Here is a 57,015-nt window from a genome sequence, read left to right on the forward strand (position 1 = left end):
GGGGGGGGGGTGGGCGGGTCGCCGCCCCCCCCCCCCCCCCCCCCGCGCGGGCCCCCCCCCCCCCCCCCCCCCCCCCCCCCCCCCCCCCCCCCCCCCCCCCCGCCTTCGACAGGTCCACGCGGCTGTTGGTAACGACGCACGGCTATTGGTGGGTGCCGACCGTTGGTCGGCACATCTGTCGCAGCTTTTGGTGGGTGTCGACCTTGGTCGACACGCTGTGGCCCCATCAGACGTGAGATGAAATCGACGGGATGTGTCTGGTGAGGAGCCCCCTTGTTGTTCAAGGGGGCGCGCCGACGGCGCGGGGATAAGGAAAAATGCGTGGACACGGCGCGCTTCTGCGCGCCGTGTCTTGGGTGCGTCATTGCGCGCGCTTATGATGTCGCGATGACTTCCGTACGCCTGACCTGCTCGCTGGCGTTGCTGCTGCCCCTGGCGGCCTGCACGACCACGCCTTCTTCGTCCGCGCCGGTTGCGCGCGCCGACGCGCCGCCGCCGAAACTGCTGCTGATCTCCATCGATGGCCTGCGAGCCGATGCGCTGGACCGGGGGCTCACTCCGAACCTGCAGCGCATCATCGATGGCGGCGTGCGTGCGCGCTGGATGACGCCTTCCTATCCGTCGCTGACCTTCCCCAACCACTACACCATCGTTACCGGCCTGCACCCGGACCACCACGGCATCGTCAACAACAGCATGGACGATGAACAGCTCGGCCGCTTCAGCCTGGGAGACCGCGATGCAGTGACCAACAGCGCCTGGTGGGGCGGCGAACCGATCTGGGTCGGTGCCGAGAAAGTGGGCGTGCGTACCGCGACCACGTCGTGGCCGGGCAGCGAGGCCGAAATCGATGGCACCCGCCCCAGCAGGTGGCAGGTCTACAACAGCAAAGAGCCGCTGCAGCAGCGGGCGCACACCGTGCTGGAATGGCTCGCGCAGACCGATGCCGATGCACCGCGGTTGACCACGCTGTACATGGAAAACGTGGACAAGGCCGGCCACACCTACGGCCCCGATTCGACCCAGTACCGCGACGCCATCGTGCAGGCCGACCAGATCGTCGGCCAGGTGCTGGACGGCCTGGACGCTGCCGCCCTCGCCGCCACCACCAACGTCATCGTGGTCTCCGACCACGGCATGGCCAGCGTAGCCGAAGGCCATGTGCTGTCCACCGAATCGATGGTCGATCCCTCCATCGCGCGCAACGTCAGCCAGGGCCAGTCAATCGGTTTCGCGCCGGTCGCCGGCCGCGAGGCACAGGCCGAGCGCGCCCTGCTTGGTCGCCACGCCCACTACGAATGCTGGAAGAAGGAATCGCTGCCGGCACGCTGGCATTACGGTTCGCACCCGCGCGTGCCACCCATCGTCTGCCAGATGGATGAAGGTTGGGACGCACTGCACGCCGAGCGGATCGCCAAGCGCGACCACCAGGAACGCGGCTCGCACGGCTATGACAATGCCCTGCCCTCGATGCGCGCAGTGTTCGTGGCGCGCGGTCCCTCGTTCCAGCAGGGGCGGGTCATCGATGGCTTCGACAACGTCGATGTCTACCCGCTGCTGGCCCATCTGCTGCAGGTGCCGGCCGCGCCGAACGATGGCAACACCCAGACGCTGCAGAAGGCGCTGCGCTGAACCAAACGGCCGCCGGGCGTGGCCCCGCGCTACCGGCAGGCCCGAAGGTAGCGCCGGGCCATGCCCGGCGAGCGCAGCGGCAGGTGGAATGCCGGGCACAAAAAAAACGCGGCGCCAGGCGCCGCGTTTTTTTTTGGACCTCTACCCGGCCGGATCAGGCCTTGGCAGCAGCCTTCTTCGCCACGGCCTTCTTGGCCGGAGCCTTGGCCACGGTCTTCTTGGCAACCGGGGCACCGGCGCCTACAGCGACCTTGCTCGCGGTGTGCGAACGGGCATTGCCGTAGCTGGCGTTGTAGCGCTTGCCCTTGGCGGTCTTGCGGTCACCCTTACCCATGTCTTCAACTCCTAAAGTGTGAAATCTGGTTACCCCGTGCTGACACGGGTTCGGCGGGGCCGTCTTGCTGGACGCCCCCGCGCACGATCAGAAAGCCTAACACGACGCGCCTAGTGCGCGCAGCTGGCGTCGTGGACGTGGACGTGGTTCAGCCGCAGGTTGACCAGATGGGCCACGCCCACCAGCAGACCGCCGAGGGTCATCACTACCGCGTGCGGCACCGCGTTGTGGTGCAGCGCGTCGACCAGCACGCCTGCCCACAGGGCGACCAGGCCCGGCAGCAGGAAACCCAGCGCGCGCAGGGCGCCATGGCGGCGGTAGCCCATGACCAGACTGAACAGGCCGAGCAGGGTCACAAAGACCACCAGGGTCATTTCCACGCCGTCGCTCATCCAGAACGAGAGGCCCAGCGAGGGGGCGATCGCCAGCAGCACCGGGATCACCGCGCAGTGCACGGCACACAGCATCGAACCGGTGGCGCCGAAGCGGTCGAGCAGGCGGCGGAAGGAGGAGGACAGGGACATGACTTCCAGCAGGGTCGGCGAATCGTTATGGAATAATATAACATCAGTCCCCGACCCGCACGGTTTCCCTCCCCCTGTCCCACGACGGGATGCGTGCGCCACCCGATTGATACAATGTAACAAAGGAAGCACCGGATGCCCTCTAACCACCCACGTTTCAAGCCGCATTCCCTGGCCCTGGCCCTCGCCGCCCTGCTGCCGTCGGCCGCGTTTGCCGCCGCCGACCAGGACACCCATCGTGACCGCCACCTGACCGAGCTGTCGTTGGTGCAGGTCACTGCCTCGCCACTGCAGGGCGATGCCGAGTCGCTGGCCCGCCCGGTGGACGTGCTGGCCGGCGAGCGCCTGGACGAGCAGAAGGCCGGCACCCTGGGTGACACCGTGGCCAAGCTGCCCGGCGTGCAGAGCACCTTCTTCGGCCCCGGCGTCGGCCGCCCGATCATCCGTGGCCAGGAAGGCCCGCGCGTGGCCGTGCTGTCCAACGGCATGGGCAACATGGATGCCTCCACCGTCAGCGCCGACCACGCCACCAGCATCGAGCCGTTCCTGGCGGACCAGATCGAAGTGCTGAAGGGCCCGGCTACCCTGCTGTTCGGCAGCGGCGCCATCGGCGGCGCAGTGAACGTGGTCGATGGCCGCATCGCCCGCGAACTGCCGGACCGTCCGCTCAGCGGCCGCGCTGAACTGCGTGGCAACTCGGTCAACGACGAGCGCAGCGGCATGTTCCGGCTGGACGGTGTCAGCGGCAATGTCGTGCTGCACGTCGACGGCCTGGTGCGCAACGGCGATGACTACCGCATCCCCGGGTACGCGGTGATCGACAGCCTGGAAGACCACCACGAAGACCACGACCACGCGGGCGAGGAAGGCGAAGAGCCGCGCCGCGGCCGCCTGGACAACAGCTCCATCCGTACCCGCGCCGGTGGCGTCGGTGCCACCTGGCTCGGTGAAGGCGGTTACTTCGGCGTGTCGGCCAGCACCTACCGCACCAACTACGGCATCCCCAACGGCGCCCACGTGCATGCCGAGGGCGATGACCACGACCATGACCACGACCATGGCGACGAGGAGGAGGAAGGCGACGAGCATGACGTCCGCATCGACATGGTGCAGAACCGCTTCGAGACCAAGGCCGGCATCTACAACCCGGTCTCGTTCCTGAAGAACGTCAACGCACGCGTGGCCTACACCGACTATGAGCACGTGGAGCTGGAAGCCGGCACGCCGTCCACCCGCTTCACCAACCGCGGCATCGAAACCCGCCTGGAAGCCGTGCAGCAGCAGATCGGCGGCTGGGACGGCGCATTCGGCGTGCAGTTCGGCAACAGCGATTTCGGCGCCATCGGCGAAGAAGCATTCGTGCCGAACACCAACACGAAGAACGCCGGCCTGTTCGTGCTGCAGGAAAAGCAGTTCGGCCCGTTCAAGCTGGAACTGGGCGGCCGCCACGACCAGGTGAAGCTGGACCCGACCGGTGACTACCGCCGCCGCAAGTTCGACGCCACCAACCTGTCCGCCGCCGGCATCTGGAAGCTCAACGATGCAGTCGACCTGCGCATCGGCGTGGACAGCTCCGAGCGTGCACCGACCAATGAAGAGCTGTACGCGGCCGGCGCGCACATCGCCACCCGTTCGCTGGAAATCGGCGATGCCGACCTGAAGACCGAGCGCGGGCAGCGTGTCGAGCTGGGCATCCATACCCACAGCGACCGCCTGGACTTCTCCGCCGCGATCTACCAGACCAAGTTCAAGGACTTCATCTACCTGGCCGACACCGGCATCACCGAAGGCCTGCCGGTGCGTACCTGGACGCAGCAGGATGCGGTGTTCAAGGGTGCCGAGGCCGAGGCGCTGGTGCACCTGTTCGAAGGCAATGCTGGCGACTGGGACCTGCGCGTGTTCGGTGACTACGTGCAGGCCAAGCTGGATGGCAGCGGCAGCCGCACGCTGGACATCGCCGTGCCGCACGGTGACCACAACCACAACTACAGCGTGGACCTGGCCAACACCGGTTACCTGCCGCGCATCGCCCCGGCCCGTGTGGGCGCCGACCTGCGCTGGGCGAAGGACGGCTGGCGCGCCTCGGTGGGCGCGGTGCGCTACAGCCGGCAGAAGGACGTGGCCCAGAACGAGGAGCCGAGCGACGGCTACACCCTGGTCGATGCGCACTTCGCCTACCGCTGGGACCGCAGCGACAGCAACAGCTACGAGGTGTTCCTGGATGGCAGCAACCTGACCAACCGCGAAGTGCGTCCGCACACCTCGCTGCTGCGTGACTACTCGCCGCTGCCGGGCCGTGGTGTCGCCTTCGGCATCCGCGCGTACTTCTGATCGCGCCATGAGGGGTCGGATCCCTTTCCGCAGGAAAGGGCTCTGACCCCAGCCAACCATTTCCTGGCGACGTTCATCGCCGTTCTCTCCCGGGGGCCTCATGGCCCCCGTTTTTTATGGGCGCGCTCCCGTGGACGGTTATTTCACGCAATATTTACAAAGACATGCGTAGAGCAACAAACGGACATTCCCGTCACTCATCGTCTCGCCAACCGGACATATTTGTCCGATAATGAAGCCATGACCACCCAACGTGCCGATGCTGCTGCCCGCCGTGCCCTCATCCTTGATGCCGCCGACCATGTGTTCGGCCAACACGGCGTCACCGCGCCACTGGACCTGGTGGTTGAACGTGCCCAGGTTGGCCGCGCCACCCTGTACCGCAACTTCCCCGACCGCACCGCGCTGATCCAGGCGCTGCTGCAGCGGACCGTCGACCGCATCCGCCGCCAGGTGGAACAGCTGGGCGACCGCGACGACGCCCTGTTCGAGGTCTTCGAAGGCATGGCCCAGCGCATCATCGATTCGCCGGCGCTGGCCGACTACTGGCGCGCGGTGGATTCGGACGTGGCCTCCATGCGCCTCGCGCGCGAGACCGTGCGCGACCTGCTGGAAGCGCCGATCGCCCGCGCCAAGGCCGCCGGCCTCTGCCGGCCCGACCTGGAGAAGACGGACATTTCACTGATCTCGGGCATGCTGGGCGCAGCCCTGCGCGGCAAGACCCGCGAAGAGCGTGCCCAGCTGGCCGGGCGCGCCCTGCAGCTGCTGCGCGGCGGCCTCCAGGGAGCAGCCGACCAGGGGCGCTGATGGTCCAGCCGTATCTCAAGCCGGTTCCGGACTGGGAGGAGCACGAAAAGCCGACCATGCCCGGTTCGGCCTCGATGCCCTGGCACCCCCCGTACCGACGCGCGGCCTACGCGCTGGTCTCGCTGCTGGTGGCCATCACCGGCGGCCTGGGCAATGCACTGGTCACCGCCAACCTTCCCTTCCTGCAGGGCCAGCTCGCGCTGACGCCTACCCAGGGCAGTTGGCTGGTGGCGGCCTATGCCATGGTCAACGTCACTGCCAACCTGCTGGCCTTCAAGTTCCGCCAGCAATACGGCATCCGCCTGTTCGCCGAGATCGGCCTGGGCCTGTATGCGGCGCTGGCGGTGCTGCACCTGTTCGTCGGCAGCTACGAGACCACGCTGCTGACCCGCGCGGCCAGCGGCTTTGCCGGCGCGGCGTGCTCGACGCTGGGCACGCTGTACATGCTGCAGGCGCTGCCGCGGCGCTTCACCGGCAACCTGCTGGTGATCGGTGTCGGCCTGTCGCAGCTGGCGGTGCCCCTCGCCTGGATCGTCTCACCGGCACTGGTCGATACCGGCCAGTGGCACCAGCTGTACTCGTTCGAGGCCGGCCTGGCGCTGTGCGCGTTCGCCGCGGTGGTGGTGCTGAAGCTGCCGCCGGGCGTGCAGATCAAGGCGTTCGAACCGCTGGACTTTCTCACCTTCGCCCTGCTCGCACCGGCCGTGGCGCTGCTGGTGGTGGTGCTGGCGCAGGGCTACACGCGCTGGTGGTTGAACACGCCGTGGCTGGGCTGGGCGCTGGTCGCTTCGATCGCGCTGGCCACCACGGCACTGGTCATCGAGCACTACCGGCGCAACCCGCTGCTGCAGATCCGCTGGCTTTCCACGTTGCCGGTGCTGCACTTCATCGTCGGCGCGTTCCTGCTGCGCTTCCTCACCACCGAACAGTCCTACGGCGTGGTCAACCTGATGCGCACGCTGGGCATGGGCCCGGACCAGATGCGCCCGCTGTTCGTGGTGATCCTGGCCGGGGTGATCGTCGGCATCGCCGGTGCCTCGCTCACCTTCGGGCCGAAGCGGCTGATCGCCCAGCTGCTGATGGCCATCCTGCTGCTGGGCACTGCCGCGTTCTTCGACCAGAGCCGCACCAGCCTGGACCGGCCGCACGACTTCTACATCAGCCAGTTCCTGGCCTCGGTCGGCGCCGGCATGTTCATGGGCCCGCTGATCATGCTCGGCATTTCCGCGGCGCTCAAACAGGGCGTGGACCACATGATCACCTTCCTGGTCACCCTGTCGATCACCCAGACCCTGGGTGGCCTGGCCGGTTCGGCGGTGCTGGGCACCTTCCAGCTGCATCGCGAGCAGCTGTATTCCAGCGCCATCACCAGCCAGCTGGACCCGGCCGACCCGGTGGTCGCGCAGCGCCTGCGCATCCAGCAGCAGATCTACGCCGCGCAGATCACCGACCCGGTGCAGCGCAGCGCGCAGGGCACTGCGCAGCTGGCGACCACGGCCCGTCGCGAAGCCAATGTGCGCGCCTTCAATGATGTGTTCACCCTGAGCGGCTGGCTGGCCATCGGCTTCCTGTGCTGGTTGCTGCTGCTGTCGCTGCGCACCGCCGTGCTCAAGCAATGGCACAAGCGCCACCCGTCTCCCCCCCTTGCGGCCACCGCCGCCCCGCCCCACTGAGCCCGCCGCCATGTCCCCGCTACCGCCCCGCCCCGACAGCGACGCCCCCGAGAACGTCAGCCCAGCGCCGCCGACCGACGCCGCGCCGGCGCCCACGCCTGCCGCGCCGGCGGCACCGAAATACCTCAAGCCCAGCTCACGTAGCGTGGTGGTGATGGTGGTGGTTGCGCTGCTGGGCATCGCCCTGATCCTGCGCGCGTGGAACCTGTGGCCGTTCACCAGCAGCGTGATGGTCACCGACAACGCCTACGTGCGCGGGCAGATCACGGTGATGGCGCCGCAGGTGGCCGGCTATGTCACCGAGGTGCTGGTGAAGGACTTCCAGCACGTCAAGAAAGGCGAGCCGCTACTGCGCATCGATGACCGCATCTACGCGCAGAAGGTGGCGCAGGCCGAAGCGGCGCTGGACAGCGCGCGCGCGGCATTGGCCAACTCGGACCAGTCGCAGGCACAGAACCGCGCACAGATCGCGTCGACACGCGCCACGCTGTCGGCCGGCCAGGCCGAACTGCAACGCTCGCGCAACGAAGCCAAGCGTTATGAGGAACTGGCCGCGCAGCAGCTGGTCTCGATCAACGACCGCGACAAGTTCCGCACCACGCAGGCCTCGGCACAGGCCAGCGTGCAGCAGTCGCAGGCGCAGATCCGCATCGCCGAGGAGACCCTGGTGTCGACCCAGGTCGCGCGCAAGGGCCTGGAGGCGCAGGTGGAAAGCGCGCAGGCGCAGCTCGAACTGGCGCGCATCGATCTGGCCAACACGGTCATCCGCGCACCGCGTGACGGCCAGATCAGCGAGGCCAGCGTGCGCGTGGGCCAATACGTGGCGGCCGGTTCGCAGCTGCTGTTCCTGGTGCCGGAGGCGCTGTGGGTGGTGGCCAACTACAAGGAAGGCCAGACCTGGCAGATGCGCATCGGCCAGCCGGTGACGTTCTCGGTGGATGCGTTCAAGGGCCAGCGCCTGCACGGCCACGTGGAGCAGATCGCGCCGGCCACCGGTTCGGAGTTCAGCGTGCTGCGCCCGGACAATGCGAGCGGCAACTTCACCAAGGTGGTGCAGCGGTTGCCGATCCGGATTTCGATTGATCCGGGGCAGGCACTGGCGGCGCGGCTGCGGCCAGGGATGTCGGTGATCGCGCGGGTGGATACCGCGGCGGAGCCTGCGCCTGCGCGGTAGAGTCGACCGTTGGTCGACTGCTCTCGCTGCCCAACCGCGCGGCTTCGCCGTGGGCTGCGAACGGCGGAGCCCCCTTGTGGCTGACGCGCACGCAGAATGTCCGTGCGCGTCAGCCATGTGAATCAAAGGAATAAGATCAAAAGCGGCGCCTGCGGCTCCGCTGTGTTTTTGTAGAGTCGAGCCATGCTCGACTGCTTCTGGTCAGGAACGATCACTACCCCGCCGGCAGCAGGCGCTGGAACAGGAAGAAATGGTTGCTGCGCGCAAGGTGGCGTTGAAGCGGCTGCGGCAGCGTCTGTGAGATGGGGTCGGAGCCCTTTGCCTTGGCACAAAGGGATCCGACGCCGGTCGTCGTGCGTTTCGCAGGATAGTCGACCAACGGTCGACTCTACCCCCGTGGCTGTCAGCCGGCGCAGCGCGCGCAGAGGCCGTGCACTTCCAGGGTCTGCGCCTGCGGCTGGAAACCCAGTTCCTTGGCGCGCTTTTCCAGCTGGGTGACGATCTCGCGGTCTTCCAGCTCCACCGCGCTGTGGCAGCTGTTGCAGATCAGGAACGGCACCGAATGTGCCGCGCTGCTGGGGTGGTGGCAGGCCACGAAGGCATTCACCGATTCCAGCTTGTGCACGAAGCCATTGGCCATCAGGAAGTCGAGCGCGCGGTAGACGGTGGGCGGGGCATCGGCGCCCACGCCCTTGCCGTTGCGCACCCACTCCAGCAGCTCATAGGCCTTGACCGGCTTGCCGGCCTCGGCGATCAGCTTGAGCACGTTGGCGCGGATCGGGGTCAGGCGCAGCCCGCGCTCACGCGAGACGCGCTCGACCACCGCCACGAAATCCGATGCGTCGTGGACGTGGTGGTGCGGGGCGGTACAGGCAGAAGCTGGTTTGGCGGGCATGCGCGTTCTCCGGTTCAGGTCTGGGCGGCAGGGCTCAGGCCGTTGCTACCTTGGTGATGGCCACATCGATGCGTTTCAAGGCCTGCTCGCGGCCGGCCAGATACACGGTATGGGAAATGTCAGGACTGACCTGAGTGCCGGTGATGGCCACGCGCAGCGGCTGGGCAACCTTGCCCATGCCCATTTCCAGTGCGGCGGCAGCGTCGTGCAGGGCCACTCCCACGGCTTCGGCGGTCCATTCCGGCAGGGCCGCCAGCAGTTCGCGGGCCTTGCCCAGCGGCAGCTCGGCGCCGGCCTTGAAGTGCTTGGCCACGGCCGCGTCGTCGTACTCGGTCAGCGGCTGGTACCAGACCACGGCCTTCTCGGCCATTTCCTTCAGGGTCTGCACGCGCTCGCGCAGGGCGATCACCACGTCCACCGGCGCCGGGCCGGCGGCCACGTCCAGGCCCAGCTTTTCCAGCTGGTAGACCAGGTGCGGCACGATGCTGGCCGGCTCCTCGGTCTTCAGGAAGTGCTGGTTGACCCAGCCCAGCTTGGCCATGTCCAGGCGCGAGGCCTTGGAATTACAGTGGGTCACGTCGAACAGGTCGATCAGTTCCTGGCGGCTGAACAGCTCCTGGTCACCGTGCGACCAGCCCAGGCGGGCCAGGTAGCTCAGCAGCGCGTCGGGCAGGTAGCCGGCATCCTTGTACTGCATCACGTCGGCCGCGCCGGTGCGCTTGGACAGCTTGGCACCCTGCTCGTCCAGGATCATCGGCATGTGGCCGAACCTCGGCACCGGGGCGCCGATGCCTTCGTACAGGTTGATCTGGCGCGGGGTGTTGTTGATGTGGTCGTCGCCGCGGATGACCTCGCTGATGCCCATGTCCCAGTCGTCCACCACCACCGCGAAGTTGTAGGTGGGGTAGCCGTCAGGGCGGAAGATGACCATGTCATCCAGTTCGCTGTTGGCGATCTCGATGCGGCCCTTGATCAGGTCGTCAAACACCACGGTGCCGTCGAGCGGGTTCTTGAAGCGGATGACGCGGTTCGGGCCGTCCCTGCGCGGCAGGCCCAGCTCGCGCGCGGCGCCGTTGTAGCGCGGCTTTTCCTGCTTGGCCATGGCGGCCTCGCGCATCGCGTCCAGCTCTTCGCGGGTTTCGTAGGCGTAGTACGCCTTGCCGTCGGCCACCAGCTGTTCGGCCACTTCCAGGTAACGAGCGACGCGGTCGGTCTGGTAGATCGGGCCGACGTCGTAGTCCAGGCCCAGCCAGTCCATCGCCTCCAGGATCGCGTCGATCGCGCCCTGGGTGCTGCGTTCACGGTCGGTGTCCTCGATGCGCAGCACGAATTCGCCGCCGCGGTGGCGGGCCTCCAGCCAGCAGTACAGCGCGGTGCGGGCACCGCCGATGTGCAGGTAACCGGTGGGGCTGGGGGCGAAGCGGGTGCGGCAGATCATGGAGGGCTCGGGGAACGGGAATGCCCCAGATTTTACCGGATTACATACCGCGAAAATTGCAACCCGTCCTATGGCCTGCCGTCCTACCCGAATGTAACCTGAACGTCCTTCAACGAAGCAGGGACGTTTCTACATGACCCATCCATCCTTTTCATCAAATGCCGCATACCCGCAAAAGTGCGCGATCACCACAGCAAATGAGGGCGGCCTCCTGCGGCAAAGTGTTCTGGGATCTTGGCCGATGAAGGTGGCCTACGGGATTGCGGGACTGGTCATTGTCGGCTTTTTCGGCCTTTCTGAGTCCAACGCCTCCACAACCGTCAAAATCAACAGCCACTACTACACCTGCCAGAACTCGTGCGTGGTGTCCACACGACCGGGGGGAGGCTTCTCGGTCTGGGACAGCAAAGGCGGCTGGGTAACCAAAACCTCCGCCCCGGGGGAAGCACTCGTAGAAACCGGGCCAGTGACCTGAGCACTTCAAATGAATGCAAGAAAGACTGCTCTGTGGCTACTCATGACTGGAGTGACGGTCGGCGCACTGGCATGGCATTTTTCGACAAATGGCCCTCCGCACAGTCCTTCCGCGCAGAACTCCAGCCGTGCCTCAAGAACCGCGCCAGACGCCGCCGAGCGGGAACTCGCCGGCACAGTCTCTCATTCGGGTCAAAAGCCTCTCCTACCGAATCTTCATCGGGGTGACGCGCCCAATGAGGCGAATCTGATTTACGACACTGCCTTGGATGAGAGCCGAATTGACGAGCTACTAGCAGACGCCGACGCCTTCTCTGCCATGATCAACGCCATGCACGCTGCAGCTTCGACAGACAGGGAACTGTCCGAGTCGACCGCTCTGTTTTCCAGCCACCTCCAGAGCGGCCTGTCGGAGGAAGGCCGCGAACGCACAGTGCTGGACTTCAGCTGCGGCCGGCAACTGTGCCTGGCAGAGCTGTCAGATCCGGTCAGAGACCCGTTGGATATCCGACCGCTCATGCAGCACGACGGAACGACCTACTTCCAGGCTGCAAGTATGTCCAATCAGGTAAAGACACTCGACGGTAAACCATCGATCCGGGCAGTGTTCGCCATTGATCCGGCCATCAACCAGATCGTCTCGATCCCAGATTGATGCAATCTGCGGCGACGGAGGGGAGAAACGATTTATCCCCCCCGTGCCCTTTTTTCACGGTTCAGCCTTGCGCGGGAAGGACTGCTCGCGCATCGCGGCGTTGTAGGCGAACGAAGCCACGATGGCGGCGGCCTGCTTCAGGTCATCCGGTTCGGCGTGGTCCCAAGTGTCCAGGTGGCTGTGGTGGACGTTGGTGAAGTAGTCCAGACGGTCCTGGATGAACTGGAAGCCCGGCAGGCCGATCCGGTCGAAGCTGATGTGGTCGGTGCTGCCGGTGTTGCGGGTGGCCACGGTGGTGGCGCCCACGTCATGGAACGGGGCCAGCCAGGCTTCGAAGATCGGCATGGCCGCCAGGTTTTCCTGGGCGTAGATGCCCCGGAACCGGCCGGAGCCGTTGTCCATGTTGAAGTAGACCTGGAACTTGCCGTAATCGCGGGTCTTCTGCAGCGCACCGGTCGGGTCACGCAGCGAGGCCGGCAGCGCCTTCTCGGCCGGGTCGGTGGGTTCGGGGAAACGACCGAAGTGCTTGGCCACATAGGCCTGCGAGCCGATCAGGCCCTGCTCCTCGCCGCTCCACAACGCCACGCGGATGGTCCGCTTCGGCTTGGCGCCGGTGGCCTTGAGGATGCGCATCGCCTCCATCATCACCGCCACGCCGGCGGCGTTGTCGGCCGCGCCGGTGCCGCTGTGCCAGGAGTCCAGGTGGGCGCCGATCATCACCACTTCATCGGGCTTGCTGCTGCCGCGGATCTCGGCCATCGTGTTGTAGCCGGGCTGGTCAGCCTCGTCGGTGAAGCGCGCGGCCACGTCCACGCGCAGGCGTACCGGCTGCTTGGCGTCCAGCGCACGCACCAGCGGGTTGAAGTGCTCGGCGATCATCGCCAGTTCCGGAATGCCCACCGATTCGCCGGCCTTGCGCGAACCGCCGCCGGCGACGCGGATGATGCCGTTGTCCCAGCTGCTGATGCTGATCGAGGCCAGCGCGCCCTCTTCGACGAAGAAGGCGTTGACCTTGGCGGCCAGCTCCTGGCGTTCCTTGTATTCCTTCACCCGCTTGGCCCGCTCGGCGGCGACGTCCTTGGGCAGGGTGAATTCCTGCAGGCCTTCCAGCGAGGTGGCATCGTGCCGGTGCGAATCCGGCTCGGTGCCGCGCTTGTACTCGCGCGCCTCGCCCAGCAGCAGGATCTTGCCGCGCAGCTTGCCGCGGTACTGCTCGATGTCCTCGGGCTTCTTGATTTCCACGTGAACCAGCTCGCCCTCCACCGGGCCACGGGTGCCGGGGGTCCACGCCTTGGGCAGGGCGTGCAGCGGCTGCACGCGGTCGCCCAGCATTTCCACGCTGGCCGAGGTGAATTCCCAGCCACGGCCGAAGTCATCGAAGGCTTCGTCGTGCACGTTTGTTAGCTTCCACTCGCTGAACTTGCCGCGGGTCCAGGCATTGGCGCGGCCCATCGCCGGCGAGTTGGTCAGGCGCGGGCCGATGCGTTCGGTGAGGTAGCTGAAGGTGTCCATCACCTGCGAACGGTGGAAGGCCTCCTGGCGGATGCGGCTGACCATGTCCAGGTCCACCGGTTCGCGCTGCTGCGCCATCGCATTGCCACCCATTGCCAGCGATGCGGCCAGCACACCCCACTTCAACCCGTTCCACTTCAACACGCCACACCCCTGCCCTTCGGCTCGATCGTCAACCCATCGAGTCTAGCCAGCACCAGCGCAACGCCCCCGTCCCATCGGTCATGGACCGCACCGCGCTCACCCACGTCATGCGTGTCGATGATGTGCGGCGGCTCCCGTAGATCCACGCCATGCGTGGATGCTCTGTGCGCGATCACCCACGCCAGCCCAGCCACAACTGCGCGCGCTCCGGCAGCAGCAACAGCCAGTGGCGATGGTCGACGCTGCTGCAGCCGTACACCGCCGCATGCGCCGGCCAATCCGGCGGCAGGCCGTCGATGCCGATCTCCGACAGCGCCGCCGCGCCGGCCTTCCATGGCCGGTAGCGCGGCACCCGCCCGGCCAGCGCGCCGCGTCCCTGCCGCGCGCCGACCAGCCATTCCAGCCCTTTCCGCTGCAATCCTTCGCAGGTCACCGCGGCCAACTGGAAGCGGACCAGGCCGGGGGCGATCCGTGCCCCCGGCAGGGCCGCCAGCACACCATGTGCCTGCAGCAGTGCATCCACTTCCAGCAGGGCCGGAACGCCCTGCCGTGCCCGTTGCCACAATCCCTGGCGCCAGCCCATGGCGTGCTCCTTACTTCAGTTCCGCGCCCAGCGCGTACCAGTCGACCCGGCGGGTCACCCACATCGCCAGCGCCAGGATCACGAACAGCAGCAGCGATCCCATCAGCAGCGCGTTGTTTTCCGAGACCAGCAGGCCATACAGCGCGCCGTAAAGCAGGGTCAGCAGCGCGGCGAAGCCGAGGCCTCGTTTCCAATGCCCCAGCACATGGGCCAGGTACACCGCCTGCAGGCCGATGCAGGCCACGGCCGAGACCAGGTAGGCCTTCCAGAAGGTGATGTGCTCGGACAGGCTGATCAGCAGCAGGAAGAAGATCGCCAGCGCCAGGCCGACCATCAGGTACTGCAGCGGGTGGATGCGCAGCGACTTGATCAGCTCGAACAGGATGAAGCCGACGAAGGTCAGCACCACGAACAGAATGCCGTACTTCGAAGCGCGATCGGCCTGGGTATAGGTGTCGACCGGATCCACCAGCGACACCGTCACTGCCTGCGAATCCACTGCACCCTCGGCACGCAGCTGGGCCTGTGCATCGGAGGCCAGCGAGGACACCGCCCAGTGTGCGTTGAAGCCCTGCGCATCGACGCGCCGCTCGTTGGGCAGGAAGGCGCCGCTGAAGGACGGGTGCGGCCAGCGCGAGCGCAGCGCGATCTTCGTGTCATCGCCCACCGGCACCACCGACAGCGCGCGGCTGCCATCCAGGCGCAGCTGCAGTTCGATGCTGCTGCCGGCCAGGGTGCCGCCCTGGCTGTCGCTGAAGCCGGCCACCGGCGCATGCAGGCCACGCCCCACCTGGCTGGCCACGCCGACACCGGGCAGCAGCCGCACCGGCTTGCCGTCCACGCGCAGGTCCGGCGTGCCGACCAGGCCGCGGGCATCGGACACGCCCAGCACCACGTACGGCTGGCCGTAGCTGCGGCCGGGCTTCACCGGGTAATCGTCGGCGGCAAAGGTCGCCTTCAGTTGGCCGTTCCAGCTGTACACCGGCACCTTGAACAGGCCCACTTCGCGCTGGCTGGGCAGCATCTCGCCGCCCACGTCCAGCGAGGCCGGCATCTGCAGCCAATGGCCTTCGGTCACCTGTACCTCGGCCTTCTTGTTGCCCTTGGCGTCGACCACCTCGACCTGCTGGCGCTCCACCCAAGGCACCACCCGCACCGGGCCGACCAGGCGCTGCGCACCGGCGCGGCTGTCGGCCACCCGTGCAAACGCTTCGTCGCGGTACGCACTGCGCTCGTTGATGACGCCGCGGATCATCGTCAGCGGAATCAGCAGCAGCAGGATCAGTCCGCCGACGATGGCGAACCGCAACAGCATCTTCAGGGATTTCATCGTCCGTCCTCGTTGGAGAGGACTGCAGGATGGACGGCGGCGGTGAGTGGGGTTTGTGGCGAATTTGAAGCGAACGTGAAGTCAGCGACGGGCGCGCTGCGCCGGTCCACCCAGCGGCAGCCACAGGCTTGCGACCGTGCCGCCGCCGGGCCGCGGCTCGAGGCTGGCGCGGCCATCGTGCAGGCGCGCCACTTCCTGCACGAACGGCAGGCCGAGGCCGGAACTACGCCGGCCACTGCCCGGGCGGGCCAGTGAATAGAAGCGCTCGAACACGCGCTCACGGGCGTAATCGGGCACGCCGGTGCCACGGTCGGCCACCTGCAGGCGCACGCCCTGCCCTTCGGCATGCGCCTCCAGTTCCACCTCGGCACCGGGCGAGGAGAACGCGACGGCGTTGTTGATCAGGTTGTGCAGCGCCTGCCGCAGCAGATAGGCATCGCCGTGCACGCGCAGGTCCGGCGCGGCGCCGATGCGCACCACCACGCCGGCCGCCTGTGCACGCACCTGTGCGGCAGCGACGGCATCGTCAAGCAGCGTGGCCGGCGCGATCGGATCGCGGGTCTGCAGCCAGCCGTGCTGTTCGACCTCGGCCAGCGCCAGCAGCTTGTCGATGGTTTCGGTCAGCCGCTCCTGCTGGTCGACGATGCTGCGCGCGAAATGCGCGCGGTCGGCATCGGGCATCGGTTCCTGCAGCAGCTCGGCGGCACCGCGGATGGCGGCCAGCGGGCTCTTCATCTCGTGCGTCAGCGACTGCACGTACTGCTCGACGTAGGCCTTGCCTTCCAGCTTGCGGCGCATGGTTTCCAGGGCCTGGCCGAGATCACCGATCTCGTCGCGACGGCGCCGTGGTGGCGGCACCGGCTCGCCGGCGGTGACCGCGCGCGCATAGCGGCTGAGCTGGCCCAGGCCGGTGGTCAGCCACATCGTCACCAGTACGCCCACCAGCGCGGACAGGCCGATCAGCCACGCCCCGCGCTCCATGATGGCGCGCTGGCTGGCGGCGATGAACGGATCGATGCTGCGGTTGGGCTGGGCCAGGCTGAGCACGCCGATGAGGGTGTGGCCATCGGCGGGGTCGTAGACCGGCGCGGCCACGTGCATCACCGTGTCGCCCTCGCTGCCGGCGATCTCCGGGCTGGAGCGCGCGCCGTACTCGCCGCGCAGCGTGCGGTAGACATCATTCCAGCGCGAATTGTCGCGACCCATGTCGCGGCCCAGCGAGTCGTAGATGACGATGCCGCGCGCATCGGTGATCGTCACCCGGTAATCCAGCGAGCGCTTCGGGAAGCGCCAGACCATCGCCTTCAGGTCGCGCTGGCGGGCCTTGGCCAGGTTGCGGGTGAAGCTGCCATTGCCGATCGTGCCGGCCTTGACGTCGGCGGCGGCCATTTCGGCCAGCACGTTGGCCGCATCGACCAGGGTCGATTCCATCGCCTGGCGCACGCCCGGCTTCACCTCGTTGACGAACACCCGCATCACGAAGAACGCGGCGATGCCGGTGATCAGGAAGAAGCCCAGGAACAGCTTCAGTACCAGGCGCATGGCTCAGGTCTCCAGCGCGTAGCCCAGGCCACGATGGGTGCGGATCGGGTCGTCGCTGGCACCGGCCGCACGCAGCTTGGCGCGCAGCGTCTTGACGTGGGTGTCGACGGTGCGGTCGGCGCTGTCGGCGCTGCTGTCCCAGCCGCGGTCCATCAGCTGGCCGCGGCTGAGGATGGCGCCGGGGCGCTGCAGCAGCGCTTCCAGCAGGGCGTACTCGTAGCGGGTCAGGTCCAGGGCATGGCCGTGGTAGCGGATACGCCGGCCCTCGCGGTCGATGGCGAAGGCACCGTGCTCGCGCCAGCCGGGCTCGACCGCCGCCACGACCGGGGCGGCAGGCGCTACCCGACGCAGCCGGGCGCGTACCCGGGCCACCAGCTCGCGCGGCGAGAAGGGCTTGGCCATGTAATCGTCGGCGCCCAGTTCCAGGCCCAGCACGCGGTCCAGCTCATCGTTGCGGGCGGTCAGGAAGATCACCGGCACCTGCGCCTGCGGCCCCGGCAGGGCACGCAGCCGGCGGCAGACCTCGAAGCCGCTGAGGTCGGGCAGGCCCACGTCCAGCACCACCACGTCCACACCGCCCTCCTGCAGGCGCTGCAGGGCCTGCCCGCCGAGCAGGCAGTGGCTGGCCGCGTAGCCTTCGCTGCTCAGGGCATACAGCACGGTTTCGGCGATGGCGGCTTCGTCCTCGACTACCAGGACCTGGGCAACGGGGGCTGTCATGGCGCGCAGCATAGCCGCTGCGGCCGCCGCCCCGTACACTGCCGCCCATGAACTATCGCCACGCCTTCCATGCCGGCAACCATGCCGATGTCCTCAAGCACATCGTGCAGCTGGCCCTGATCGACAGCTTCAAGCGCAAGGACAGCCCGTTCTTCGTGCTCGACACCCATGGCGGTGCCGGCCGTTACCTGCTGGCCAGCGAAGAGGGCCGCAAGACCCTGGAGGCCGAAGACGGCATCATGCGCCTGATGGCCCAGCCCAAGCTGCCGGAGGTCATCGAGCGCTACCTGAAGGCCGTGCAGGCCGACAACCCGGTGGGCGCGATGATCACCTACCCTGGCTCGCCGCTGCTGAGTGCCCAGGCGATGCGCGCGCAGGACCGGATGGCGGTCTGCGAGCTGCAGGACGACGAAGCGGCCCAGCTGAAGGCGCTGTTTGCCCACGACAACCGCGTCGGCGTGCACCAGGGCGATGGCTACGCGCTGCTGCGTTCGCAGCTGCCGCCGAAGGTCAACGGCAGCAAGATCGGCCGCGGCCTGGTGCTGATCGACCCGCCGTACGAGGCACAGGATGCGGAATACCAGGCCATCCTGGCCGCCTTGGCCGAGACCCTGGCGCGCTGGCCGCAGGCCACCTGCGCGGTCTGGTTCCCGATCAAGCAGCGCCGCACCATCCTGCATTTCCTGCGCAAGGCGGCCGCCCTGCCGGTGAAATCGGCCATGACCATCGAATTCCTGGTGCGTCCGGACGACTCACCGCTGCGCCTCAACGGCAGCGGCATGCTGCTGCTCAACGCCCCCTGGCAGTTCGACCGGGTGGTCGGCCCGGCCCTGCCGGCGCTGCGCCAGCACCTGGGCGAGCCGGGTGCCACTACCCGCCTGGATTGGCTGAAGGCGCCCGAATAGCCCACGCGCAAGCGACGATCAGGTGCCGATCTGCCGTCTTCACGAGGCTGTACGCCCGTGAGCCTTTCGTTCACGGAATGCAGCCCCGGTGATGCCACAATCGATGGACCACCAAGGAATCACCCGGTATGGCCACTCGCAACCGCATGCCGCCCTGGCATGAGATCTTCAAGGCTCCCAGCGGCCACGAGCTGCTGATCCGCCCCATCCGCCCGGAAGACGGCGCGCCGCTGCAGGCCGCTTTCAGCCTCTTCGGGCCGGAAGAAATCCGTGACCGTTTCCTGCAGTCGGTGACCGAGCTTTCGGCGGACACCACCCAGCGCCTGACCCACCCCAACCCGAAGACCGAAATCACCCTGGTGGCCGCCGAGTCGCTGCCTGCCGGTGAAGCGGTGGTGGGCGCGGTCGCGCGTGCCTCGATCATCCCCGGCACCCGTGAAGCCGAGTACGCGATCCTGATCAGCCGCTTCCTGATCGGCCAGGGCCTGGGCCGCCAGTTGATGCGCAAGCTGGTGAAATGGGGCCGCGGCAAGTACCTGGACCGCCTGTATGGCGACGTGGCCGCCGAGAACGAGCCGATGAAGCAGCTGGCCGCCTCGCTGGGCTTCAAGCCGGTACCGCACCCCAATGGCGCCGATGGCCTGGTGCGCATGGTGCTGGAACTGGACAACTGAGGTAGCACCGGGCCATGCCCGGCGAGCGCAGCGGTGGTGCGGCATCCGCCGGGCATGGCCCGGCGCTACCAACGGCATTGCGCACACGGCAGCGACACTCCCTTCTGCTAAGATCGGCGGTCCATGTCGCGTACCTCATACCCCGCCCCGCCGTTGCCTCGCGCCGGCCAGCTCCGCGCTTGGTGGCGCGCCCCCGCCTCGCCGACCGCCCTGGCCTGGTACCTGGTCCAGGCCGCGCGCGCGCATGACGCGCCGCTGCTGGTGATCGCCCGTGACAACCACGGCGCCAACCAGCTCGAAGCCGACCTGCAGACCCTGATCGGGAACGACCCGGACCTGCCGGTGGTCGCTTTCCCGGATTGGGAAACGCTGCCCTACGACCGCTTCAGCCCGCACCCGGACATCATTTCCCAGCGCCTGGCTGCCCTGCACCGCCTGCCCACGCTCAAGCGTGGCCTGGTGGTGGTGCCGGTGCAGACGGTGCTGCAGCAGCTGGCCCCGCGCAGCTATGTCATCGGGGGAAGCTTCGACCTGAAGGTCGGCCAGCGCTTGGACCTTGAGGCCGAGAAGCGCCGCCTGGAAAGCGCCGGCTACCGCAACGTGCCGCAGGTGATGGACCCGGGCGATTTCGCCGTGCGCGGTGGCCTGCTCGACGTGTTCCCGATGGGCGCCGACGAGCCGCTGCGGGTCGAGCTGCTGGACGAGGACATCGATTCGATCCGTGCCTTCGATCCGGAAAGCCAGCGCTCGCTGGACAAGGTCGAGTCGGTGCACATGCTGCCCGGCCGCGAAGTGCCGATGGACGATGCCAGCATCGCGCGCGTGCTGGGCACGCTGCGCGAGCGCTTCGATGTCGATACCCGGCGCAGCTCGCTGTACCAGGATCTGAAATCCGGGCTGGCCCCGGCCGGCATCGAGTACTACCTGCCGCTGTTCTTCGACCGCACCGCCACCCTGTTCGACTACCTGCCCGCCGGCAGTCTGCCGGTGGTGTGCACCGGTGCGGATGAAGCGGCCGTCGCCTTCTGGGCGCAGACCGCTGACCGTTACGAACAGCGCCGCCACGATGTGGAACGGCCGCTGCTGCCGCCGTCGGCGCTGTACCTGTCGCCGGAGCTGTTGCGCGAACGCTTGAATGATGCCGCGCGCATCGAAGTCTGGGCGCCCGAACACGCACGCATTGCCGATGCGCATGCGCTGGGTGACCAGCCGCTGCCGCCACTGCCAGTGGCCGCGCGCGACGCGCCCGCCGGCGATGCACTGAAATCCTTCCTCGGCCACTACCCGGGCCGGGTGCTGATCGCCGCCGATTCACCGGGCCGCCGCGAAGCCCTGCTGGAAGTGCTGCAGGCCGCCGAGCTGAAGCCGCCGGTGGTGGCCGATCTGCCCAGCTTCCTCGCCGACGATGCGCGCTTCGCCATCACCGTGGCGCCGCTGGAAGACGGCTTCGCGCTGGATGAGCCGCGCATCGCGGTGCTCACCGAGCGCCAGCTGTTCCCCGAGCGCGCCGGCAGCACCCGCCGCACGCGCCGTGCCGGCCGCGAGCCGGAGGCGATCATCCGCGACCTCGGCGAGCTGACCGAAGGCGCGCCGATCGTGCACGAAGACCATGGCGTCGGCCGCTACCGTGGCCTGATCGCGATGGACGTCGGCGGCATGCCCGGCGAGTTCCTGGAAATCGAATACGCCAAGGGCGACCGGCTGTACGTGCCGGTGGCACAGCTGCACCTGATCAGCCGCTATTCGGGCGCATCGGCGGAAACCGCGCCGCTGCATTCACTGGGTGGCGAGCAGTGGACCAAGGCCAAGCGCAAGGCGGCCGAGAAGGTGCGCGACGTGGCCGCCGAACTGTTGGAGATCCAGGCCCGCCGCCAGGCGCGTGCCGGCCTGGCGCTGCAGGTGGACCGCGCGATGTACGAACCGTTCGCGGCCGGCTTCCCGTTCGAGGAAACCCCCGACCAGCTGGCCGCCATCGACGCGACCCTGCGCGACCTGGCCAGCAGCCAGCCGATGGACCGCGTGGTCTGCGGCGACGTCGGCTTCGGCAAGACCGAAGTGGCCGTGCGCGCGGCATTTGCCGCGGCCAGCGCCGGCAAGCAAGTGGCCGTGCTGGTGCCGACCACGCTGCTGGCCGAGCAGCACTACCGCAATTTCCGCGACCGCTTCGCCGATTACCCGCTGAAGGTGGAAGTGCTCTCGCGCTTCAAGAGCACCAAGGAAATCAAGGCCGAACTGGAGAAGGTCGCCGCCGGCACCATCGACGTCATCGTCGGTACCCATCGCCTGCTGCAGCCGGACGTGAAGTTCAAGGACCTGGGCATGGTCATCGTCGACGAGGAGCAGCGTTTCGGCGTGCGCCAGAAGGAGGCACTGAAGGCGCTGCGTGCCAACGTGCACCTGCTGACCCTGACCGCCACGCCGATCCCGCGTACCTTGAACATGGCCATGGCCGGCCTGCGCGACCTGTCGATCATCGCCACCCCGCCGCCGAACCGGCTGGCGGTGCAGACCTTCATCACCCAGTGGGACGACGCGCTGCTGCGCGAAGCCTTCCAGCGCGAGCTGGCGCGTGGTGGCCAGCTGTACTTCCTGCACAACGACGTGGAAAGCATCGGCCGCATGCAGCGCGAGCTGTCCGAGCTGGTGCCCGAAGCGCGCATCGGCATCGCCCACGGGCAGATGCCCGAGCGCGAGCTGGAAAAGGTGATGCTGGATTTCCAGAAGCAGCGCTTCAACGTGCTGCTGTCGACCACGATCATCGAATCGGGCATCGACATCCCCAACGCCAACACCATCATCATCAACCGCGCCGACCGCTTCGGCCTGGCCCAGCTGCACCAGCTGCGCGGCCGCGTCGGTCGTTCGCACCACCGTGCGTATGCCTACCTGGTGGCGCCGGACCGTCGCTCGATCACCCCGGATGCGGAGAAGCGCCTGGAAGCGATCGCCTCGATGGACGAACTCGGCGCCGGCTTCACCCTGGCCACGCACGATCTGGAAATCCGCGGTGCCGGCGAACTGCTGGGCGAGGACCAGAGCGGGCAGATGGCCGAAGTGGGCTTCAGCCTGTACACCGAGCTGCTGGAACGCGCGGTGCGCAGCATCAAGCAGGGCAAGCTGCCCGACCTGGATGCCGGCGAGGAAGTCCGCGGGGCCGAAGTGGAACTGCATGTGCCGGCGCTGATTCCGGAAGACTACCTGCCCGACGTGCACACCCGCCTGACCCTGTACAAGCGCATTTCCAGCGCGCGTGACAGCGATGCGCTGCGCGAGCTGCAGGTGGAGATGATCGACCGCTTCGGCCTGCTGCCGGATGCGGCCAAGCACCTGTTCGCCATCGCCGAACTGAAGCTGCAGGCCAACACCCTGGGCATCCGCAAGCTGGACCTGGGCGAGAACGGCGGCCGCATCGTGTTCGAATCCAAGCCGAACATCGACCCGATGGCGGTGATCCAGCTGATCCAGAAGCAGCCCAACCTGTATGCCATGGAAGGGCCGGACAAGCTGCGCATCAAGCACCCGCTGCCGTTGCCGGAGGACCGCTTTAACGCGGCCCGTGCGCTGCTGCTGACCCTGGCGCTGCGCTGACCCCGGCGCACGCGTTACCCTATGCACCACCCCACCCCATCCGGGCCCGCAGACGCGGGCCTTGTTGTTTCTGCGTGCCAAGGCGGCGCCACCCCGATGCTTGATTCCAACCCTCCCGATCTGCTGCACACCGATGCCTGCCTGGTCGATGCACTGTCGATGTCACTGCAGATGCGCGATGCCTACACCCGCCATCACTGCGACCGCGTCGGCCTGCTCGCGCAGCGCTTGGCTGTCCACTGCGACATGGACAGCGACAGCCGCGCGCATGTTGGTCTGGCCGCGCGCTTCCACGACATCGGCAAGATCGGTATTCCCGATGACGTACTGCTGAGCCCCCGCCGGCACACCGAAGAAGACAGTGCCATCATGCGCGAGCACCCGGTGCGCGGCGAACAGATCTTCCTGGCCACGGGCCGCAGCGATGCGGTGCCGGTGGCGCGGCTGATCCGCGCCCACCACGAAGCCCACGACGGCAGCGGCTACCCCGATGGCCTGCACGGCGAGTCGATCCCGCTGGGCGCACGCATCCTCACCGTAGTCGATGCCTACGACGCGATGACCAGCGCCCGCCCCTACCGCCAGGCGATGGAGCATGACGCGGTACTGCGCATCCTCGATGAGCAGGCCGGCGGGTTGATTGACCCGTACGTGTTGAGGCGTTTCCGCGACATGCTGGCCGGGTAGAGTCGACCGTTGGTCGACTGCTGCGCGCGGTAGAGTCGACCGTTGGTCGACGGCTCTTGCCACAGATCGCCAAAATCCCGCGCTGCGCGCGGTAGAGTCGACCGTTGGTCGACTGCTCTTCCCACAGACCCCCGAAAATCGCCGCGCTGCGCGCGATAGTCGACCAACGGTCGACTCTACCAGCCACACCAAAAAAGGCCCCGCTTTCGCGGGGCCTTCTGCATTCAAACAACCGCCGTGGCGATTACCAGATCACCACGCGCTTGTCGTCGGCGCGCACCATCGCATCACCGGCCTTGCACTGGAACGCAGCAGCGTAGGACGGCATGTTCGACGGTGCACCGTTGGCGCGGAAGTTGGCCGGTGCGTGCGGGTCGGTGTTCAGGCGCACGCGCAGCTCGCCATCGGTGAAATTGCGGCGCCACACGGTGGCCCAGTTCATGAAGAAGCGCTGGTCCTGGCTGTGACCGTCGACTTCGACATTGGCCTTCGGGTCTTCCTTCAGGGCCATCTGCAGCGCGTCGTACGCCACGGTCAGGCCGCCCAGGTCACCGATGTTCTCGCCCAGGGTCAGCTTGCCCTTTACGAACACGCCCGGCACCGACTCATAGCCGTCGAACTGCGCGACCAGCTTGTCGGTACGCTCGGTGAAGGCCTTGCGGTCACCATCGGTCCACCAGTTGTCGAAGTTGCCGTTGGCGGCGAACTGGCTGCCGGAGTCGTCGTAGCCGTGCATCATCTCGTGGCCGATGACCGCACCGATGCCGCCGTAGTTGAGCGCCGGGTCGGCCTTGGCGTCGAAGAACGGCGCCTGCAGGATGGCGGCCGGGAACACGATCTCGTTCTTGGTGGCGTTGTAGTAGGCGTTGACGGTCTGCGGGGTCATGCCCCACTCGGTCTTGTCCACCGGCTTGCCGATCTTGTCCAGCATGTAGCGGTAGTTGAACGCGCGCGCCGCCTGCATGTTGCCCAGGTAGCTGTCACCGTTGGTCTTCAGGCCCGTCCAGTCACGCCACTTGTCCGGGTAACCGATCTTCGGGGTGAAGCTGGCCCACTTTTCAATGGCCTTCTTCTTGGTTTCCTCGCCCATCCACGGCAGCTGCTCCAGGCGCGCCTTCAGCGCCTGCGACAGGTTCTCCACCAGGTGCTGCATGGCGACCTTCGACTCGGCCGGGAACACGGCATCGACATACAGCTGGCCCAGGGCCTCGCCCATGCCGCCGTTCACCGATTCCAGCACACGCTTCCAGCGCGGCTGCATTTCCTTCTGGCCACGCAGCGTGGTGCCGTAGAAGTCGAAGTTGGCCTTCTCGAACTGGCTGCTCAGGTACGGCGATGCGTCATCCACGGTGTGGAAGCGCAGGTAGGCCTGCCAGGTGCTGGCCGGCACATCGGCCAGCATCTTGTCCATTTCACTGAAGAAGCCCGGCTGCGCCAGCGAGAACTTCTGCGCGGCCGGCACCTTGAGGGTGTCGAACAGCGCGGTCCAACTGAAGTTGGGGGTCAGCTTGTCGGCGTCGGCGGCACTGAGCGGGTTGTAGCGCTTGGCCGGGTCACGCATTTCGATGCGCGACATCGAGGCCTTGGCCAACCGGGTCTCGAAGGCCATCACGGCCTTGGCCTGCTCGCCGGCCTGCGCCGCGTCCATGCCCGACAGGGTCAGCACCTGGGCGATGTAGGCCACGTAGGCCTCACGGATCTTGGCCTGCGATTCGTCGAAGTAGTAGCCCTTCTCCGGCAGGCCCAGGCCGCCCTGGCCGACGTAGGCGATGACGTTGGCCGAATCCTTGTAGTCGGCATTGGCGAACAGCGAGAACAGCACGCCCTTGCCTTCGACCTGGCTGTCGCGCAGGTACTGGGTGATGGCGGCGGTGTCGTTCAGCGCGGCGATCTTGTCCAGCTGCGGCTGCAGCGGGGCCAAGCCGGCGGCCTCGATCTTCGCTTCGTCGTTGCCGGTCTTCCAGATGTCACCGATCTTGGCTTCCACCGATCCGGACTTGGCCTGGCTGGCAGCGGCCTGCTCGACCAGCCCGTGCTGCACTTCCAGCGAGCGCTCGCGCAGGATCTCGAAGCTGCCCCAGGTGGTCTGGTCACCCGGCACCGGGTTGGCCTTCAGCCACTTGCTGTTGACGAAGCCGTTGAGGTCGGTACAGGCGGCGATGGACGGATCCAGGTCGGCACTGTTGAGCGAGATCAGCGGGGTCTTGATCTGCGACTGATCCAAGGCCGGCTTGGCATCGGCGCTGGCGGCCGGCGCGGTTTCGTTCTTGCCACAGGCAGCCAGCGACGCAGCGATGGCGATGGTCAGGCCCAGCGGGACCAGGTTGCGGACGTTCATGGAGTCTCTCTCAGACGGCGAATCGTCCAGCGTAGCGGGCGCGTCGGTGCGGGGGACCGGCCAAAGGTCACAGGGGCCGTGGCATCGCCAACCAACTGCATGCCGGTATTCTTGTCTTCCCGATCACCGGACCTCGCGCCCATGGACGAAGCTGCGCTGCTACTGGCGCTTGACAGCTGCGATTATCTGTTCCTGACGGATATTGGCGAACCGGAGGCCAACTGTCTGCGGCTGGTCATCGAGGAGGGACAGGTGACAGGAGAGCCCCGCCGGGTGGATCTCGGCCAGGGGCATTGGATCGATGGCGTGCGAGCGATAGAGATGACCTCCGATTCGCAATGCTTCGAGCTGGTATGGGACCACTACATCAGCTATGTCGTGCACAACGAGTCCTACAAGAGCTGGGACGACTCCGAAGCCTGGAGCGGCAACCGGTTCCGCCGCTACAGCCGGTCGAAGTTTCTCGACTATCTGGACCATGTCACCTTCGCTGATAGCCGTTACCCCGGCCCATTCGCGCACTATCAACTGATCTGCCAGGACCACGTCATCGACATTGCTGCATTGCAGCCTCCGAGGGCGCGCCTGCTGGGTCCTTCGTAGCGGACAGATGCAGCCGCCCATGGGGTAGCTCTACTGGGTTGCGATGGCGTCAGTCGAGCATGGCTCGACGCTACAAAAGGAAAGGCCGGCTTTGCGCCGGCCCTTCGTTCTTACTTCGCCTTGCCCTGGTTGGCCACCGCTTCAGCGGCCTTGCGGGCGGCTTCCGGGTCGCCGAGGTAGCGGAACGACTTCACGGTCAGATCGTCGTTCAGTTCGAACAGCAGCGGGATGCCGGTGGGGATGTTCAGCTCGAGGATTTCCTCGCGCGAGACGTTGTTGAGGTACTTGTACAGCGCGCGCAGCGAGTTGCCGTGGGCGGTGACCAGCACGGTCTTGCCGTCCTTCAGCTGCGGCGCGATGGCGTCGTGCCAGTACGGCAGAACGCGGTCCAGCGTGGTCGCCAGCGATTCGGTGCCCGGCAGTGCATTGCGGTCCAGGCCGGCATAACGACGGTCGTGGATCGGGTGGCCCGGATCTTCCAGGTCCATCGGCGGCGGCGGGATGTCGTAGGAACGACGCCACACCTTGACCTGGTCCTCGCCGTGCTTGGCAGCGGTCTCGGCCTTGTCCAGGCCCTGCAGGCCGCCATAATGGCGTTCATTGAGGCGCCAGGACTTGTTGACCGGCAGCCAGTCCTGGCCCAGTTCGGCCAGCGCACCCTGCAGGGTGTGGATGGCGCGCTTGAGCACCGAGGTGTGGGCGACGTCGAACTGCAGGCCCTCTTCGCGCATCAGGCGGCCGGCGTTGGCGGCTTCGCTGCGGCCCTGGTCGGTCAGATCGACATCGACCCAGCCGGTGAAGCGGTTGTCCAGGTTCCACTGGCTCTGGCCGTGGCGCAACAGTACGAGTTTACGGGTCACTGCAGGATCTCCAACGCGAGGAAGGGCAGGCGGGCATTGTAGCCCTTGCCGGACGCCGTGGACCTGCGGGGGCCGTAGGTAGAGTCGACCGTTGGTCGACTGTCGCGCGCAGCGCGCGGTTTCGCGATCTGAATCAGGAGCAGTCGACCAACGGTCGACTCTACCCAGTCGCCTCGGCGGTTACCGGTGCACGTGGCCATGATGTCCCTGCGCGTCATGGTCATGGTCATGCGCGTGCTTCACCGGCTGCCCGCACGCTTCGCCGCAATGATCCGCCTCGATCTGCAGGGTCACGTGGTCAATGCCGAATTCCTCGTGCAGGCGTGCACCCAATTCACGGCGCAGTGCATCGGCGTCGGTTCCCTCGCGCATCACTACGTGCGCGGTCAGTGCCGGGGTGCTCGATGCCAGTGCCCACACATGCAGGTCATGCACGTCCACCACCGCCGCATGCGCGGCCAGGCCCGCGCGCACCTTGGCCACGTCGGTGCCCTTGGGCACGCCTTCCAGCAGCACATTGATCGCTTCGCGCATCAGCACCCAGGTGCGTGGCAGCACCCACAGGCCGATCAGCACGGCGAGGATCGGGTCGATCGGCTTCCAGCCGGTCCAGCGGATCAGCAGCGCGCCGACGATCACCGCCACCGAGCCCAGCATGTCGGCCCACACTTCCAGGTAGGCGCCCTTCACGTTGAGGCTTTCACCACTGCCGGCCTGCAGCAGCCGCATCGAGATGAGGTTGATGACCAGGCCGATCGCCGCGATCACCAGCATGCCGGTGGAGGCGATCTCCTGCGGCTGACGGAAGCGCGCGATGGCTTCCCACAGGATGTAGCCAGCCACCACGAACAGCATCGCACCGTTGATCATCGCGCCCAGCGCTTCCAGTCGGGCATAGCCGTAGGTGCGGCGTGCATCCGGCGGGCGCCGGCTCAGCCGCACCGCGACCAGCGCGATCATCAGGGCCAGCGTATCGGTGGCCATGTGCGCGGCATCGGACAGCAGGGCCAGGCTGTTGGTCCAGAACGCTCCCACCACTTCCACCACCAGGAACGTGGTGGTCAGCCCAAGCGCCCACCACAAGGGCTTCTCGTGGCGGATTTCAGCTGGCAGGTGATCGTGGTCATGACCCATGGCAAAGCTCCTGTGCAATGCGGTCAGGCTACGCGCGGGGGCCGCGGGAGACTATTACGCTGTTTATAACATTGCAGTGCAGCGGGTCCTGCGACTATGCACGTACGCGGCGGACGACACGCCCGCGCGCCCACCACAGCAGCGCCAACGCCGCGATGCCGGCACCCAGCAGGCACACCGCGTTCCAACCATGGCGTGCCTGCATCCACGTGCCGGCCGCTGCACCGGCGCCGCTGCCCACCGCGTAAAACAGCATGTACAACGCCACCAGGCGTCCATGGTGTTCAACCGGTGCACGCAGCAGCAGTGCCTGGTTGGCCACGTGCAGTGCCTGTCCGCCCAGGTCCAGCAGCACCACGCCCAGCAACAGCAGTCCCAGCGAGTGCGGCAACCCCAGCAGCGGCCACCACGCTGCCAGCATCAGCAGCAGCGCGGCAAGGCTGACGCGCACGGCAAAACCGCGATCCATCCAGTGGCCCACGCGCGCGGCCAGTAGCGCGCCGACAATGCCTGCCACGCCCAGTGCACCGATCGCGGCGGTGGACCAGTGCAACGGCGGCGCCGAGAGCGGCAGCGGCACCGCCGCCCAGAACACGTTGAGGCCGGCAAACAACAGCAGCGCCAGCGGCCCGCGCTCACGCAGCGTGCGGTCGTCACGCAGCAACGTGGCCATCGACGCCAGCAGCGTGCGCCACGACGGCGGCACCAGCGGCACCGGGAGGGCCGGCAACCGTCGCCACAGCAACAGCGCCAACGCCGCCATCAACACGGCGGACAGCAGGTAGACCGCACGCCAGCCGGCCACGGCGGCCACGCTGCCGGACAGCACGCGCGCCGACAGGAGGCCGATGAACACCCCGCCCTGCACGGCGCCGACCATGCGCCCGCGCTGTTCGGCCGGCGCCAGCTGGGCCGTATAGGCGATCAGCCCCTGGGTGAGCGCCGTGCCCAGCAGCCCGGCCAGCAGCATGCTGGCCAGCAACCACGCCGCCGTCTGCGCAGCCGCCAGCAGCAGGAGCGCGGCCACCAGGGCCAGCAGCTGCACCCGAAGCAGGTGCCGGCGGTCGCCACGGTCGGCCAGCGGCAACAGCGCAAGCAGGGCCAGCACGCTGCCGGCCTGGGTGGCCGCCAGCACTGCGCCGGCCACGGCCGTGTCGAGGGCGAAGTCTTGGGCCAGCCGTTCCAGCAGAGGTTGTGCGTAATAGACATTGGCCACGCTGGCGCCGGCGGCGACCGCCAGCAGGCCGAGCAGTGGCCGCGATACGGGGAGGCTCATCTTTGTGGTTGCATTTTGAAACTGGATGCACGGTAACGCCACTGGTTTTAAACTGCAACCAGATATCCATGTGGAGCCCGCCATGCATGCCGACAGCCCCTGCCCTGTGGCCCGCAGCGCCGACCTGCTCGGCGACCGCTGGGCGCTGCTGGTCATCCGCGATGCCTTCGACGGCATCACCCGCTTCGGTGATTTCCAGCGCAGCCTCGGCGCGGCCCGCAACATCCTCAGCGACCGCCTGCGCCGGCTGGTCGAGGCCGGCCTGCTGGTGCAGCAGCCAGCGACCAATGGCAGCGCCTACCAGGACTATGTGCTGACGGCCGCCGGTCGCGACCTGTTCCCGCTGCTGGTCGCCCTGCGCCAATGGGGCGAACGGCACCGTTTTGCCCCCGGCGAAGCGCATTCCACCCTGATCGAACGCACCAGCGGTGCCCCCCTGCCCCACATGCAGCCGCAGGACGCAGCCGGCCACGCCATCGCCCCCGAGCTGACGGTGGTCCGCAAGCTCTGACAAAAAAGGGACGGAGGGAATCGAGCAGCTGCATGCCGGTCCTCGCCACCGGCACGGTGAGCTTGGCGTAGCATCACGGGCGGGCCTTCGGGCCCGCCTTTTTTGCTGCCCGCCGAGGAACCCACCATGCTGCACCGCCGCCTGCTCCACCCTGCCCTGCTGCTGTTGCCGCTGGCCCTGCTGGGCGCGCCGTCGCTGCAGGCACGCGAGGTGGCCGCACCGGCCGAGCATGTCGACGCCGATGGTCCCTACGTGTTCCGCGTCGGCGACCAGCTGCGGGCGAAGTGGATCTGCGGCGACCAGGTGCAGATGCGCACCGCCCCGGCCGATGCCGATGGCACCGATTTCACCCCGCAGTGCGGCTACACCCACAGCGTGCACGTGCTGCCGCCTGTATCGCCCTCGGTGTCGGTGCTGCCGGCCACGCCGCGCATCGTCGCGGTGTCCGACATCCACGGCCAGTACGGCGTGCTGGTGCGGCTGCTGCGCGCCAACAAGGTGATCGACGCGCAGGACCAGTGGGCGCTGGGCAAGGACACCCTGGTGATCGCCGGCGATGTGTTCGACCGGGGCCCGCAGGTGACCGAGGCGTTCTGGCTGCTGTACGGGCTGCAGCAGCAGGCCGCAGCGGCCGGCGGCGCGGTGCATTTCGTGCTCGGCAACCACGAAACCATGGTGCTCTACGACGACCTGCGCTACGTCAATCCCAAGTACCTGCGCAGCGCCCAGCTGCTGGGCCGCAGCTATCCGCAGCTGTATGCGGGCGATTCGGTGATCGGCCAGTGGCTGCGCACGCGCCCGGTGCTGCTGAAGATCGGTGACACCCTGTTCCTGCACGGCGGCATCTCGCCCGAGGCGGTGCAGCTGGCGCTGGACCCGGCCACCACCAATGCCGCCTACCAGGCCTCGCTGGGCATGCCCAAGGCCGAAGTGAAGGCAGACCCGGCCACCGCGCCGCTGTACGACGGCAAGACCAGCCCGATCTGGTACCGCGGCTACTTCGATGGCCAGCTGGACAGCAACGGCGTGCAGGCCGTGCTCGACCAGCTGCACCTGAAGCGCATCGTGGTCGGCCACACCTCGATGCCGCACGTCAGCACCTTTCATGGTGGGCGCGTGATCGCCATCGACAGCAGCATCAAGAACGGCGAGAACGGGGAGTTGCTGTTCATCGAGAACGGCACGCTCAGCCGCGGCCTGCTGGACGGCACGCGCGTGCCGTTGGCCGAAGGCGTGCCGGGCGTGGATGGCTGACTCCAAGCAAGCTCAACCGCCGTTGGCCTTGGTAGAGTCGAGCTTCCTCGAATGCTTTGGACCGGATAGTCGAGCAAGCTCGACGCTACCCATCAGGAACCGCCGCCATGTCCCAGACCGTCATCCCGCAGCTGCGCATGCTGCACGCCGACACCACCCTGCCGTTCTACGTGCAGGGCCTGGGCTTCTCCGTCGACTGGGAGCATCGCTTCGGCGCGGGCATGCCGCTGTTCGCCCAGCTCACCCGCGAGGGCCAGACCCTGTTCCTCAGCGAGCATGCCGGCGACTGCCAGCCCGGCGGCGCGGTGTACTTCAAGGTCGATGACGTGGACGCGGTGTTCCGCGCCTTCAGCGGCGCCGGCGTGCCCATCCCGCAGCCGCCGCACGATACCGAGTGGGGCACCCGCGAGATGCTGCTGGTGGACCCGGACGGCAACCGCCTGCGCTTTGCCACCCACAGCGACTGAACGGCGCGCACTTGTGTGCAATATATGAAGCGTATACGATTCATATATTTCCTTTCGAGAGTCCGCCATGGGCATCGTCAACATCGATGACACCCTGCACGACCAGCTGCGTCGTGCCTGCACCGTCTCCAGTCGCTCGATCAACGCCCAGGCCAACTTCTGGATCCGGGTCGGCATGCTGTGCGAACTGAACCCGACCCTGAGCTTCCAGAACATCGTCGCCAGCGAACTGCGTGCGGCCGGCGTGCAGCCGCCGCTGCTGCCGCCCGGGCAGGCCTGAGCCGATGGCCATGGTCAAGCACCCCGACGAGATCGCGCTGATGGCCGAGTCCGGGCGCCTGCTCGCGCAGGTGTTCGCGGCGCTCGACGCCCTGCCGCTGGAAGGCCGCAGCACGATGGACATCAACGACTTCGTCGAGCGGATGATCGTCGACGAGCTGCACGCACGGCCGGCCAGCAAGGGCCAATACGGTTTCCCGTACGTGCTCAATACCTCCATCGACAACGTCATCTGCCACGGCGTGCCCAGCCATGAGGACGTGCTGCGCAGCGGGCAGATCGTCAACCTCGACATCACCCTGGAGAAGAACGGCTACATCGCCGATTCCAGCACCACCTACCTGGTGGGCGAGGTCGACTACGCCGCGCGCAAGCTGGTGACCGTGGCCTACCAGGCCATGTGGAAGGGCATTGCTGAGGTGCGCCCCGGCGCGCGCCTGGGCGACATCGGCCATGCCATCGCCCGCCATGCGCGCAGCCACGGCTACAGCGTGGTGAAGGAATACTGCGGCCACGGCATCGGCCAGGAAATGCACGAGGACCCGCAGATCCTGCATTACGGCCACGCCGGTACCGGCCTGGAACTGCAGGAAGGCATGGTGTTCACCATCGAACCGATGCTCAACCAGGGAAAGCCGGCCATCCGCCAGCTGCCGGACGAGTGGCCGGTATACACGCGCGACGGCAAGCTGTCGGCGCAGTTCGAACACACAGTGGCGGTAACCGCGCATGGTGTGCGCGTGCTGACCCTGCGCCCGGACGAAACGCCGTTGTGCGCGATTGATGCGGCCTAGAGCGGGCGCAGCAGCAGCGCTTGGCTCGACATGAACAGCGCTCTTCCAGCAGCCACTTCCCGCCAAGCGTTCGGGTTGCGGAACAGCGGCTGCCGCAAGCGCACGCCAACGTCCAGCGCCGCTACAACAGCTTCACGGCACATCCACTAGTTTTTGCCGGACTCTTTACGGATGACGGACCCGACGTGCACCCGCAACGCCCCTGCCCGCGACGGCATCGCGCACGTTGGCCGCTGCTGGTCTGCGCCACGCTGCTGACGGCCACCAGCGTCGCGCAGACGGCGATCGACCCTGCCGCGGCCCCTGCCCTGCAATGGGAACAGGCTCGGCAGCGGCTGGAACAGGTTTCCGATGCGCTGGCAGCGGCCGATGCCGGTGTGCGCAACAAGCAGGAACTACAGGAAGCCACGCGCCTGCTGCGCCTGCCCGAGATCACCGGCGAAGTGCGCCGCCTGCAGTTCCAGAAGACCCTCACCCTGCCGCTGGGCTCGCTGGCACCGGTGGCCGAAGCCTACGGCATCGATTCGCCGCTCAGCTTCACCGAACGCGACTGGCGCACCCGCCCGGTGGTGACCGCGGTGCTGCCGCTATACACCGGCGGCGTGATCCCGGCGGCGCAACGTGCGGCCAGCGCCGCGAGCGAACAGGCCAGCGCCGAACGCGAGGCGCAGCGCCAGTCGCTGACCGTGCAGCTGGCCCAGGCCTATTTCGGCCAGCGCCTGGCCGAACAGGCGGTGGACGTGCGCCGCGATGTGCGCGACGGTCTCAACCGCCACCTCTCCGATGCGGAAAAACTGGAACGCGAGGGTTTCGCCACCCGCGCGCAGCGCCTGCAGGCTACCGTGGCCCGTGACAAGGCCGAGCGTGAGTACCAGAAGACGCTTAACGACCTGGCCACGTTGCAGGCCGCGCTGGCCACCCTGCTGCGCAGCGGTGGCGAGGTGCGCCCGCTGTCGCCGCTGTTCGTGCAGCGCGCGCCGCTGGAACCGGTGGCCAGCTTCGAACGTACCGCGCAGGCGCAACAGCCGCAGATCCGCCGTCTGCAGGCAATGGTCGCCCAGGCCGAACAGGGCGTGCGCGTGCAGCAGGCCAAGTTGAAGCCGCAGATTTTCGCCTTCGGCCAGTACGACTTCCGTCGCCGCGACGAAATGCTGACCGATCCGGACTGGGCCTTCGGCATCGGCCTGAAGTACACCTTCCTTTCGCCCAGCTCGCGGCCGGCGCAGATCAGTGCGGCACGCGCGCAGCAGGAACAGGCCGAGGCCGGCCTGCGCGAAGCCGAGAACCAGGTCGCCCTCGGCGTGCGCAAGGCGTGGAACGAGCTGGAAAGCGCGCGCCAGCAGTTCGTGCTGCTGGACAGCAGCATCGCCCAGGCACAGGAAAACCTGCGCCTGCAGGAACTGGCCTTCCGTGAGGGACAGGCCACCTCGCTGGATGTCATCGACGCGCGGCTGGGCCTGGGTGGCGCCCGCGTCGAACGCGCACAGGCCGCCTACCAGTACGACATCGCCCTGGCGCAACTGTTGGAAGTGAGTGGACAGATGGACCGTTTCGAAGACTATCGGCGCCGTGCGGACGAGGTGATCGACCATGAGTGACGTGCTGCACGACGAATCCACCACGCCGCCCGGCAAGCGCCGCGTGGGCATCATTCTGGTGGTGGTGCTGCTGGCCGTGGTGGTACTGGGCCTGTGGCTGGCCTGGCGCCGGCCGGCCGACCAGATCCAGGGCATGGCCGACGCCGATACCCTCAACGTCGCCGCCAAGATCACCGCCCGCGTGGCCGAACTGAAGGTGCGCGAAGGTGACCGCGTGCAGGCCGGGCAGATCGTTTTCCTGCTTGACAGCCCGGAAGTGGCGGCCAAGGAACAGCAGGCCCACGGCGCACTGGCCGCCGCGCAGGCAGTGGCCGACAAGGCCGACGAGGGTGCGCGCAGCGAGGACATCCGCGCCGCCGAGGCCAACTGGAAACGGGCCGAGGCCGGTGCCACCCTGGCCGAAGCGACTGCGCGCCGCGTGCAGAACCTGTTCAACGAAGGGGTGATGACCCGGCAGAAGCGTGATGAGGCGCAGGCCCAGGCCACCAGTTCGCGCGAACTGGCCCGTGCCGCGCGCGCGCAGCACGACATGGCGCTGGCCGGGGCACGCGAGCAGGACAAGCGTGCGGCGCAGGGCCAGGTGCAGCAGGCGCAGGGTGCGGTGGCCGAGGTCAATGCCGCACGCGTCGAAGTGGAAGGCCGCGCACCGGTGGCGGGCGAGATCAACAAGCGCATGGCCGATCCGGGCGAACTGGTGCCAGCGGGCTATCCGGTGTTCACCCTGGTCGACATCGACCGCATGTGGGTGTCGATGAACCTGCGCGAGTCGCAGATGCAGGGTCTGAAGGTCGGCAGCACCCTCCGCGGCAGCATCCCGGCACTGGACCAGGATGCCGAATTCAAGGTGTATTTCATCAATCCGGCTGGCGACTACGCCACCTGGCGCACCACCCGCCAGTCCTCCGGCTACGACGTCCGCAGCTTCGAGGTGCGGGTGCGCCCGGTACGCCGCATCGAGGGCTTCCGCCCCGGCATGAGCGTGCTGTTCGCATGGCCCCTGCACTGAGCCAGGGCAACGGCGGCTTTGCGGCGTCGTGGCGCCGCGAACTGCGCACCCTGCGCGGCAATCGTGCCGACCTGCTGCTGGTCACCGTGCTGCCGCTGCTGATGCTGGTGCTGATGGCGTGGATGTTCAGCCCTGCGGTGATGCGCGATGTGCCGATTGCCGTTGTCGACCTGGACCACAGCAGCGACAGCCGCCTGCTGCTGCGCATGCTCGACGCCAGCCCCGGCGTACGCATCGCCAGCCAGCCGAAGGACATGGAAGACGCGCGCGCGCAGCTGCGCCGCCTGCAGGTGTACGCCATCGTGCTGGTGCCGCGCGATGTCACCCGGCAGGCGCTGCGCGGCCAGCATGGCACGCTGTTCGCCTATTACAACGCCACCTACATGACCACCGGCCAGTCCGCCGCGCGCGACATTGGTGATGCCGTGGCCGCCTGGAACGCGCGTCTGCTGCGCGAGCGCATCGCCCTGCAGGTCGGCCCCGGCAAGCTGCGCGCGGCACCGATCGCCGTGCAGTCGGACATCCTCTACAACCCTGCGCGCAGCTACGAGCTGTTTCTGCTGCCGCTGATCTTCCCCGCCGTGCTTTCGCTGGTGCTGGCGCTTGCGGTGGCCGGCAGCCTGGGCCGCGAGATCCGCGATGACACCCTGTCCGGCTGGCTGGGCCGCACGCCGTGGCCGGCCCTCGCCGGCAAGATCGCACCTTATGTCCTGCTGTTTTCGCTGTATGGCGCGCTGGGCGTGGCCTACCTGGCGTGGCTGCGCGGCGACGGCATCGCCGGCAGCGTGCTCCTGCTGCTGCTCGGCCAGCCCCTGTTCTATCTGGCCACCGCGGCCTACGCCCTGTTCTTCGTCGGCGTCACCCGTGACATGGGCACGGCGCTGTCAACCGTCGGCCTCAGCATCGGCACGGCCCTGGCGTTTTCCAGCGCCACGTTTCCGGTCATCGACGCACCGCTGTTCACCCGCATCTGGCACCTGCTGCTGCCGCTCAGCGCGTACATCAAGCTGCAGACCCAGCAGCAGTTCGTCGGTGCGCCGCTGGCGGTGTCGCTGTGGCCGTTGGGTACGCTGCTGCTGATGATCGTCATCGCCGGTGGCCTGGGGGGCTGGCGCCTGCTGGCGTTCGCCCGCAGCCCGCAGGCCACGCGACCTGCCGGGGCCGACGCATGAGCGCGATCTGGGCCAGCCTGCGGCAGACGTTGCTGGCGGTGCTGCTGGACCGCTATGCCATCGTGGTGATGGTCGGTGCAGTCATCCTGTATTCGTTTTTCTACCCGGCCGCGTACCGGCACCAGGTCGCGGGCAACCTGCCGGTCCTGGTGGTGGACGAAGACCACAGCGCCACCAGCCGCGAACTGCTGCGCAAGCTGGACGCGCTGCGCGTGGCCCGCGTGGTCGGCCAGCCGGCCAGCATCGACAGCGCGCGCCGTCAGCTGGAAGCCGGTGATGCCGAAGGCATCGTGCTGATCCCGGCCAACCTGGAGCGCGACATCCTGCGTGGCCATCCAGCAAAGCTGGTCCTGCTCGGCAACGGCGCCTACCTGGGCCGCGCCAGCTGGGTGCTGGGCAGCGTGGCCGATGCACTGGGGTCCTTCGGACGCGAAGCCGCGGTCACCCAGGCTGCCTTCATGGGGGCACCGCAGGCGCCGCCGGTCACGCTGGTGCAGCGGCCGCTGTACAACACGCAGGAAGGCTATGGCAGCGCGATCGTGCCCGGCGTGGCCGAGCTGATCGTGCACCAGACCCTGCTGATGGGCATCGGCGTGCTGCTTGGCGGGCGCCGTCTGGCCCTCGGCCGGCGCCTGCGCTTCGACCTGCCGACGCTGGCCGGCATGGCCCTGGGCTTCGGCCTGATCGGTCTGTTTGGACTGTTCTACTACGCCGGGTTCACTGCCTGGGTGCAGGACTACCCGCGCGGTGGAAATCCACTCGGCCAGCTGTTGGGCGGCACGTTGTTCATCGCCGCCACGGTGGCCTTCGGCCTGTTCGTCGGCAGCTTTTTCCGCACCCGAGAACGCGCGTTCCAGTACATCATCGCCACGTCCATCCCGCTGTTCTTCCTGGCCAACCTGTCCTGGCCCACGGTGATGACGCCGTCGCCGCTGGTGTGGCTGTCGCAGCTGCTGCCCACCACCTCGGGCATCAATCTGATGGTGCGGTTGAACCAGATGGACGCCAGCCTGGCGGATGTCAGCCACGAACTGGCCACCCTCGGCTTACTGCTGCTGCTCTACGGCAGCCTCGCGATCTGGCGCCTGCACCGCAAAAAGGGGACGGAGGAGATTAATCCGAATTAATTCCCTCCGTCCCCTACTCCACAACGACGAATGCCGACCCTGGGGGCCGGCGTTCGAGGTACCGCTTGGTGGAAGGGAGCGGTTATTCAGGTCATGCGTCGATCAGCGGTAGACGCGCTCGCAGCGGCGCTCGACCACGCGGTCACCGGTCTTGTTCTGGTGGTTGCCCTGGATCTGCCTACCGGCTGCACCGCCCGCCACCGCACCAGCCACGGTCGCCAGCTTCTTGCCGTTGCCGCCGCCTACCTGGTTGCCCAGCAGGCCGCCGACGACCGCACCGGTGGCCGTACCGGCGATGCGGTTGGGATCGCGCGAGTTGCGCTGAACTTCCACGTTCTTGCAGACCACGCGGCTGCCGTCGTTGAATCTGCGGCCCTCATCACGCGGACCATAGTTCTGTGCGCTGGCGACCGACGAAGCCGCCATCAGGCTGCCTAGCAGCAAGACGCGAAGGGAGGTATTCATGGCGATCTCCTGTGATCCGATGTGTACCCAGTCTCCCGGCCGAAGCGCCAATTGAAGGTGAAATATCGGTCACTGGTAGCTGAACGGCCATGCGGCGTTCAGCGTTGCGACGCTGGCGTTGGCATCGCGTGCCCTAGAGTGCTTGCATGAGCCTGAACCTGCAGATCAACGGACGTGCGATCACCGGCATAGACAGTCTCTATGCCGAGTTCAACCGGGTGTTCATGGCCGGCGAAGACTGGCAGCTCGGGCCCAGCCTGGATGCGCTGGACGACCTGCTGTACGGCGGTTACGGCGCATTGCAGGGGCACGCCACCGCAACCGTGGCCTGGCGCGATGCCGAGCTCAGCCGCGCTGCGTTGGGCATGGACGCGACTCGCGCCTGGCTGCAGGCAAAACTGCAGCAGCCCGGCACCTTCAACGCCGATGTGATCCGCAGCCAGTTGGTTGCGCTGGACCGCGGGGAAGGCAAGACCTACTTCGAGATCGTGATGGAGATTTTCGCCGGCCACTCGCGCATCACGTTGCGGCTGGAATAGGTGTTCGAGGGCGGTGTCGCATTCCGCCCCCACCGCATGTGATCAATTGACGCAATTGGCCTGTGCCCGGACCTGCATGTTTCCAGACTGAGCATTGTTTCAGCATCGCTGCGAACGTGTGGACCGGGTTTACTTGCACCAGACAAGGCTCGCTCAGCGCCGCTCACTTGACGATTGAAAACAAGCATTTACAGGCCTGATCCCGCATTGACCGACCGATGAAGAGCGTCCTCCGGCGTGGTAATGCTCCCATCACTGGCTATTCCTGCCCCACCGCTCTTGGCGCCGCGCCAGCACACGGAAAGGGTTGACTGCGCGAAATGCCATGGCCCAACTGGCATCCACAGCTGGATCGTTCTTCAAGGGCCAGGCGGGGACGCGATGCAGCAGCGCGGATGGAAAAGCAGCACGCAGATTTCAAACCCATGGCAGCGCGGTGTTGGGTTGGCCGAGCCGGTCGTGGCCCATGACGGAGTATGGCGATGCGGGCACTTCTGGCGAAACAACGCGCGGCGGCGTGCCTCGGCGCAGCATGCACGCTTCTGCTCAGCTTTACGGCGCAGGCAGAGCTCTACTGGCTTGATTCCCGCTTCGACGACAGCCAACCGCACTATCCAACGATGGAAGAGGCCTGCGTCTCAGGCGAGCTGGAACGCCGCCTGGATGGCTATCGCGCGAAGAGCGCACTACCACATCGCTACAGCGCTGTTTCCGTCGGACCGTACCTCGATGGGGAAGCCATATGCCGCGGTCAACTGCAGCGCCGCCAGTTCAATTCCTGGCTGCCCATCGAAGTAGTAAGCACGTTCGTCTACGGTCCACGCGGCGCAAGGCCGCCCTGCCCGCTCGGCGGGCTCGCCGACCCGGATACCAAGCAGTGCGGCGTCCCCAAGTGCGACAGCAACTGTCCAGCAGATGGCGGCAATTCCTCCAACCCCATTGCCAGCGCTACCGGAAACAAGCGACAGCGCGAGACCGATTATGTGGGCTCAGGCGTGTTCCCCTTGGAATTCGTGCGCGTCTACAACAGCCACCGCGTACCCGATAGCCGAGCGCTTCCTATCGGCATTGGCTGGACCCACAACTACGCGGCCAGGCTCGAGCCCGTGACCAATGCCACCGGATCGATTGCCCGTATTCGAGCCCACAGGCCCAATGGCGCCATCCAGACCTTCAGCCTCATCAATGGCGACTGGACTGCAGGTGCAGACGTACCGGAGAGGCTGACCGTCACCCTTTCTGCAGGTTCGCTCGTTTCGGCGACCTATCGTCGTGCGGACGATTCTGTAGAAACCTACAACGAACTCGGCCGCTTGCAGTCCATCACTTCGCGCGACGGGTTCGTGCAGACGCTGTCCTACGCCGAGGGCTCTGGCACTTCACCGTACGTCCAACGCGTTACCGATCCACAGGGGCGCTCCTTGTTGTTCGGGTACACAGACGGCCGCCTGACCCGTCTTACCGATGGCACCGGAGCGGTCATTACCTACGCTTACACTGGGAACGATCTGACCTCCGTGACCTATCCCGAGCCTCTGTCCGGCTCGGCGACACGTATCTATCACTACAGTGAACCCGGCCAGACCGGAGGCATGGCCCGACCACACCTGCTGACCGGCATCACCGATGAGGACAACAACCGATACGCCAGCTGGGCATATGACGCCCATCGTTGAGGCGTGCTGAGCGTGCATGGCCCACATGCTACCGGGACCGCAGATCGGGTCGAACTGCAGTTCAACGCAGACGGCAGCACCACCGTTACCGATAGTGCCGGCAAGGTCAGGAACTACACATTTGGCGATGACCATAGTGTGGCGCGGCTTGCGTCGCTGGACGCTACCTGCGACCACTGCGTAAACGTTGCCGCGGCGCGCACGTACGACAGCAACGGATATCCGGCCAGCAGGACCGACTTCAGGGGCAACGTTGCCCGGTATACATACAACGCACGCGGACTGCAGACCGAGCGGATAGAGGCAGCCAACGATAGTGGCGGCAGCAAGCGCACAACCCAGACAGACTGGCACGCAACCTTCCGCCAGCCCACGGAACGACGGATCTACGACGCGGAGGGCGTGCTCGCTGCTGAAACCAGCTTCATTTACAACAACCGGGGTCAGCTGCTCACTGAGACTCGCAAGGATCCGTCGACATCCGGTAGTCGTACTACGACCACGACCTACTGCGAGCCCGCTGGCGTCAGTGACGGCACCTGCCCCCTGGTTGGCCTACCCATCAGCATCAAGGGACCACGCACTGACATCAGCGACACGACGACCTACGTCTACCATCAGACAGACCACAGCGATTGCAGGACCGCCCAGGCAGCATGCCGCTACCGCCTGGGCGACTTGTGGAAAGTCATCGATCCGTTGGGGCGGACCACCACGTTCCCCAGCTACGACAACGCGGGACGACGGCTGTCCTCCATCGACCCGAATGGTGTCGAGACGAGCTATGAGTATCATCCCCGCGGCTGGCTGACAGCCGAGAAGGTGCGCGGCCCCGACGACAGCACGGAACGTGACGACCGCATAACACGCACGACCTACCGACCAACCGGCCTGGTCGAGCGGATTACCCAGCCCGATGGCGACTATCTGACGTTCTCCTACGACGCAGCGCAGCGACTGGCACGTCTCACCGACAATAGCGGCGGCTTCATCGCGTACACCTTGGATGGTGCAGGCAACCGGATCGCGGAGGAGACCCGCGACCCAGCCCAGACAGTGCAACGCAGTCTGTCGCGCATCTATGACCTGAACGGGCGACTTGCGACCGTCGCCGATGCTTCCAGCAGCCCGACTGATTTCGGATACGACGACAGCGGCAACATCACGGCGGTGACGGATGCATTGGGTCGCACGGAGCGCCGTGAGTACGACGCCCAGAGTCGCCTCAGGCAGACCACCCAGGATGTCGACGGCATCGGCGCCGTGACCCGATACCTCTACAGCCCGTTGAATCGGCTAGTGCAGGTCACTGACCCAAAGGGGCTACACACACGCTACACCTACAACGCCTTGGGTGATCTGCTACAGCTGAGCAGCCCCGATACTGGCACTACCAATTACAGCTACGACAGCGCCGGGAATCGCGACGGTCTGACCGATTCGCGCGGGCAGACAATGTCCTACCGCTATGACGCGCTCAAACGGCTGACCCGGATTGCACCCGATGGTGCGCCTGCGCTGGACACGTCCTATCTCTATGATGCCGCGCCCAATGAGTGTGCAGCAGGCGAGACCTTTGCCTCTGGCTATCTGAGCCAGATCGTGGATGCCAGCGGCACGACGGGATACTGCTACGACCGCTTCGGCCAGATCGTACGCAAAGTCCAGGTAGTCGACGGCCATAGCTTTGCAGTTCGCTACGCCTACAGCTTGGGTGGAAAGGTCCAGGTCATCACCTACCCAGATGGCACCCTGGTCGATTACGTGCGTGATCCCGAGGGCCGCATCTCGGAGGTAGGCGTCACATCGCCCGGCGCCAGCCGCCAGGTGCTTCTGTCCGGTGTCACGTACTACCCATTCGGACCTGCGGCAGGCTGGAGCTACGGCAATGGTCGGGCCTTGGTCCGAGCCCATGACCGGAACTACCGCACCATTTCGCTGAGCGATGTCGACCGAGACGGCCTGGATGCAGGCTACGCCTACGACGCCATTGGTAACCTTACCGGCCTGCACACCGCTGGCCATGAACTTCCGGCGCTTGCCACGTTCGACTACGACGCCCTCAATCGTCTGGTTGCATTCCGGGATGGGGCAACAGGAACCGCGATCGAGCGCTATGGCTACGACGCCACGGGAAACCGGACCTCGTTCACCAACGCTGGAGGCATCGATGGTTACGCCTACCCGCCTGACAGCCGTCGCCTTCTCTCGGTAAAGGGGGCGTCCCGGAAGTACGACGCCGTTGGCAACACAGCCTCCATTGATGGCACGGATAGAGAGTTCGTCTTCGACCCGTTCAATAGATTGATACAGGTGAAGCAGAGCGGCCAGGCGATCCAACAGTACGCATACAACGGCCGTGGTGAGCGGGTGCGAAGCTACCTGGGGACCACCACCACGACCTACAGCGTCCACGATGAGAGCGGCCAGTGGCTGGGTGATTACGATGCCACGGGCATGCCGATCCAACAGGTGATATGGCTGGGCGACCTGCCCGTGGGTGTATTGGTTGGCACCGCAGCGTCTCCGAATCGCCTGCATTACATCGAGCCGGATCATCTTGGCGCACCACGTGCCGTCATCGAGGTTGCACGCAACGTTGCGGTCTGGTCGTGGGACAGCAGAAGCGAGGCATTTGGCAGCGATGCACCCAGCGACGATCCGGATGCAGACGGTACGCCGTTCACGTTCAACATGCGCTTCCCGGGACAGCGATACGACCCCTACAGCGGTCTTCACCACAACTACGCTCGAGAGTACGAACCCTCGACGGGCCGGTATCTGCAGAGCGACCCCGTTGGCCTGGCGGGAGGCATCAGCACTTACAGCTATGTTGAGTCCAATCCGCTGCTCTATACGGACAGCACGGGCCAGAGCAGGGATCAGGCTTGCATGGCGTCATGCACGGTGAGCGGAAGTGTCATCGGCGGCGGTATCGGCTACGCCGGCGGTGGCATTGCAGGTGGCGTCGGTGCTGGCGCCGGGTGCACCTTGTTTGCGCCCGGAGTGGGTACGGTTGCTTGCGGAGCCGGTGGCGCTGCCGCCGGCAGCAGCGCGGGAGGTGCAGCGGGCTCGGTCGTTGGCAGTTTCTATGGATATCTTACGGGCTTGGCAATCTGCCCGAGCGATGAAGACAATACTGACGAGTGCTACAGGCGCTACGATAATGAAGAGCTGTCGTGCCACAGGTGGAGAGGCTTGGGGCCGAGCAAAGACCCTGATCGCTGGTATCAGGCGTGCCTCACGCGGGCTGCAGATCGTCGCAATCTGTGCGTCGCCAACAAGGGCCAATCTGACCATGATCCGCCGCCATGGTCAGAAGACGACTTCCCCTAGGATGTTTCCGATGACAGAGAAAAAAGTAGAAACGGTCGAGACATACTATCCATCTGGAAAAATCCAGTCTCGCGGCACCATGGTCGACGGACGGTGGCATGGCGTTTTTCAACGCTGGTACGAAAGTGGTGCACCGTTTTCTGAGTTTGAATATAGGAGTGGGTTAAAGCACGGAGTGCTCCGAGAATGGTCAGAAGACGGGCTACTGCTTCTCTGCGCCACGCTTCAAGATGGCCAGCTTCACGGCCCATACAAGAGCTGGTGGGACTCAGGACTTGTTAAGGAAGAGGGAAATTTTCACTCGGGAAAAAGATTCGGAAGATACCACTGGTACAAAGTTGACGGGTCGCTCTGGAGGTCTTCTGACATCTCCGCGGATTAAGCTTTGGGGACTTCGCGATTGTTCGACTGGACTCGCCTACCGGCGCACTGCCAAAGCCAAATCAGAATATTCGTGAAGATTAAAATCACCGACAAAACAGGCGCCGAATATGTTCGTCGACAATAATGGCCAATCTGACGACGAGCCGCCCGTTTCTACAGATCTTGACCTCAGATAGGTGGTGCCCCATGAAAGATTCAAACCCGGAACTGGTCGAAACCTACTATCCCTCAGGAAAGATCAAGTCTCGTGGCACCCGCATGGATGGACAATGGGATGGACTCTGTCAACTCTGGTTCGAGAGTGGCGGACTGTTTACTCAGTCCGAGTACAGGGAAGGCGTGATGAACGGCTTGGTACAGGAATGGACACAGGATGGGGTGTTGACCTTGTCTGCCATTATCAGAAACGGGGATTACGACGGCCCCTACAAGAGTTGGTGGGACTCTGGCCTCCTCAAGGAGGAAGGCACTTACCGGCGCGGCAAGCGGGTCGGAAGATACACCTGGTACAGGGTCGACGGCTCTCTTTGGAGGTCGTGCGACTTGGCTGACGAATCCAGCCAGTAGCAGCGCCTGATGTGTAGGTCCGTCCCCGCACCCGGACGTGACCACGACCGCGGCGCCGGGCCACTGAGCCGTGGACTGCAGTCGCGCGAGGACAGCCCATGCCGGTGCCGCGTGCACCACCCTAGCCGTTACCATAGTGACTCCGTTTCCGCAGCTGCCTGCCGCCCTCCCGGCGCGTGCGCCTGCCCCGATTTCCGAGTCCCATGTCCAAAGACAAGTCCGCCGAACACACCCCGCTGATGAAGCAGTTCTTCGCAGCCAAGTCCGATTACCCGGACCTGCTGCTGTTCTTCCGCATGGGCGACTTCTACGAGCTGTTCTACGACGACGCTCGCAAGGCGGCGCGGCTGCTGGACATCACCCTGACCCAGCGCGGCAGCTCCGGCGGCGCGCCCATCCCGATGGCCGGCGTGCCGGTGCATGCCTACGAGGGCTACCTCGCCCGCCTGGTGGCGCTGGGTGAATCGGTGGCCATCTGTGAACAGATCGGCGATCCGGCCCTGGCCAAGGGCCTGGTCGAGCGCAAGGTCGTGCGCATCGTCACCCCCGGCACGGTCACCGACGAGGCGCTGCTGGACGAGCGCCGTGACACCCTGCTGATGGCCCTGTCGCGTACCAAACAGGGCTACGGCCTGGCTTGGGCCGACCTGGCCGGTGGCCGTTTCCTGGTCAACGAAGTGGAGACCGACGACGCGCTGGAAGCCGAACTGGCCCGCCTAGAGCCAGCCGAGCTGCTGGTGCCCGACGAAGAGAACTGGCCCGAGTTCCTGCGCCAGCGCACCGGCGTGCGCCGCCGTGCGCCGTGGCTGTTCGATGCGGACAGCGGCCGCCGCCAGCTGCTGGCCTTCTTCAAGCTGCACGACCTGAGCGGTTTCGGCATCGACGACAAACCGCGCGCCACGGCAGCCGCCGGCGCCCTGCTCGGCTATGTCGAAGAGACCCAGAAGCAGCGCCTGCCGCACCTGACCTCGATCGCGATGGAAACCGCCGGTGAAGCGATCGCGATGAACGCCGCGACCCGCCGCCATCTGGAACTGGATACGCGCGTGGACGGCGACACCCGCAACACGCTGCTGGGCGTGCTCGACAGCACGGTGACGCCGATGGGTGGCCGCCTGCTGCGCCGCTGGCTGCACCGCCCGCTGCGCCTGCGCGAGGTGCTGGTGCATCGCCACCACGCGGTGGAAACGCTGATCGACCGCGGCAGCGACGCCGACATCCGCGAGCAGTTCCGTCGCTTGGGCGATCTGGAACGCATCCTCACCCGCGTGGCGCTGCGCTCGGCGCGCCCGCGCGATTTCTCCACCCTGCGCGATGGCCTGGGCCTGCTGCCGGCCGTGCGCGAAGTGCTGGCACCGCTGGATTCGCCGCGCCTGCAGACCCTGCACGCCGCGCTGGGCGAGCACGACGAGTGCGCGCACCTGCTGGCCAGCGCCATCGCCGAGATGCCGCCGCTGAAGCTGAGCGACGGCGGCGTGCTGGCCGATGGCTTCGATGCCGAGCTGGATGAACTGCGCCGCCTGTCCACCCATGCCGACCAGTTCCTGGTCGACCTGGAACAGCGCGAACGCGAGAGCAGCGGCATCGCCACCCTCAAGGTGGGCTACAACCGCGTACACGGCTATTACATCGAAATCAGCAAGGGCCAGTCCGACCGCGCGCCGGTGCACTACACCCGCCGGCAGACGCTGACCAATGCCGAGCGCTACATCACCGAAGAACTGAAAGCGTTCGAGGACAAGGTGCTGTCCGCGCGCGACCGCTCGCTGTCGCGCGAGAAGTACCTGTACGAACAGCTGCTGGACACCCTCGGCGGACAGCTGGAACCTCTGAAGCAGTGCGCCGCCGCGCTGAGCGAACTGGACGTGCTGGCCGCCTTCGCCGAGCGCGCGCAGGCGCTGGACTGGGCGCGCCCGGAACTGCACACCGAGCCCTGCCTGAAGATCGAACGCGGTCGCCACCCGGTGGTCGAAGCCGTGCGCGAACAGCCGTTCGAGCCGAACGACCTGGACCTGCATCCGGACCGTCGCATGCTGGTCATCACCGGCCCGAACATGGGCGGTAAATCGACCTACATGCGGCAGAACGCGCTGATCGTGCTGCTGGCCCACATCGGCAGCTTCGTGCCGGCCAGCCGTGCGCTGATCGGTCCGATCAACCGCATCCTTACCCGCATCGGCGCCGGTGACGACCTGGCGCGCGGGCAGTCGACCTTCATGGTCGAAATGGCCGAGACCAGCTACATCCTGCACCACGCCACCGCGCATTCGCTGGTGCTGATGGACGAGATCGGCCGCGGCACGTCCACCTACGACGGCCTGGCCCTGGCCGATGCGGTGGCCCGCCACCTGGCCTACCAGAACCGCTGCTACACGCTGTTCGCCACCCACTACTTTGAACTGACCGCGTTGGCCGACGAGCAGCACGAAGGCGGACGCAGCGGCATCGCCAACGTGCACTTGGATGCCGTCGAGCACGGCGAAGCGCTGGTGTTCATGCATGCAGTGAAGGATGGCCCGGCCAACCGCAGCTTCGGCCTGCAGGTGGCCGCGCTGGCCGGCCTGCCGCGGGCGACCGTGGCCCAGGCCCGCCGTCGCCTGGCCGAGCTGGAACAGCGCGGTGGCGAAAGCCATGCCGCCGAGGTCTCGCCGCAGGCGCTGGATGCACCGCAGCAGTTCGGCCTGTTCAGCGCACCGGCCAGCAAGGCGCAGGAAGCGCTGGCCGCGATCGACCCGGATGAGCTGACCCCGAAGCAGGCGCTGGAAGCCCTGTACCGGTTGAAGACGCTGCTGTAACCGCGCCCGTTGGCAGGGCTGAGCTGAGCACGGGCTCGTCTCTACAACGGCGCCGTCACGCCCTGCATGTAGAGCCGAGCCCACGCTCGGCTGGTGCAAGTCCCGCAGCCGGGCATGGCCCGGCGCTACCGCTGCAGAGCCGAGCCGACGCTCGGCTGCCCTTCGCATTTCCGTCGTGTATCCGGCGTTATGCTCGGGCGGTCCTTCCTTCACAGAACGGAGACCGCCGTGAACACCGAATCCCTCGCCGCGTCCCTCTTCCAGCAGTTGCAGCAGGGGCAAGGCCTGCAGCAGGTGTCCCAGCAGCTCGGCCTGGACAGCAGCCAGACCACCCGGGCGGTGGGCAGCGCGCTGCCGCTGCTGCTGGGCGCGATGGGCCAGAACGCCAGTGAGCCGCAGGGCGCGCAGTCACTGCTCAATGCACTCCAGCGCGATCATCTTGGCGGCGGCAGCGGCGGCGGTTTCGACCTCGGCGGCATCCTCGGCGCGGTGATGGGCGGTGGCGGCAGTGGCGCGACCGACGGCGCCGGCATCCTCGGCCATGTGTTCGGCGGCCAGCAGCCGCAGGCGGCCGAACTGCTTGGCCAGAAGACCGGCCTGGACAGCGGCACCACCGGCAAGCTGCTGGCCATCCTCGCTCCCATTGTCATGTCGTTCCTGGCCCAGCGCTTCGCCCAGCAGGGCAATGCCGGCGAACTCAGCTCAGCCCTCGGCCAGGAAACCCAGCACGCCGGCGGCCTCGGCAGCCTGATCGGTGGCGCACTCGACCAGGACGGCGACGGCCAGTTCGGCGCCAGCGACCTGCTCAAGCTCGGTGCCGGCCTGCTCAAGCGCTGATTGCGCACAACGGTCCACGCCCTTCCCGCTGATAGGCCGCCACTATCACATCGGTTGAATCAATCGAATTTACCCATCAGGAGGGAGCGACCTATGGTGGTCAGGCCTCCCCCGATTCCACCTTTCGCCAGTCCACAGGTAGAGATTTATGAAAAGCGAAGCCAAGTGCCCGTTCAACCACGCCGTCGTCGGTGACGCGACGACCAACCGCGACTGGTGGCCTGACCAGCTGCGCGTGGACCTGCTCAACCAGCACTCCAGCCGCTCCAATCCGCTCGATGCGGGCTTCGATTACGCCACGGCCTTCAAGGGTCTGGACTACGCCGCGCTGAAGGCCGACCTGAAGGCGCTGATGACCGATTCGCAGGACTGGTGGCCGGCCGACTTCGGCCACTACGGCGGCCTGTTCGTACGCATGGCCTGGCACAGCGCCGGTACCTACCGCATTGGCGATGGCCGTGGCGGCGGCGGTCGCGGCCAGCAGCGCTTCGCCCCGCTCAACAGCTGGCCGGACAACGTCAGCCTGGACAAGGCGCGCCGCCTGCTGTGGCCGATCAAGCAGAAGTACGGCCAGGCCATCTCCTGGTCCGACCTGCTGATCCTGACCGGCAATGTCGCCCTTGAATCGATGGGCTTCAAGACGCTGGGCTTCGCCGGCGGCCGCCCCGATACCTGGGAACCGGACCAGGATGTGTACTGGGGCCGCGAGACCACCTGGCTGGGCGGCGACGTGCGCTACGCGCATGGCTCTGAAGGCGTGCAGGAAGACCACGGCGTGCTGGTGTCCGATGACGATGCCGACGGCGACGTGCACTCGCGCAAGCTGGAGAACCCTCTGGCCGCCGTGCAGATGGGCCTGATCTACGTGAATCCGGAAGGCCCGGACGGCAACCCCGACCCGGTGCTGGCCGCGCATGACATCCGCGACACCTTCGCCCGCATGGCGATGGACGACGAGGAAACCGTCGCCCTGATCGCCGGCGGCCACAGCTTCGGCAAAACGCACGGCGCCGGCCCGGCCGACAACGTCGGCAAGGAACCGGAAGCTGCCGGACTGGAAAACCAGGGCCTGGGCTGGGCCAACAGCTTTGGCAGCGGCAAGGGCGGTGACACCATCACCAGCGGCCTGGAAGTGACTTGGACACGCACCCCGGCGCAGTGGAGCCACGACTTCTTCGAGATCCTGTTCGGCAACGAATGGGAACTGACCAAGAGCCCGGCCGGTGCCCACCAGTGGGTGGCCAGGAACGCCGACGCGGTCATTCCCGACGCGCACGATCCGTCGAAGAAGCACCGCCCTACCATGCTGACCACCGACCTGGCGCTTTGCATGGACCCGGCCTACGAAAAGGTCTCGCGCAAGTTCCTCGAGAATCCGCAGGCCTTCGCCGATGCCTTCGCCCGCGCCTGGTTCAAGCTGACCCACCGCGACATGGGCCCGCGCGCGCGCTACCTGGGCCCGGAAATCCCGGCCGAGGAATTCATCTGGCAGGATCCGGTGCCGGAAGCGAAGCATCCGCTGATCGACGCCAAGGACATCGCCGCGCTGAAGCAGAAGATCGCCGCAACCGGCCTCAGTGTCGCCGAGCTGGTGTCCACCGCGTGGGCCTCGGCCTCGACCTTCCGTGGCTCGGACAAGCGTGGCGGTGCCAATGGCGCACGCGTCCGCCTGGCCCCGCAGAAGGACTGGGCGGTGAACCAGCCGCAGCAGCTGGCCAAGGTGCTGGCCGCGCTGGAAAAGGTGCAGGCCGAGTTCAATGGCGGCGGCAGCAAGCAGGTGTCGCTGGCCGATCTGATCGTGCTGGCCGGTGGCGTGGGTGTCGAACAGGCCGCCAAGGCCGGTGGCCATGAGGTGAGCGTACCGTTCACCCCGGGCCGCACCGATGCCAGCCAGGAACAGACCGACGTCGAATCGTTTGCGGTGCTGGAACCGGCGGCGGATGGTTTCCGCAATTATCTCAAGGGCGCCTACAGCGTGCCGGGCGAGGCGTTGCTGATCGACAAGGCGCAGCTGCTGACCCTGAGCGCACCGGAGATGACCGCCCTGGTCGGTGGCCTGCGTGTGCTCGGCGCCAATGCCGACGGCGGCAAGCACGGCGTGTTCACCACGCGCCCCGGCACGTTGAGCAACGACTTCTTCGTCAACCTGCTGGACATGGGCACGCAGTGGAAGGCCACCGGCCGCGAGAGCTATGAGGGCCGCGCCCGCGGCGAAGGCAGCGCACGCTGGACCGGCACCCGCGCCGATCTGGTATTCGGTTCCAACGCCGTGCTGCGCGCCCTGGCCGAGGTCTATGCCAGCGCCGATGGCGAGAAGAAGTTCGTGCAGGATTTCATCGCCGCCTGGACGCGGGTGATGGAACTGGACCGCTACGACCTGCACGGTTGAGGTGATCCGGGTGGTCGCCGGGCATGGCCCGGCGACCATGACCCGGTAGATGCCAACCTTGGTTGGCATGCACAGATCCGCCCACCAAGGTGGGCGACTACCAGAGCAATCCCACGGTAGATGCCAACCTTGGTTGGCATGCACAGATCCGCCCACCAAGGTGGGCGACTACCAGAGCAATCCCACGGTAGATGCCAACCTTGGTTGGCACGCGGAGCAGCCGCGGCGGTTTCAACGCGCCCCGTCCTGCAACCGCTGCAGAATCGGCGCAAACAGCGGCGCCTGCATCGACCGTGGCGGCTGTACCGTTTCGCCCTTCTCCACCGCCTGCCAGTACGACCACGGCAGCGCCTTGTCGCCCAGCTCGTAATCCATTCCGTCCCAGCCATCCTCACGGAAGGCATAGAACGCCCAGTGCACCTGCTGCTGCTCGGCCACCGCCAGCACATCGCGCAGGTAGGCCGCGCAATCCGGCCAGCGCCGCATGCAGCCGAACTCGCCGATCACCATCCGGTTGGCGCCGATGCCATGGGTCTTCGCCCAGTGCATCGGCTGCTGCAGGTAACTGCGCACGCGCGACGCATCCCAGCGCTGTTTCCCGGCACCGAACGGTACCGTGGCCGGGTAGCGGTACGGCGTGGCGCGCTTCTGGTTGGGTGCACTGGTCGCCGCGTACGGCTCGTACATGTGCACGCTGTACAGCAGCTTCGTATCGTCCAGCGGCGCGGGCCAGTAATCGAATGCATCAGCCGCCGCATACCAGCCAGCATCCAGCATCAACGGCATGTCCGTGTCCACCGCGCGCACGCTGGCGATCAGCCCGCGGTACAGCACGCGCAGATCACGCGGCCCGTCTTCCACGCTGGCATACCACTGCTGCATCACCGCGCGCGACGCATGCTCGGCCAGCGCAGTGCCGTACTCGGGCGCCGGTTCGTTGATCAGGTTGTAGGCAGCCAAAGCAGGGTGGCCCTTCAGCGCTGTGGCCACATCGTGCCAGAAGCGCTGCGCCGGCAGGTGGTTGTCCATCGACTGCCACAGACGCTGGTCGACCACGTCATTGTTCTTCTGCTTCCAGCGCAGCAGGGGCAGCGACAGCGGCACCAGCACCACCTTCAGGCCCGAGGCATTTGCGTCATCCAGCGCACGGAGCAGGGTCGCCACGTCGGCGGGCACCAGCCCCTGATAGTGATCGGCATCGCCCATCAGGAAGTCGCGGCCGCCGGCACTTTTCCACTTGTCCGGGCTCAGCCGCACCCAAGTTGCGCCGGTGTCACGCAGCGCCTGGAAGTAGGCACGGTCAGGCGGATTCTCGTTGAAGCTGTTGCCACCGCGCTGCGGCGTGTTCCAGAAGGTGATGTCGGCGGCAAACGCCGGGGCGGCGGTGGCGAGGGCCAGGCACAGCAGGCTGCGGCGGAGGAACATGAGGGTCTTCCGTGAAGAGGAAGATCCAACGTGCGGGGTGAAAACCGAATGCTGGCTGACTGCCCGCGAGACAGCGCACGCCGCGCCGCCATGAACCGGTAGATGCAAACCTTGGTTGGCATGCGGCGCGCGACGCCCACCAAGGTGGGCGACTACGGTCAAAGCGCGTCCAGATCACCCAACGCGCGGATCAACCGACGCGCGCGCTTGTCCGGCTTGTGCTCCGGTGGCTGGAATCCATCGCGGGCGGCGATGCGCAGCGCACGCTGCTCGGCACGGCGCGCCTTGGAGGCTTCGCTTTCGGCATACAACTGCTGCGCCACCGGCGCCGGACCGCGCTGGTCGCTGATGCCCAGCACCTGCAGCTCGAAATGCTCCTCGCCGCGGTCCACCTGCAAGTGCTCGCCCACGCGCACCGCGCGCGAGGATTTCGGACGCTGACCAGCCACGGCCACCTTGCCGGTTTCAATGGCCTGCTTGGCCAGGCTGCGGGTCTTGTAGAAACGGGCCGCCCACAACCAGACATCCAGGCGGACACTGGGCGACAGCGGGGAAAGCTCGGACATCGGCAGGTACTACTCCGTGCGCTTGTTCAGGGGTCGCGGGTTGCTGGGATCGGTGCGGCAGCCACTGCCCCCCATCAACGTCGGCGTGCCCGCCAGGTCCTGGCGCTGGTTGCCGACCAAGCACTCAGCGCGGTCGGCGGGCCGCACCTGGGCATCACCCAGCCGGTCACCCGTCGAACATGCGGCCAGCGCGGCCACGATCAAGGCCCCCACGCTGTACCGCGCCATCTGTCGTCGTTGATCCATTGCCACACCCCGCAGACGGGCCTGGTGCTAGTGTGCGCCTCCCGGAAATCGATCACCAGCCCATGGCCAAAGCGCCGCTTGACCTCACCTCCGGCCCCATCGGCCGCAATCTGCTGCTGTTCGCGCTGCCGATCCTGGCGGGCAACATCGCCCAGTCGCTGAACGGTTCGGTGAATGCGGTGTGGGTGGGGCGCTTCCTCGGCGAGGCGGCGCTGACCGCCACGGCCAACGCCAACAACATCATGTTCTTCCTGATCGGTTCGGTGTTCGGCTTCGGCATGGCCTCGACCATTCTGATCGGCCAGGCCATCGGTGCGCGCGACATCGCCCAGGCGCGGCGCGTGGTCGGTACCAGCGCCACCTTCTTCATCGGCCTGTCGGTGATCATCGCCATCGCCGGCTGGTTCCTGGCCCAACCGCTGCTGGCGGCGATGGGCACGCCGGCGGCTTCGCTGCCACTGGCCGAGGCCTACCTGCGCATCATCTTCCTGGCCATGCCCACGCTCTACGCGTTCGCCTTCCTCAGCGCCGCACTGCGCGGTGCCGGTGATTCGCGCACGCCGTTCCGCTTCCTGCTGGTGTCGGTGCTGCTGGACATCGCACTGAACCCGGTGCTGATCTTCGGCCTCGGCCCGCTCCCGGCACTGGGCATCGCCGGCTCGGCGTGGGCCACGCTGGTGTCGCAGACGCTGTCGCTGACCGGCCTGCTGCTGTACATGCGGCGCAAGCGGCACACGCTGTGGCTGGGTCGTGCCGACATGCACCTGTTCAAGCTCGACCTGACCATCCTGCGTGCGCTGGTGGTCAAGGGCGTGCCGATGGGCCTGCAGATGGTGCTGATCTCGCTGTCGGTCATCCTGCTGATGACCATGGTCAACCAGTACGGCACGGCCACTGGCGCCGCCTACGGCGCGTCGCTGCAGCTGTGGAACTACGTGCAGATGCCGGCAATGGCGATCGGTGCGGCGTGTTCGTCGATGGCCGCGCAGAACGTAGGCGCGCAGCGCTGGGACCGCGTCCGCGGCACCGCGCGCAAGGGCATCCTGATCAACTTCCTGCTGACCGGTGCGCTGATCCTGCCGCTGGTGCTGCTGGACCAGTATTCGCTGGCGCTGTTCCTGCCGCAGGGCAGCGAGTCACTGCAGATCGCCCGCCACCTCAACCACATCGTGATCGGATCGTTCCTGTTCTTCGGTGTCAGCTTCGTCATTTCCGGCGTGGTGCGCTCGACCGGCGCGGTCATTCCGCCGCTGCTGATCCTGGCCGCCTCGCTGTGGGGCGTGCGCGTGCCCTTCGCCGAGTTCCTGCAGCCCTACTGGGGCGCAGATGCGATCTGGTGGAGCTTCCCCGCCGGCTCGCTGGTGTCGATGCTGCTGTCGCTGGCGTATTACCGCTGGGGTGGCTGGCGCAAGGCGAAGATGATCACCCCGCCGCCGGCAGAACACCTGGCCACGCCGTCGGAAATTCCGGCGTGCCCGCCGTCACCGGTGGCGGACCCGGATGCCGTGACCCGGTAGCGCCGGGCCATGCCCGGCGAGCGCAGCGGCTGCCAGACATCCGCCGGGCATGGCCCCGCGCTACCGATTCTCCATAGCGCCGTCGTGGTTGGCGGGCCTTGCGCAGCGCGCCGTGGCCGCAGGTCAGGGGCGTGGCGCAGCCGGCAGGTCGCGCCACAACGGCAGACCGCGGCGCAGGCGCATGACCCGCATCACGACCGCCATCAGCAGACCGAACAGTGCGCCGGCGAAGAGCGCGCTGAACACCGCGATTGCAAAAGGCAGGTTGGTGTTACGCCAGACCAGCAGCCACATCAGAACGCCCCAGCCCAGCGCGAACCAGACACCCATCAGCAGCGCGTTGGAGGCCACGCTGGCCAGGATCGGCGGCGGCGCGTTGATGCCCATGCGCCACAGCAGGCGATGCAGTGGCGGTGCTGAGTGTCGGCGCTGCACGCCCGCGGCGTCGAGATGGCGCAGGGCGGCCTGCACCTTGGGCGGGTAACGCTGTTCAACGGTCTTCATGCCGCGAACATAGCGTTGGCCGACGCACAAACGCAAACGGCCGCCCGAAGGCGGCCGTCGCGGCAACAACCGAAGTTGTTTATCAGGCCTTTTCGGCCAGACGTGCAGCCTTGGCGGCGGCAGCGGCAGCCAGATCTTCCTTGATGCGGGCAGCCTTGCCTTCCAGGCCACGCAGGTAGTACAGCTTGCCGGCGCGGACCTTACCACGACGCTTCACTTCGACCGAGTCGATGATGGCGCTGTGGGTCTGGAAGACGCGCTCGACGCCGTAGCCGTGCGAAATCTTGCGGACGGTGAACGAGGAGTTCAGGCCGCCGTTCTTGGTCGCGATGACAACGCCTTCATAGGCCTGCACGCGCTCGCGGGTACCTTCCTTCACCTTCACGTTGACGACAACGGTGTCGCCCTGGCTGAACTTCGGCAGTTCGCGGGTGATCTGGGCGGATTCGAATTCCGCGACGATGGACTTGTTCAGCTTGCTCATGGGTTACACCGATTCTTGTTCGGGTGGGCGTGTCGTGTCGACAACGTAGGCTCATGCAGTCACGGAACTGTGCTGCACGTTTGTTGTGGGTACTGCGCGCGCCAGCCGGGGCTGGCGGGAATTGGCCATGATAGCCGAGAAAGCCAGCCCTGCGCTAGGGGCTGGCCTTCTGTTTGCGGGCCTGGCGGCCCTGGTCCAGCAATTTGCGGTCGGCCTTGCCCAGCGCCTGTTCATCCAGCAGGTCCGGGCGCCGCTCGGCGGTCCGCAGCAGCGACTGCTGGCGGCGCCAGGCGGCGATGGCCGCGTGGTTGCCCGAGCGCAGCACGTCCGGCACGTCACCCAGAGGGTGCTGGGCCGGCTGGCTGTAATGCGGGCAGTCGAGCAGACCGAGTTCACCTTCGAAGCTGTCCTGTGCCGCCGATTCGGCGTCGTTCAGGGCACCTTCCTGCAGGCGTGCCACGGCATCGATGATGACCGCCGCGCCCAGTTCACCACCGGACAGCACGTAATCGCCGAGGGAAATCTCCTCGTCGACATTGGCCTCCAGGAAGCGTTCGTCGATGCCCTCGTAACGGCCGCAGAGCAGGACCATGCGCGGCAATGCCGCCAGTTCCCGCACCTTGGCCTGGGTCAACGGCGCGCCCTGCGGGCTGAGATGGACCACCCGCGCCGGGGTCGGATCCGCATCCCGGATCGCCTGCAGGCAGGCCTGCAGCGGTTCGATCAGCATCACCATGCCCGGGCCACCGCCGAACGGACGGTCGTCCACCCGGCGGTAGTTGCCTTCGGCGAAATCACGGGGATTCCAGCCGTACAGGCTGAAAAGACCCTTCTCCTGCGCGCGCCCGACCACGCCCAGCCCAGCGGACTGGGCGAGGAACTCGGGGAACAGGGTGATGACGTCGAACCGCATGCTCACACTCAGAACTCGGGATCCCAGTCGACCACGACCAGGTTGGCCTCGAAGTCGACCGACTTGACGAAGTCCGGCTGCACGAACGGAATCATCCGCTCGCGATCGCCACGGACCACGACCACATCGTTGGCGCCGGTGCTGAACAGGTGCGAGACCTGGCCCAAGGCAACGCCCTCGGTGGTCTTCACATCCAGGCCTTCCAGGTCGACCCAGTAATACTCGTCGGGCTTCGGCGGCGGCAGCGCGCTACGGGCCACGTAGACCTCGGTGCCGTGCATGGCTTCGACGACATCACGGTCCTCGACGCCAGGGAACCGGGCGACCAGGT

At 66.7% G+C, this 57,015-nt stretch carries 50 protein-coding genes (1 of these 50 only partly in view); 29 read left to right on the forward strand and 21 right to left on the reverse strand.

From position 1 onward, the window contains the following. The first annotated feature begins 387 nt into the window (after positions 1–387). Positions 388–1,632: an alkaline phosphatase family protein gene (locus FJU31_RS13300; protein ID WP_150455176.1), complete on the forward strand. Its 1,245-nt coding sequence runs from the start codon at positions 388–390 to the stop codon at positions 1,630–1,632. Positions 1,633–1,786: 154 nt separating this feature from the next. Here the strand turns inward: FJU31_RS13300 and FJU31_RS13305 are convergent, their stop codons facing one another. Beyond that, positions 1,787–1,966: a 30S ribosomal protein THX gene (locus FJU31_RS13305; RefSeq protein ID WP_079221211.1), complete on the reverse strand. Its 180-nt coding sequence runs from the start codon at positions 1,964–1,966 to the stop codon at positions 1,787–1,789. A 110-nt stretch (positions 1,967–2,076) separates the two neighbouring features. After that, on the reverse strand, positions 2,077–2,490 hold the full coding sequence (locus tag FJU31_RS13310; protein ID WP_150455177.1) for a MerC domain-containing protein: 414 nt from the start codon (positions 2,488–2,490) through the stop codon (positions 2,077–2,079). 135 nt (positions 2,491–2,625) lie between these two features. On the opposite strand from FJU31_RS13310, the gene FJU31_RS13315 reads away from it, so the two are divergent. The 4 genes from FJU31_RS13315 (at position 2,626) to FJU31_RS13330 (ending at position 8,475) form a co-directional block, all read left to right on the forward strand. Further along, positions 2,626–4,821, forward strand: coding sequence for a TonB-dependent receptor (locus tag FJU31_RS13315; RefSeq protein ID WP_150455178.1), 2,196 nt, complete (start codon positions 2,626–2,628; stop codon positions 4,819–4,821). A 240-nt stretch (positions 4,822–5,061) separates the two neighbouring features. Beyond that, positions 5,062–5,628, forward strand: coding sequence for a TetR/AcrR family transcriptional regulator (locus FJU31_RS13320; protein WP_150455179.1), 567 nt, complete (start codon positions 5,062–5,064; stop codon positions 5,626–5,628). Continuing rightward, a complete protein-coding gene (locus FJU31_RS13325; protein ID WP_150455180.1) occupies positions 5,628–7,301 on the forward strand; it encodes an MFS transporter in 1,674 nt (557 codons plus the stop codon). Before FJU31_RS13320 ends, FJU31_RS13325 begins: the two co-directional genes overlap by 1 nt. A gap of 10 nt (positions 7,302–7,311) precedes the next feature. After that, on the forward strand, positions 7,312–8,475 hold the full coding sequence (locus tag FJU31_RS13330) for an HlyD family secretion protein (RefSeq protein ID WP_150455181.1): 1,164 nt from the start codon (positions 7,312–7,314) through the stop codon (positions 8,473–8,475). Positions 8,476–8,878: 403 nt separating this feature from the next. On the opposite strand, the gene FJU31_RS13335 is transcribed toward FJU31_RS13330, so the two are convergent. Both FJU31_RS13335 and gltX read right to left on the reverse strand, forming a co-directional pair. After that, a complete protein-coding gene (locus FJU31_RS13335; RefSeq protein ID WP_079221204.1) occupies positions 8,879–9,370 on the reverse strand; it encodes a Fur family transcriptional regulator in 492 nt (163 codons plus the stop codon). Positions 9,371–9,404: 34 nt separating this feature from the next. Then, positions 9,405–10,808 (reverse strand): glutamate--tRNA ligase, encoded by a 1,404-nt coding sequence (gene gltX, locus FJU31_RS13340; RefSeq protein ID WP_150455182.1) that lies wholly within the window; start codon positions 10,806–10,808, stop codon positions 9,405–9,407. Positions 10,809–10,941: 133 nt separating this feature from the next. Between gltX and FJU31_RS13345 the strand changes: the two genes are divergently transcribed. Both FJU31_RS13345 and FJU31_RS13350 read left to right on the forward strand, forming a co-directional pair. After that, positions 10,942–11,283 (forward strand): hypothetical protein, encoded by a 342-nt coding sequence (locus tag FJU31_RS13345; RefSeq protein WP_150455183.1) that lies wholly within the window; start codon positions 10,942–10,944, stop codon positions 11,281–11,283. 9 nt (positions 11,284–11,292) lie between these two features. Then, positions 11,293–11,937: a hypothetical protein gene (locus FJU31_RS13350; protein WP_150455184.1), complete on the forward strand. Its 645-nt coding sequence runs from the start codon at positions 11,293–11,295 to the stop codon at positions 11,935–11,937. A 54-nt stretch (positions 11,938–11,991) separates the two neighbouring features. On the opposite strand, the gene FJU31_RS13355 is transcribed toward FJU31_RS13350, so the two are convergent. The 5 genes from FJU31_RS13355 to creB form a co-directional block, all read right to left on the reverse strand. After that, entirely contained in the window at positions 11,992–13,542 is a 1,551-nt protein-coding gene (locus FJU31_RS13355; RefSeq protein WP_150455235.1) for a M20/M25/M40 family metallo-hydrolase, read from the reverse strand. Between the two features lie 223 nt (positions 13,543–13,765). After that, entirely contained in the window at positions 13,766–14,176 is a 411-nt protein-coding gene (locus FJU31_RS13360) for a hypothetical protein (RefSeq protein ID WP_150455185.1), read from the reverse strand. A gap of 10 nt (positions 14,177–14,186) precedes the next feature. After that, positions 14,187–15,506 carry a cell envelope integrity protein CreD gene (creD, locus tag FJU31_RS13365; RefSeq protein WP_150455186.1) on the reverse strand — a complete coding sequence of 440 codons (1,320 nt, stop codon included), beginning with the start codon at positions 15,504–15,506 and terminating at the stop codon, positions 14,187–14,189. Positions 15,507–15,587: 81 nt separating this feature from the next. After that, positions 15,588–17,048: a two-component system sensor histidine kinase CreC gene (gene creC / locus FJU31_RS13370; protein WP_150455187.1), complete on the reverse strand. Its 1,461-nt coding sequence runs from the start codon at positions 17,046–17,048 to the stop codon at positions 15,588–15,590. A 3-nt stretch (positions 17,049–17,051) separates the two neighbouring features. Beyond that, positions 17,052–17,780 (reverse strand): two-component system response regulator CreB, encoded by a 729-nt coding sequence (gene creB / locus FJU31_RS13375; RefSeq protein ID WP_150455188.1) that lies wholly within the window; start codon positions 17,778–17,780, stop codon positions 17,052–17,054. A 35-nt stretch (positions 17,781–17,815) separates the two neighbouring features. Between creB and FJU31_RS13380 the strand changes: the two genes are divergently transcribed. From FJU31_RS13380 to FJU31_RS13395, 4 genes are all read left to right on the forward strand, one after another. Next, entirely contained in the window at positions 17,816–18,673 is an 858-nt protein-coding gene (locus FJU31_RS13380) for a 23S rRNA (adenine(2030)-N(6))-methyltransferase RlmJ (RefSeq protein ID WP_150455189.1), read from the forward strand. A gap of 128 nt (positions 18,674–18,801) precedes the next feature. Further along, the gene (locus tag FJU31_RS13385; protein ID WP_108768252.1) at positions 18,802–19,347 is read left to right on the forward strand and encodes a GNAT family N-acetyltransferase; all 546 of its coding nucleotides are present in this window, start codon (positions 18,802–18,804) and stop codon (positions 19,345–19,347) included. 123 nt (positions 19,348–19,470) lie between these two features. Then, positions 19,471–22,935, forward strand: coding sequence for a transcription-repair coupling factor (mfd, locus tag FJU31_RS13390; protein ID WP_150455190.1), 3,465 nt, complete (start codon positions 19,471–19,473; stop codon positions 22,933–22,935). A 96-nt stretch (positions 22,936–23,031) separates the two neighbouring features. Then, positions 23,032–23,622: an HD-GYP domain-containing protein gene (locus FJU31_RS13395; protein ID WP_150455191.1), complete on the forward strand. Its 591-nt coding sequence runs from the start codon at positions 23,032–23,034 to the stop codon at positions 23,620–23,622. A gap of 244 nt (positions 23,623–23,866) precedes the next feature. On the opposite strand, the gene FJU31_RS13400 is transcribed toward FJU31_RS13395, so the two are convergent. Beyond that, positions 23,867–25,960 (reverse strand): M13 family metallopeptidase, encoded by a 2,094-nt coding sequence (locus FJU31_RS13400; protein WP_150455192.1) that lies wholly within the window; start codon positions 25,958–25,960, stop codon positions 23,867–23,869. Positions 25,961–26,101: 141 nt separating this feature from the next. On the opposite strand from FJU31_RS13400, the gene FJU31_RS13405 reads away from it, so the two are divergent. After that, complete coding sequence (locus FJU31_RS13405) at positions 26,102–26,563, forward strand: hypothetical protein (protein WP_150455193.1); 462 nt, start codon at positions 26,102–26,104, stop codon at positions 26,561–26,563. A 110-nt stretch (positions 26,564–26,673) separates the two neighbouring features. Here the strand turns inward: FJU31_RS13405 and gpmA are convergent, their stop codons facing one another. The 3 genes from gpmA to FJU31_RS13420 all read right to left on the reverse strand — a co-directional run bounded on the left by gpmA (position 26,674) and on the right by FJU31_RS13420 (position 29,833). Next, complete coding sequence (gene gpmA, locus FJU31_RS13410) at positions 26,674–27,423, reverse strand: 2,3-diphosphoglycerate-dependent phosphoglycerate mutase (protein ID WP_150455194.1); 750 nt, start codon at positions 27,421–27,423, stop codon at positions 26,674–26,676. 180 nt (positions 27,424–27,603) lie between these two features. Continuing rightward, complete coding sequence (locus FJU31_RS13415) at positions 27,604–28,557, reverse strand: cation diffusion facilitator family transporter (protein ID WP_150455195.1); 954 nt, start codon at positions 28,555–28,557, stop codon at positions 27,604–27,606. A gap of 94 nt (positions 28,558–28,651) precedes the next feature. Continuing rightward, the gene (locus FJU31_RS13420; RefSeq protein ID WP_150455196.1) at positions 28,652–29,833 is read right to left on the reverse strand and encodes an MFS transporter; all 1,182 of its coding nucleotides are present in this window, start codon (positions 29,831–29,833) and stop codon (positions 28,652–28,654) included. 82 nt (positions 29,834–29,915) lie between these two features. Here FJU31_RS13420 and FJU31_RS13425 point away from each other — a divergent pair, with 82 nt between their 5' ends. The 9 genes from FJU31_RS13425 (at position 29,916) to FJU31_RS13465 (ending at position 38,041) form a co-directional block, all read left to right on the forward strand. Beyond that, on the forward strand, positions 29,916–30,344 hold the full coding sequence (locus FJU31_RS13425) for a winged helix-turn-helix transcriptional regulator (RefSeq protein ID WP_150455197.1): 429 nt from the start codon (positions 29,916–29,918) through the stop codon (positions 30,342–30,344). 126 nt (positions 30,345–30,470) lie between these two features. Further along, positions 30,471–31,598: a metallophosphoesterase gene (locus tag FJU31_RS13430; RefSeq protein WP_150455198.1), complete on the forward strand. Its 1,128-nt coding sequence runs from the start codon at positions 30,471–30,473 to the stop codon at positions 31,596–31,598. A gap of 107 nt (positions 31,599–31,705) precedes the next feature. Continuing rightward, positions 31,706–32,065, forward strand: coding sequence for a bleomycin resistance protein (locus tag FJU31_RS13435; RefSeq protein WP_150455199.1), 360 nt, complete (start codon positions 31,706–31,708; stop codon positions 32,063–32,065). Between the two features lie 67 nt (positions 32,066–32,132). Then, positions 32,133–32,345: a ParD-like family protein gene (locus FJU31_RS13440; protein ID WP_150455200.1), complete on the forward strand. Its 213-nt coding sequence runs from the start codon at positions 32,133–32,135 to the stop codon at positions 32,343–32,345. Between the two features lie 10 nt (positions 32,346–32,355). Next, positions 32,356–33,138, forward strand: coding sequence for a type I methionyl aminopeptidase (gene map / locus FJU31_RS13445; RefSeq protein ID WP_150455201.1), 783 nt, complete (start codon positions 32,356–32,358; stop codon positions 33,136–33,138). Between the two features lie 236 nt (positions 33,139–33,374). Then, positions 33,375–34,736 (forward strand): TolC family protein, encoded by a 1,362-nt coding sequence (locus FJU31_RS13450; protein WP_425473705.1) that lies wholly within the window; start codon positions 33,375–33,377, stop codon positions 34,734–34,736. After that, positions 34,729–35,742, forward strand: a complete 1,014-nt coding sequence (locus tag FJU31_RS13455; protein WP_150455203.1) for an HlyD family secretion protein — start codon at positions 34,729–34,731, stop codon at positions 35,740–35,742. Before FJU31_RS13450 ends, FJU31_RS13455 begins: the two co-directional genes overlap by 8 nt. Further along, the gene (locus tag FJU31_RS13460; protein ID WP_150455204.1) at positions 35,727–36,914 is read left to right on the forward strand and encodes an ABC transporter permease; all 1,188 of its coding nucleotides are present in this window, start codon (positions 35,727–35,729) and stop codon (positions 36,912–36,914) included. The genes FJU31_RS13455 and FJU31_RS13460 overlap by 16 nt, the downstream gene beginning before the upstream one ends. Continuing rightward, positions 36,911–38,041 (forward strand): ABC transporter permease, encoded by a 1,131-nt coding sequence (locus tag FJU31_RS13465; RefSeq protein ID WP_150455205.1) that lies wholly within the window; start codon positions 36,911–36,913, stop codon positions 38,039–38,041. The genes FJU31_RS13460 and FJU31_RS13465 overlap by 4 nt, the downstream gene beginning before the upstream one ends. Positions 38,042–38,143: 102 nt before the next feature. On the opposite strand, the gene FJU31_RS13470 is transcribed toward FJU31_RS13465, so the two are convergent. Beyond that, complete coding sequence (locus FJU31_RS13470; protein ID WP_188115501.1) at positions 38,144–38,506, reverse strand: glycine zipper 2TM domain-containing protein; 363 nt, start codon at positions 38,504–38,506, stop codon at positions 38,144–38,146. Positions 38,507–38,652: 146 nt separating this feature from the next. Between FJU31_RS13470 and FJU31_RS13475 the strand changes: the two genes are divergently transcribed. The 7 genes from FJU31_RS13475 (at position 38,653) to katG (ending at position 51,029) form a co-directional block, all read left to right on the forward strand. Further along, on the forward strand, positions 38,653–39,045 hold the full coding sequence (locus FJU31_RS13475; protein ID WP_150455206.1) for a barstar family protein: 393 nt from the start codon (positions 38,653–38,655) through the stop codon (positions 39,043–39,045). Positions 39,046–39,527: 482 nt separating this feature from the next. Next, positions 39,528–40,721 (forward strand): DUF6531 domain-containing protein, encoded by a 1,194-nt coding sequence (locus tag FJU31_RS13480; RefSeq protein WP_150455207.1) that lies wholly within the window; start codon positions 39,528–39,530, stop codon positions 40,719–40,721. Positions 40,722–40,724: 3 nt separating this feature from the next. Then, a complete protein-coding gene (locus tag FJU31_RS13485; protein WP_150455208.1) occupies positions 40,725–44,057 on the forward strand; it encodes an RHS repeat-associated core domain-containing protein in 3,333 nt (1,110 codons plus the stop codon). A 570-nt stretch (positions 44,058–44,627) separates the two neighbouring features. Further along, positions 44,628–45,008 carry a toxin-antitoxin system YwqK family antitoxin gene (locus FJU31_RS13495; protein ID WP_188115502.1) on the forward strand — a complete coding sequence of 127 codons (381 nt, stop codon included), beginning with the start codon at positions 44,628–44,630 and terminating at the stop codon, positions 45,006–45,008. A 203-nt stretch (positions 45,009–45,211) separates the two neighbouring features. Next, positions 45,212–47,803, forward strand: coding sequence for a DNA mismatch repair protein MutS (gene mutS / locus FJU31_RS13500; RefSeq protein WP_150455211.1), 2,592 nt, complete (start codon positions 45,212–45,214; stop codon positions 47,801–47,803). Between the two features lie 189 nt (positions 47,804–47,992). Next, a complete protein-coding gene (locus tag FJU31_RS13505; RefSeq protein WP_150455212.1) occupies positions 47,993–48,640 on the forward strand; it encodes a DUF937 domain-containing protein in 648 nt (215 codons plus the stop codon). Positions 48,641–48,788: 148 nt separating this feature from the next. Next, complete coding sequence (katG, locus tag FJU31_RS13510; RefSeq protein WP_150455213.1) at positions 48,789–51,029, forward strand: catalase/peroxidase HPI; 2,241 nt, start codon at positions 48,789–48,791, stop codon at positions 51,027–51,029. Between the two features lie 231 nt (positions 51,030–51,260). On the opposite strand, the gene FJU31_RS13515 is transcribed toward katG, so the two are convergent. The 3 genes from FJU31_RS13515 to FJU31_RS13525 form a co-directional block, all read right to left on the reverse strand. Next, positions 51,261–52,454 carry a glycoside hydrolase family 5 protein gene (locus FJU31_RS13515; protein ID WP_150455214.1) on the reverse strand — a complete coding sequence of 398 codons (1,194 nt, stop codon included), beginning with the start codon at positions 52,452–52,454 and terminating at the stop codon, positions 51,261–51,263. Positions 52,455–52,612: 158 nt separating this feature from the next. Then, positions 52,613–53,020 carry an RNA-binding S4 domain-containing protein gene (locus tag FJU31_RS13520; RefSeq protein WP_150455215.1) on the reverse strand — a complete coding sequence of 136 codons (408 nt, stop codon included), beginning with the start codon at positions 53,018–53,020 and terminating at the stop codon, positions 52,613–52,615. A gap of 9 nt (positions 53,021–53,029) precedes the next feature. Further along, complete coding sequence (locus tag FJU31_RS13525; protein ID WP_150455216.1) at positions 53,030–53,266, reverse strand: hypothetical protein; 237 nt, start codon at positions 53,264–53,266, stop codon at positions 53,030–53,032. 62 nt (positions 53,267–53,328) lie between these two features. Here FJU31_RS13525 and FJU31_RS13530 point away from each other — a divergent pair, with 62 nt between their 5' ends. Continuing rightward, complete coding sequence (locus tag FJU31_RS13530) at positions 53,329–54,783, forward strand: MATE family efflux transporter (RefSeq protein ID WP_150455217.1); 1,455 nt, start codon at positions 53,329–53,331, stop codon at positions 54,781–54,783. 123 nt (positions 54,784–54,906) lie between these two features. Here FJU31_RS13530 and FJU31_RS13535 read toward each other — a convergent pair whose 3' ends face one another. The 4 genes from FJU31_RS13535 to rimM all read right to left on the reverse strand — a co-directional run. Beyond that, positions 54,907–55,287: a DUF6404 family protein gene (locus FJU31_RS13535; RefSeq protein WP_150455218.1), complete on the reverse strand. Its 381-nt coding sequence runs from the start codon at positions 55,285–55,287 to the stop codon at positions 54,907–54,909. A gap of 82 nt (positions 55,288–55,369) precedes the next feature. After that, positions 55,370–55,771 carry a 50S ribosomal protein L19 gene (gene rplS / locus FJU31_RS13540; RefSeq protein WP_079221128.1) on the reverse strand — a complete coding sequence of 134 codons (402 nt, stop codon included), beginning with the start codon at positions 55,769–55,771 and terminating at the stop codon, positions 55,370–55,372. A 154-nt stretch (positions 55,772–55,925) separates the two neighbouring features. After that, entirely contained in the window at positions 55,926–56,684 is a 759-nt protein-coding gene (trmD, locus tag FJU31_RS13545; RefSeq protein WP_150455219.1) for a tRNA (guanosine(37)-N1)-methyltransferase TrmD, read from the reverse strand. A gap of 8 nt (positions 56,685–56,692) precedes the next feature. Further along, positions 56,693–57,015 carry the 3' portion of a ribosome maturation factor RimM gene (gene rimM, locus FJU31_RS13550; protein ID WP_116863964.1) on the reverse strand. The gene runs 190 nt beyond the window's last position, so only the last 323 of its 513 coding nucleotides appear in the window; the start codon falls outside the window, past its right edge; the stop codon is at positions 56,693–56,695.

This window comes from Stenotrophomonas cyclobalanopsidis (assembly GCF_008710035.1).
Lineage (GTDB): Bacteria > Pseudomonadota > Gammaproteobacteria > Xanthomonadales > Xanthomonadaceae > Stenotrophomonas > Stenotrophomonas cyclobalanopsidis.

Bases quoted from the DNA above. Each gene is read 5' to 3' on its own strand.
- FJU31_RS13300 (WP_150455176.1), top strand. From the start codon at position 388: ATGACTTCCGTACGCCTGACCTGCTCGCTGGCGTTGCTGCTGCCCCTG.
- FJU31_RS13305 (WP_079221211.1), bottom strand. From the start codon at position 1,966: ATGGGTAAGGGTGACCGCAAGACCGCCAAGGGCAAGCGCTACAACGCC.
- FJU31_RS13310 (WP_150455177.1), bottom strand. From the start codon at position 2,490: ATGTCCCTGTCCTCCTCCTTCCGCCGCCTGCTCGACCGCTTCGGCGCC.
- FJU31_RS13315 (WP_150455178.1), top strand. From the start codon at position 2,626: ATGCCCTCTAACCACCCACGTTTCAAGCCGCATTCCCTGGCCCTGGCC.
- FJU31_RS13320 (WP_150455179.1), top strand. From the start codon at position 5,062: ATGACCACCCAACGTGCCGATGCTGCTGCCCGCCGTGCCCTCATCCTT.
- FJU31_RS13325 (WP_150455180.1), top strand. From the start codon at position 5,628: ATGGTCCAGCCGTATCTCAAGCCGGTTCCGGACTGGGAGGAGCACGAA.
- FJU31_RS13330 (WP_150455181.1), top strand. From the start codon at position 7,312: ATGTCCCCGCTACCGCCCCGCCCCGACAGCGACGCCCCCGAGAACGTC.
- FJU31_RS13335 (WP_079221204.1), bottom strand. From the start codon at position 9,370: ATGCCCGCCAAACCAGCTTCTGCCTGTACCGCCCCGCACCACCACGTC.
- gltX (WP_150455182.1), bottom strand. From the start codon at position 10,808: ATGATCTGCCGCACCCGCTTCGCCCCCAGCCCCACCGGTTACCTGCAC.
- FJU31_RS13345 (WP_150455183.1), top strand. From the start codon at position 10,942: ATGACCCATCCATCCTTTTCATCAAATGCCGCATACCCGCAAAAGTGC.
- FJU31_RS13350 (WP_150455184.1), top strand. From the start codon at position 11,293: ATGAATGCAAGAAAGACTGCTCTGTGGCTACTCATGACTGGAGTGACG.
- FJU31_RS13355 (WP_150455235.1), bottom strand. From the start codon at position 13,542: ATGGGTGGCAATGCGATGGCGCAGCAGCGCGAACCGGTGGACCTGGAC.
- FJU31_RS13360 (WP_150455185.1), bottom strand. From the start codon at position 14,176: ATGGGCTGGCGCCAGGGATTGTGGCAACGGGCACGGCAGGGCGTTCCG.
- creD (WP_150455186.1), bottom strand. From the start codon at position 15,506: ATGAAATCCCTGAAGATGCTGTTGCGGTTCGCCATCGTCGGCGGACTG.
- creC (WP_150455187.1), bottom strand. From the start codon at position 17,048: ATGCGCCTGGTACTGAAGCTGTTCCTGGGCTTCTTCCTGATCACCGGC.
- creB (WP_150455188.1), bottom strand. From the start codon at position 17,780: ATGCTGCGCGCCATGACAGCCCCCGTTGCCCAGGTCCTGGTAGTCGAG.
- FJU31_RS13380 (WP_150455189.1), top strand. From the start codon at position 17,816: ATGAACTATCGCCACGCCTTCCATGCCGGCAACCATGCCGATGTCCTC.
- FJU31_RS13385 (WP_108768252.1), top strand. From the start codon at position 18,802: ATGGCCACTCGCAACCGCATGCCGCCCTGGCATGAGATCTTCAAGGCT.
- mfd (WP_150455190.1), top strand. From the start codon at position 19,471: ATGTCGCGTACCTCATACCCCGCCCCGCCGTTGCCTCGCGCCGGCCAG.
- FJU31_RS13395 (WP_150455191.1), top strand. From the start codon at position 23,032: ATGCTTGATTCCAACCCTCCCGATCTGCTGCACACCGATGCCTGCCTG.
- FJU31_RS13400 (WP_150455192.1), bottom strand. From the start codon at position 25,960: ATGAACGTCCGCAACCTGGTCCCGCTGGGCCTGACCATCGCCATCGCT.
- FJU31_RS13405 (WP_150455193.1), top strand. From the start codon at position 26,102: ATGGACGAAGCTGCGCTGCTACTGGCGCTTGACAGCTGCGATTATCTG.
- FJU31_RS13415 (WP_150455195.1), bottom strand. From the start codon at position 28,557: ATGGGTCATGACCACGATCACCTGCCAGCTGAAATCCGCCACGAGAAG.
- FJU31_RS13420 (WP_150455196.1), bottom strand. From the start codon at position 29,833: ATGAGCCTCCCCGTATCGCGGCCACTGCTCGGCCTGCTGGCGGTCGCC.
- FJU31_RS13425 (WP_150455197.1), top strand. From the start codon at position 29,916: ATGCATGCCGACAGCCCCTGCCCTGTGGCCCGCAGCGCCGACCTGCTC.
- FJU31_RS13430 (WP_150455198.1), top strand. From the start codon at position 30,471: ATGCTGCACCGCCGCCTGCTCCACCCTGCCCTGCTGCTGTTGCCGCTG.
- FJU31_RS13435 (WP_150455199.1), top strand. From the start codon at position 31,706: ATGTCCCAGACCGTCATCCCGCAGCTGCGCATGCTGCACGCCGACACC.
- FJU31_RS13440 (WP_150455200.1), top strand. From the start codon at position 32,133: ATGGGCATCGTCAACATCGATGACACCCTGCACGACCAGCTGCGTCGT.
- map (WP_150455201.1), top strand. From the start codon at position 32,356: ATGGTCAAGCACCCCGACGAGATCGCGCTGATGGCCGAGTCCGGGCGC.
- FJU31_RS13455 (WP_150455203.1), top strand. From the start codon at position 34,729: ATGAGTGACGTGCTGCACGACGAATCCACCACGCCGCCCGGCAAGCGC.
- FJU31_RS13460 (WP_150455204.1), top strand. From the start codon at position 35,727: ATGGCCCCTGCACTGAGCCAGGGCAACGGCGGCTTTGCGGCGTCGTGG.
- FJU31_RS13465 (WP_150455205.1), top strand. From the start codon at position 36,911: ATGAGCGCGATCTGGGCCAGCCTGCGGCAGACGTTGCTGGCGGTGCTG.
- FJU31_RS13470 (WP_188115501.1), bottom strand. From the start codon at position 38,506: ATGAATACCTCCCTTCGCGTCTTGCTGCTAGGCAGCCTGATGGCGGCT.
- FJU31_RS13475 (WP_150455206.1), top strand. From the start codon at position 38,653: ATGAGCCTGAACCTGCAGATCAACGGACGTGCGATCACCGGCATAGAC.
- FJU31_RS13480 (WP_150455207.1), top strand. From the start codon at position 39,528: ATGCGGGCACTTCTGGCGAAACAACGCGCGGCGGCGTGCCTCGGCGCA.
- FJU31_RS13495 (WP_188115502.1), top strand. From the start codon at position 44,628: ATGAAAGATTCAAACCCGGAACTGGTCGAAACCTACTATCCCTCAGGA.
- mutS (WP_150455211.1), top strand. From the start codon at position 45,212: ATGTCCAAAGACAAGTCCGCCGAACACACCCCGCTGATGAAGCAGTTC.
- FJU31_RS13505 (WP_150455212.1), top strand. From the start codon at position 47,993: ATGCTCGGGCGGTCCTTCCTTCACAGAACGGAGACCGCCGTGAACACC.
- katG (WP_150455213.1), top strand. From the start codon at position 48,789: ATGAAAAGCGAAGCCAAGTGCCCGTTCAACCACGCCGTCGTCGGTGAC.
- FJU31_RS13515 (WP_150455214.1), bottom strand. From the start codon at position 52,454: ATGTTCCTCCGCCGCAGCCTGCTGTGCCTGGCCCTCGCCACCGCCGCC.
- FJU31_RS13520 (WP_150455215.1), bottom strand. From the start codon at position 53,020: ATGTCCGAGCTTTCCCCGCTGTCGCCCAGTGTCCGCCTGGATGTCTGG.
- FJU31_RS13525 (WP_150455216.1), bottom strand. From the start codon at position 53,266: ATGGATCAACGACGACAGATGGCGCGGTACAGCGTGGGGGCCTTGATC.
- FJU31_RS13530 (WP_150455217.1), top strand. From the start codon at position 53,329: ATGGCCAAAGCGCCGCTTGACCTCACCTCCGGCCCCATCGGCCGCAAT.
- FJU31_RS13535 (WP_150455218.1), bottom strand. From the start codon at position 55,287: ATGAAGACCGTTGAACAGCGTTACCCGCCCAAGGTGCAGGCCGCCCTG.
- rplS (WP_079221128.1), bottom strand. From the start codon at position 55,771: ATGAGCAAGCTGAACAAGTCCATCGTCGCGGAATTCGAATCCGCCCAG.
- trmD (WP_150455219.1), bottom strand. From the start codon at position 56,684: ATGCGGTTCGACGTCATCACCCTGTTCCCCGAGTTCCTCGCCCAGTCC.